Source organism: Devosia sp. J20-27 (assembly GCF_055808595.1).
In genome coordinates, this window is sequence record NZ_CM147875.1 from 1 (window position 1) to 57,164 (window position 57,164).

The window sequence follows — 57,164 nt, forward strand, 5'->3', positions numbered from 1 at the left end:
CTGAAGCAACCGTGCCGCAGCCCTTATTTCGGTCGCGTCAGCCGTTACGCGCCCACTGCGGCAGAGAGTCAGCCGCGCCCTCAGTCGTCCCCCTCCCCCTTGAGGGGAGGGGTCGGGGGTGGGGGTCCATCGGCGGCGCACTGCACCACCCCCACCCTTGGTCCCTCCCCTCAAGGGGGAGGGAGACGACTGAAAACTCCACTCAAGGCTCTCAGCCTCTCGCACCGGCCCACACGCGCCCGACCTCGTCCTTCGACAGGCTCAGGATGAGGTCTCTGAGGCAACCGTGCCGCAGCCCCTATTTCGGTCGTGTCAGCCCCTTGCGCGCCAGTTCCACCTCGCTGCGGCAGAAGCAGCCGGCGACGTGGTCGTTGACCAGGCCCATGGCCTGCATGAAGGCATAGACCGTGGTCGGGCCGACAAAGCTCCAGCCGCGCTTGCGCAGATCCTTGCTCAGCGCCTTGGAGGTGTCGGTATGGGCCGGGATATCGCCGTGTCCGGCGGGGGTCTCGACCGGTTCGGGTTCGAAGCCCCAGAAATAGGCAGCGAGCGAGCCGAACTCGCGCTGCAGCTCCTGGGCGCGGCGGGCATTGTTGATGGTCGAGGTGATCTTGCCGCGATGCCGGACAATGCCGGCGTCGCCAAGCAGGCGCTCGATATCGGCCTCGCCCATGGCCGCCACCGCGTCGATATCGAAGCCGGCGAAGGCGGCGCGAAAATTCTCGCGCTTGCGCAGGATGGTCAGCCAGGAGAGCCCCGACTGGAACCCCTCGAGGCAGATCTTTTCGAAGAGCCGCGTATCCGAGGTCACCGGACGACCCCACTCGCTGTCGTGGTAGACGACGTAGAGCGGGTCGGAACCGGCCCAGCTGCAGCGCTGCTTGGTGTCGGGGTCGGCGATTGTTGACATCGGGGGGCTCCGCTGACTATCCAGACACCTCGACATCAGGAGACTTTGCAGATGCTGGTGCCTGATCGGGTGAAGGCGTTGATCGTTGATGACAATGCCTATGCGCGCAGTGCCACGGCTGCAACCCTGCGCAAGCTCGGCCTCACCCAGATCGTCGAAACCAGCACCGCGCCGGAGGCGCTGCTGGCCATGCTGGCAACGCCGTTCGACCTGCTGTTCATGGACTGGTACATGCCCGAGATGAACGGCGCGGCGCTGCTGCAGATCATCCGCGATCCGCGTTTTGGTGCGAACGGGCGACTGGGCACGGTGATGATGACGGCCTATCCCAGTCGCGAGGTCATCACCCGGGCCAAGGAACTGGGCATTTCCGATGTGCTGGCCAAGCCCTTCACCACCGCCCAGGTGTCGAGCGTGCTGCAGCGCATCCTTGGCGGCTGGGAGCTTCCCGACGACGAGCCGGCCGGTCCGGGTGCGATCCTGCTCTGAGCGCCGGATTAACCTGGTCTCAACCACGCGGCTTGGCGTGACCTTAACCATGCCGGTTCACGGCAATTTGGTCATTTCGCGCAACACTTCCCTCACCATCCGGGACACCGGACATTTTTGTCAGTTGGTGAGTAAAGCAAATGTCGCTCTGGAATCGCGCCGCTACGGTCGGCCTTGGTCTTGTTCTGTCCTTTTCATCCCTGGCGCCGGCACTGGCAGCCAATAATCTCTCGTTCATCCGGCAGCCGTCCGGCATCACGCTGACGACGGGCAAGCCGTCCAACGCCCTGCAACTGCGCACCGGCACCGTGCGGCTCGATCCGCAATACATGCGCCAGGTCGTCGGCTATGCCGGCAACGAGCGCGTCGGCACGGTCATCGTCAATACCGGCAAGAAATTCCTCTATCTGGTGCTCGGCAACGGCAAGGCCATGCGCTACGGCATCGGCACCGCCCGCTCCGGCTTCGAGTGGAGCGGCACGCACAAGGTCACCAACAAGCGCGAGTGGCCGAGCTGGACGCCGCCGGCCGAAATGCGCAAGCGCCAGCCGGGCCTGCCGGCCTTCATGGAAGGCGGGGTGCGCAACCCGCTGGGCGCCCGGGCGCTCTATATCGGCTCGACGCTCTATCGCATCCACGGCACCAATGAGCCCTGGAGCATCGGCACCAACGTCTCGTCGGGCTGCATCCGCATGATCAACGATGATGTGATCGACCTTTACACGCGCGTGAAAATTGGCGCGAAGGTCATCGTTCTTTAGTAACTGATTTGCGGCACTATCCGGGCCAATAGAGGCTCGGGTAGTCCGCTGTGTTCACTCAGTTCAAATCTCTGCTGACGCGCTTTCATCGCGATGAGCGCGGCGTCTTCATGGTCATTTTCGGCATTCTGGCCCTGGTGCTGATTGCCACCTCGGGCGCCGTGGTCGATTACACCAGCATCGAGCAGACCCGGACGCGAGCCCAGAGCGCGCTCGATGCTGCCGCCCTCGGCCTGCAGCCGCATGTGTTCGATACCACCGGCACCTGGAACGAAGCCAAGTTCATGTCTGCCGCCAGTTCGCTGCTCAAGGAGCGGCTGGGCGACGCATCGGTCGCCTCGGGCGTCACCGGCGCGACGATCAATTCACGCAATGGCCAGCTGATCCTCAATGGCTTTATCGACGTGCCGACCTCGTTCGTGGCGCTGGTCGGCGTGCCCAAGGTGCGGGCCAGGGTCGTGTCCGAGGCGACGCGCAAGCGGCTCAACCTCGAAGTCGCCATGGTGCTCGACAATTCCGGCTCGATGTCGAGCTACAGCCGCATGACCGAGCTCAAGAAGGCGGCCAAGAACGCCACCGACATCCTGTTCGACAACCAGGACACGCAGCCCAACGTCTTCGTGTCGATCGTTCCCTTCACCCAGTTCGTGAATGTCGGCACGGCCAACCGGACTGCCAGCTGGATGAGCCAGAGCGGCGCATCCAGCATCTCGCATCTCAATTTCGATGACGACGACCGGGATTCGAACAGCTTCACCACCACCGTCAACCGCTGGAAGCTCTATGACGAGTTCGGTAGCGGCTCGTGGAGCGGATGCGTGGAGGCCCGCGTGGCGCCCTACGACACCGATGACACGGTGCCCAACAACGCCCTGCCCGACACCATGTTCCAGCCGGTGTTCGCGCCGGACAGTTCGGCCGACAACTACCTCTCCGATACGGGCGGCTCCTGCACCCGCGTGCCGCCCACCTGGACCAAGACCGAGACCAAGACCAAGTGCGCCTCGAAGGTCAGCGGCAACAATTCCAGCAACTACGACAGCTGCAGCAGCACGGCCGTCTCATCCTATGCCGGAACCGACGTGAACGGCGCTACGGTCGCCTCGCCGCCATCCACGCAGCCGGCCGATAACTCGGTCTACTCGTATTATAATCAAGGCGCGTGCGTGGTCAGCTATACGGGTTCGGGCTCGTCAAAGAACAACTACACCAACACCCGGAAAACCGTCTGCACCTACGATTTTTCGACCCAGGAATACCAGGAGCGGCTCTGCAAATACACCGGCAAGTCCGGCAACAGCGCCAACTCGGACTGCCCGGCGACCGCCATCCTGCCGCTGGTCAACGTGCGGCAGACGGTCAAGAACCGGATCGACGCCATGGTCGCCTCGGGATCGACCAATATCGAACAGGGCTCGATCTGGGGCTTCCGCACCCTGTCGCCCACCGAGCCCTTCACCGAAGGCCGGGAGTATGACGAAGCGACGTCCAAGATCATGATCGTCATGACCGATGGCGAGAACAACCCGAACTATTCGACCTACAGCAGCAGTGTGTACGGAAACTCGAGCTGGACCGCCTGGGGGTACCGCATCAACAAGCGGCTGCTGACGGAGTCGACCACACCCAAGGATTCTACGGCAAGCTCCTCGCAGGTGATCGCTGAAGTGAACCGTCGCACGGTCCTGGCCTGCGGGAGCGCCAAGGCGAAAGGCGTCATCGTCTATACGATCGGACTGTCCTCACCCAACAATACCACAACGCAGATGCTCAAGGACTGCGCCACGCCGAGCAAGACCGAGAACGGGGTGACCACCAATTACTGGTACTTCCCGAACAACTCGAGCGAGCTGACCACGGTGTTCCAGGACATCGCCGAGCAGCTTTCCGAACTGCGGCTGGCGCAGTAGTCAGTGGCGCGGGGTGGCCAGCCGGAACCGGCGGCCGCCCGGGAAGGCTTCGAGCGCCGCCCGCTGCTCGGCTTCGGTCAGGCCCTCGAACTCGATCTCGAGAACGCTCTCAGGCTCGTCGAGCGGCGATATCATCTCCTCGGTGCGCGTCAGCCGGCGGCCATGCGCAGCGGCGAGCCAAAGGGGGCGGGGCTTGAGGTCGATAGCGGGCTTCTGCCGGTTCATCGTCTGACTCCACTTCTCGTGTTGCGAGAATTAACGCGGGCCCCCGGCCATCAGTTTCCGCACAACGGCGTGAACTTGCCGCGGCGGCCGTGAACACGGTCGCAATGGCGCGTTCATCTGCGGTTCATCGATGTGGCCCAAACGTGGCGGAGCGCGCGTTGCAGTGCCCGGCGAACGGGAGTAGCGTTGCCGCAACAGGGCGATGCCCTCCGCTCGTCACTGAAGGGTAACTCTTTGAATATGCGGGATAATCTAGCCGACGCGATCTTCCGCCACCCCCGCCGTCTGGGGTTCATCGCCTTCAACCTGATCGCCTTCGGCCTGCTCGTCAGCTGGATCGTCGTGACCCAGGACGACGCCGAAACCCTCGGCGTCCTCGGCCTGCCCTACTACGCCCTCGGCTATGTCGGCATCGGCTTCCTGATGGTTGCCTGGATCGGTGCGTGGATCGCCTGGATCGTCACGGCGCGGCGCCGGCGGCGGGAGCGCCAGAGCGACTAGTGCCGGGCTTCGGCTACAGCCCGCCCGAGGCTGGAGCGCTCGGTCGACTGGTAGATCAGCTTGTTGTGGTAGCCAGGCCCGGTGACCCGGACTTCGCTGCGGCCACCCTGGCGCGATGTTGCCGCGGCGTTGGCCACGGCCTCGGCCATCGCCGACTCGAGCGATGCAAACGGGCCCTGTGACTCGCCATTCAGATCGATCCACCAGTTGTCGCGGGCATAGATCACGATAAATATCGACGTCGCCATACTCATAACTCCACTCGCCGCGCCTCAATAACGCGCAGAACGGCAAGGGTTCAGCGATTTCAAATGTTAGGCTTAAGGCTGCAGGCCGATGCGGCAGCCTCGATGCACTTCCAACAGGGGCGAATTCGAGCGCCCATCGCTGCGCCAAGACGACTGGCGGCGGCAGATCTGCTCGTCCGGCCGCGGCGCGCTGGCGGGCCGAAGGCGAGATCGACAGCAACAGCCCGTGCCACGCCGGAACCGCGCTTCAAACCACTGATTTAATGAGAGAGTTTGGTACCGCCTCCCCGGTTTGAACGGGGGACCCCTAGATCCACAATCTAGTGCTCTAACCAACTGAGCTAAGGCGGCACGAAACGCGGCGGACCATAGTTAGACTTGGCGGCCCTGACAAGCGCAGAATTTGCCTCTTTCGAAAGGGGGATTTTACCCCTTGGTACTTAACCATGCCAGCGAATGGTGGCGCGACGGGGGCCAGCCGATATGGACCGCCGGAAACACGCCATATATTAGAGAAGTGTTAAGTTTTGTGTCCCGGATGTGCCAGTTTGGCACGGAAGACGGTGTAAGTGCGTGACTTCTGAGTGGATCAAATCTCCCAAGGCCCGCCGTGTGCTGCAGCACTGGGCCAATTCCAGACCGGCGTGGCTATGGTCAGGAAACGGCGAGACTCTGCTCTGGCGCAACAGCAGTGCGCGATTTTTCCACGGCCGGATCAAGAAGCATGGCGTGAAGCTGGCGCCGGAGGCCGCGCCGATCAAGGGCCAGATCGCCAGACTCATCCGTCTGGGCTCGCTCGATCGCTCCAGCCTGTCCCGCATCCAGTTCATGGCCGGCGACCGGCCGATCTCGACCACCTGCACCGTGACCCCGCTCGAGCTCGAAGGCGGCGATATCGGCCTGTTGATCGTCGGCGTCGATCCGATCGAACCGGAACTGCTCGAAACGCCGCGCCTCAACGGCGTGGCCGAGCGTTTCCTGCCACCGGGCAGCGACTACCTGCTGATCGACGAGGACGGCCAGATCTCGGGCGGCTCGGACAAGGCGATCGAACTCTACGCCCGCGAGATCGAAAGCGAAGGCCTTCCCGACCTGCACGAGGAGGGCAGCGGCATGGCCGAGATTGCCGGGACCAACCTGCTGGTCACGCGCTTCAAGGCCAGCCCGGGCGATGCGGTGCTGCTGCTGTTTGAAAGCGGCGAGCACCGGATCGATGATGTCCGGGCAGCCGAGGGCCTCGCCGAAGCCGACATCACGCCACCCGCCGACGAACCGCTGCTGCCCATCGGCCTGCCGCCCGCCGAGGCCGAAGTGCCGGCGGAAGAGGCAAAGGTCCTGGAAGACCACTGGGTCGAGCCGTTCGAACCGCGACCGGATGTGCCGGGTCTGGCCAATCTCTTCGACCGGCTGGCCGATGACGAGGGGCTCTATGCGCCGCTGACCGAAAGCGACGAGGCCTATGCCGGCCCGCTGCACGAAAATGTCGGCTACGTCCCGGCATCCAGCGACGAGCCGGAAGACGCCGAAACCGCTGTGGGTGAGGCCGAGACCCCGGACGAACCGGACGCCCCCGCAACAGCCGAAACGCCGGAAGAAACGCCGGCCGAACCCGATGTCATCGCTGCTGTCATCGCCTTTGCCGATGACGAGGACGACCTCCCCGCGACCGCCGAGACGCCGATGGTCTGGAAGGTCACCGGCCGCGGCTTCACGCCGCTGCCGGTCGAGGACGCGGCCGAGGCCCCGGACGAGCCGGCAACGCCCGTTGGGCCCGGAGTGTCCGACGACACCGAGGACGCCGGAGAAGCCGCCCCGCCGGAACTGCCCGAGGAACCGCCCGCCGTTCAGGACGTCCCGGATTCGGCAACCGTCGAGCTGGTGTCGCGCTACAATTTCGACGAACTGAGCCGCATCCTCACCGACCGCGTCGGCGTCGACGCGGTCGAGACGGCGCTGACCGATCTGTTGCCGGAGCGCCGCCGCCAGCCCGAGGGTGCCCTGATCAACCTCGCCGCCGAAACCTTCATCCTCAACCGGCTGCCCATCGGCATCATGGTGTTCCGCGACCAGCAGGTGCTGTTTGCCAACCGGGCACTGACCGAGCTCACCGGCTACGACACCATCGATATGCTGCGCCAGGCGGGACTGGCTGCCATCTTCCCCGGCGACGACGCCGCGGCCGCCGGGCCGGTGACGCATCTGGTCCGCCGCGACGGCAACCCCATCGGCGTGCGCGCCCGGCTGCAGTCGATTCCATGGCAGGGCCGGCCGGCGCTGATGCTGTCGGCGATGGCCGGCGACGAGAGCCGCGGCCACGAGGGTGCCGTGCGCGCCTTCGCCGAAATCGCAGCCGAAGCGCGCGAAGAAGGGTTTGTGCGCGCCGACCGCTCCGGCGTGGTGACCGAAGTGTCGCTGCATGCCCGCGTCGTCTTCGGCAAGACCGAGGCCGATCTGGTCGGGCTGCCGCTCTCGGCGCTGCTCGAGGGAAGCGAAGGTCCGGCACTGCAGGCCTTCCTCGAACGGCCCGCCCGCTTTGCCGAAACGGCCCGCCCTAGTCTGGTGGTGCGCAGCAACACGGGCGATGCTGATGTGGCGCTCTTTGCCGAAGGCCAGGCCGGCCTGGTCACCGGCTATTTCGGCTTTGTCCGGCTGCGTCCCGCGCCGACCGTCGTGTCGGCCGGCGAAGCGCACCAGGCAAAGGTCGACGAGCATACGGACGAGCTCGAGCCGTCGATGCTCGGCCGGCTGAGCCGCGGCATCCGGCGGCCGCTCAATACCATCATCGGATTCTCCGAACTGATCCGCTCGTCGGCCTTCGGCACCATCGAGAATGCGCGCTACCTCGATTATGCGCGCGACATCAAGACGGCCGGCAACGAGATCGCGACGCTGGTCGACGAGCTCGACGACTACACCCGCCTCAAGGAAGGCCGCTATGCGGCGCGCCCGGCCGAGCTCGACCTCGGCGCGCTGCTGGAAAGCTGCGTCGTGCGGGTCCGCGGCCAGGCCGGTGCGGCGCGCGTGCTGGTGCGCAGCGCCATCTCCGAGCGGCTGCCGAAAATCCGCGCCGACCGGGCCTCGCTGGGCCAGGCCGTGCTGAACCTGCTCGCCAGCGCCATCGACCAGACCCCGGCCGGGGCCTCCGTCATCCTCTCGGCACAGGTCGAGGACGATGGCAGCATTTCCGTCAATGTCCGCGACAGCGGCGAACGCAATGTCGACCTCGGCGAGCGCTTCGTGGTGTTCCGCGATGGCGTCGGCAAGGACGGCGAGGCGCTGGCCCCGGTGCGCTCCAGCGTCGGCCTGGCGCTGACGCGGTCATTGCTGGCGGTCAATACCTGCTCGCTGTCGGTGGATCCCAGCGGCCGCATCGGCACCCGCTTCTCGCTGGTCATTCCCGCCGATCTGGTGGCAACGACTGCCTGATCCGGCAACCAGAATGTCGCAGGCGGGCATCCCGCTATCATCCCATAGTGACCTGAACCGACAGCGTTATTTTCTGACACTTTGAACGGTTCCAATCTGCTGGTGCAGCGGCGCCGTCCCCGCCGGCCCGCAATTGTTGACATTGCTACTCAGAATTCGGAAAAGGCGCCGACATGAGCGCGAACGCGCCCCGATGGAGAGAGTTCTGATGACGCACCCGATACGCACGATCACCGCCGTTGCCGCCCTGCTGGCCGGCATGTCCGGCACCGCCTGGGCGCAGAGCACCGAGGTCAACGTCTACTCCTATCGCGAGCCGGGCCTGATCCAGCCGCTGCTCGACCGGTTCGCCGAAGAAACCGGTATCAAGGCCAATGTGCTGTTTGCCGGCGACGGTCTGATCGAGCGCGTCGAGGCCGAAGGCGAACTGTCGCCGGCCGACGTGATCATCACCGTCGATATCGGCAACCTCGTCAATGCCAAGGAAAAGGGCGTCAGCCAGCCGATCGGCACGCCGGCCCTCGAGCGCGTTCCCGCCGCCTTCCAGGATCCCGACGGCGCCTGGGTGGCGCTCAGCCTGCGGGCCCGCGTGTTCTATGCCTCCAAGGACCGGGTGACTGAAACTGCCCTGACCTATGCCGACATTGCCGGTCCCGAGTGGAAGGGCCGCCTCTGCACCCGTCCGGGCGACCATGTCTACAATATCGGCCTGATTGCCAACCGCATCGCCGTCTGGGGGCTCGATGCCACCCGCGACTGGCTGTCGAAGGTGCGCGACAACCTCGCTTTCCCGCCCAACGGCAATGACCGGGCGCAGGTCAAGTCGATCCTCGACGGCACCTGCGACCTTGCCATCGGCAATACCTACTATATGGGCCTGATGCTCAACAACGAGGCCGAGCCCGAGCAGAAGACCTGGGCCGCCGCTGCCCGGATCATCTACCCCGACGCCGAGGGCAGCGGAACGCAGGCCAATGTCTCGGGTGCCATCCTCGCCAAGCACGCGCCGAACGCCGAGAATGGCGAGAAGCTGATCGAATTCCTGCTTTCGGACGAAGCCCAGCAGCTATATGCCAACGGGAACTACGAATACCCCGTGGTGGCCGAAGTGCAGCCGAGCGAACTGGTGCTCAGCTGGGGCAAGCTGAATGCCGACAAGACCCCGCTGGTCGAGGTTGCGGCACATCGGGCCGAAGCGGCCGCCCTCGTCGATGAACTCAAGTTCAACGAAGGGCCGCAGAACTAGGAGAGACGCGATCGTCCATACCGCGATCGAGACGAAACGCTTGACCGGCAGGGGACGCCCCCTGCCGGTCGCTGCGTTTGTCCTGGTCCTGATCATGGGCCTGCCGATCCTCTGGCTGACCTGGGCCGCCGTGGCCGCGGCGCTGAGCGGTGGCAACGGCCTGTCGGCCTCCATGCTGCCCACCGCCCTGCGCGAAACCACCGTGCTGATGCTCTGGGTGGGCGCCATTACCGGCGTGCTGGGACTGATGTCGGCCTGGCTGGTGACGCATTTCGAGTTCCCCGGTCGCCGCCTGCTCGAATGGGCGCTCATCCTGCCGCTGGCGGTGCCGACCTATCTGGCGGCCTACTGCTATGTCGAGTTTCTCGATTTCACCGGGCCGATCCAGCAGGCGGTGCGCTGGATGACCGGCGCGGAGACGCTGCGGGATTACTGGTTTCCGACCATCAAGAGCCCGACGGGGGCCGCCTTCGTGCTCTCAATGGTGCTCTATCCCTATGTCTATGCCGCCTGCCGCACCTTCTTCCTGATGCAGTCGGCTTCGATCGACAGCGCGGCCCGCACCCTGGGCGCCAATGGCTGGCGCACCTTTTTCACCGTCACGCTGCCGCTCAGCCGTCCGGCTATTGTCGTCGGCGTGACGCTCGCCATGATGGAGGTCGTCAACGATCTGGGCGCGGTGCAGTATTTCGGCGTCAACAGCCTGACGGCGGTGATCTACACCACCTGGCTCAACCGCTCCAATTTCGGCGGCGCGGCGCAGCTGGCGGTGACCATCGTGCTGGTCATTGCGCTGCTGATCCTCGCCGAGCAGCGGGCCCGGCAGAACCGGGTCTATGCCGCGCACCGCGACAGCAAGGTGCCGGCGGCACATCTGCAGCTCTCCGGCCTGCCGGCCTGGCTGGCAACGGCGTTCTGCACGGCGCTGGTGCTGCTCGGCTTCGGGCTGCCGGTGGGCGAATTGACCTGGCTGGCTTCGCGCACCATCTCGCCGGCGACGCTGGCCATGACCGCCTCGGCGGCGCTGACCACTCTGGAACTGGCGGTCGCGGGCGCCGCCATCGCGGTAGGCATCGGGCTGCTCGCTGCCAAGCTCAGCGCCCCGCGCTCGCGCCGGTCGGCCAAGAGCTTCATTCGCCTGGCGACGCTGGGCTATGCCATTCCCGGCACGGTGCTGGCGCTGGGGTTGCTGCAGCCGCTCGGACAGGCCGACCTCTGGTTCAACCGCCTGACCATGACCCTCGCCGACTGGCGTCCGGGGCTCGTTCTGTCGGGCTCGGTGTTCGCGCTGCTTTATGTCTATTCGATCCGCTTTCTGGCCCTCAGCCATTCAACGCTGGATGCCGCCATGCGCAAGCGCGGCGATACCATGCTCGATGCCGGCCGGGTGCTGGGGGTAAAGGGCCTTGCCCTGCTCTGGCGCATCGATCTGCCGACGCTGTCGCCGGCGCTACTGGCTGCCGGCACGCTGGTCTTTGTCGAGATCGTCAAGGAATTGCCGGCCACGCTGCTGCTGCGTCCGCTGGGCGTCGAGACCCTCGCCACGCTGGTTTATGCCCGCGCCAATGTCAGCCTCTTCTCGGAAGCCTCACTGCCGGCGCTGGGCATTGTCGCCGTCGGCCTGATCCCGGTGATCCTGAGCACCCATTTCAGCCGGCGCCGTACGTAAGTCTCTGTGCAACCGGTGCGTTTTTTCCGAGAGCCGGTGTCGGGTTCGGCTATAAAGGTTCCAGGTTTTGGGGAACCACAGAGAGCCAATGCACGAGGACGGCGCAAAGCAACCGCCCGCCACCGAAGCGTCGGGGGACGAATCGGCGCCCGTGGCCGCGCCTGCCGCCCCGGCCGCTATTCCGGCTGAGCAGCGGAAGGCCGAGACCGCCCCGAGTGCCGTTATCGTTGCTCCGCCCGCCGAGCCCCCGAAAACGGACGTGCCGCCCGCAATGGCGTCCACTGTTCCGCCCGCCGAAGCTTCAACCTCTGGTCTCCCCACGGACGCGGTGGCGGCAAGTGCCGTCGAGGGCGCAAGCCCCCCTGCCCCTGCCCCTGCCCCTGCCCCTGCCCCTGCGGCCGAGACTTCGGCGGCTGCTCCCGATCCGGAGCCTGCCTCTGACGCGGAGAGGGAAGCAGTGGTGGCTCCTGATGCCGTGCCTGAGGCAGAGCCGCAAATAGACCCGGTTGCCGCTGCAGCCGCCCCGGAAGCAGATGTCGAGACAAGCTCCTCTGCCCGGGACGAACCGGAATTCCCAGCGCAGGTCGCAACGGCAGACGGGCCGGTCGAAAAGCCGGAGCCACCTGACCAGGCCGTCGCAGACCCTGCCGAAATCGTGCTCCCCGCCCTGCCCGCTGCAGTCATTGCCGAGGTCGTTGCCCCGCCGGCTGCCGCACCTGCTGCAGAGCCCGCTTCCGCGCCGTCGCAACCGACGGCGCCCAGCGTCCGGCCGCGACCCGTCGCAACGCGCCGCCAGCCGTCCGGCCTGCTCGAATTTACCGCGTGGCGCCTCCTCGAACTTGTGGTCACGGTGGGCGTCGCGGCGCTGCTCCTGAGGCTGCTCCTGCCGAGCGAGGGCAGCATCGACATGGTCGTCCTGCTGGAGCGCCTGGCGGTCACCGGGCCGCTGATCGGCATGTCGCTCGTCGTTGCCGGGCTCGTCGGCCTGCCGCTGGGGTATCTCACGGGTCGCGGCCCGGCCTGGCTCGACATGCCGTTCCGTGCCCTCGCCATGGCGGGCGAGAGCCTGTCGCCGATCTGGCTGGCCATGCTGCTGATCATGCTGCTGGCCGGCGTGCTCGGCTGGATGCCGCCCGCCGGCTTCGTGCCCTGGGCGCAGAGCCCGCTGGGGTCGCTGCAGTCGCTGGTCCTGCCGGCACTGGCGCTCGGCCTGCCGCTGGCTGCGCAACTGGCGCTCATCCTGCGGGCGGCACTACAGCGGGCCGTCGCCGATCCGCGTATCGCTGCCGCCGAGGTGCGCGGCGCCACGCATCGTGAGGCGATCCGCACGCATGCCTTGGCTCCAGCGTGGATCGCCACCGTCGCTGACCTGGCGCTGCCCCTCGCCCTGCTGGCGCCGGCCAGTCTCGTCATCGAAAACGTCTTCTACCTCCCCGGACTGGGGCGGATGCTGTTCGGCGCCCTGGCCGAGCGCGATTTCGCCGGCCTGCAACTGGCCTTGCTGGCTCTGGTCGGGCTGGTTGCCCTTTGCCGCTTTCTCGTCGAAATGCTGCGGGCGGCTGCCGATCCGCGACTGGCGGCACGCGCATGAGCCAGATGCCCCCCGTCGCGGCGCCGGGCCTTGCGGCCAGCGCACTCCCCGGCCTGCGGCTGCGCATCGGCACCATTCTGGCGCTGCTGCTGCTGTTGATCGGCTTTGTCTCTATTGTCTGGACACCTCTTCCCGTCGAGCAGACCGACCTGACGGCGCAGCTGCAACCTGCCAGCGCGGCCCATCTGCTGGGTACCGATGCGCAGGGACGCGACCTGCTGTCCCTGGCCATGAAGGGGATCCTCACCAGTTTCGTCGTCGGTTTCGTCGCCGTGGCCATCGGGCTCTTTGTCGGCGTGCCGCTCGGCGTCGCGGCAGCGAGCTGGGGGGTCGTCGCTGATCGCCTGCTGGTCGGTGGCGACGGCTTCCTGATCAGCGTCTCGGCGCTCGCCCTAGCGGTGATCCTGACGGCGCTGGCCGGTGGCTCGACCCTCAACGCCATGCTGGCCATCGGTCTTTTCAACGCGGCAGTCCTCGCTCGGGCGACACGCGATGCGTTCGCGCCGTTCCGCGGCCAGGATTATATCGCGGCATCGCGGCTGGCCGGCCTCGGCGGCTGGGACCTGGCGCGCAAGCACGTGCTGCCCGATCTGCTGCCGGCGCTTGCCGCCCTGGCGGTCACCCAGCTTGCCCTCAGCGTCGGGCTGGAAGCGGCGCTGAGCTTTGTCGGCCTCGCCTCGCAACCGCCGGGCTCGAGCCTGGGGCTGATGCTGCGCGACGCGCAGGGCGGCCTGCTGTTCGGGCCGCTGCCGGTGCTGGTCCCCGGCGTCGCGCTGCTGCTCATCACCCTGTCGCTTAACCTGATCGCCGGTGGCCTGCGCCAGCTTCTGCGGGAGCCACCCGATGCTGCTTGAGGTCAGGAAACTCCGCATCGGCAGCGGCAATATCATCGAGGAGCTCAGCTTTGCCATTGATCGCGGCGAGCGGCTGGGGCTGGTCGGCGACAGCGGCAGCGGCAAGAGCGCGGTGGCGCTGGCCATCGCCGGCCTGCTGCCCGCGGGCATGGCCATCGAGGGCGAACTGGTGTTCGACGGCGCGCCGCTTCCCGCCGCGCCCGCCGCCCGGGCCAAACTGCGCCGCCAGCGCATCGCGCTGGTGCGTCAGGGCGATGCGGCAGCCTTGCTGCCGACCGCCCGGGTCGGCCAGGTGGTTGCCGACGTCAAGCTGCTGGGCGGCATCGGGCTCGATCCGGCGCGGTTCGTCTCGCAGCTCTCGGCCGCCGAACGGCAGGTGCTGCTGATCTCCGAGGCCCTGTCGCGGCGGCCCGATCTGCTGATCCTCGATGAACCCTTCACGCTGCTCGACGCACCGACGCAGAAGCGGCTGGTGGACCTGCTGACGGGCCAGAGCATGGCAATGCTGGTCATCGGCCATGACCTCGCCGCCATCGGCGCCCTTACCGGCAATATGGTCATCCTCGACCAGGGCAGGTTCGTCGAAGGTGGCCCCACCGCGCAGATCCTCTCCCGGCCGCTCGAGGACATGTCGAAGCATCTGATCGCCGGCAGCCGCATCCGGGCGCGCACCCTGATGCGCTCGCCCATCGGGACCGAACTGCTCGAGGTGCACGGGCTGAGCGTGGTCTACAGGGACCGCCAGCGTCTCCTGCGGCGCCACAAACCCGTGCAGGCACTCGACGATGTCAGCTTCTCGCTGCGGCGAGGAGAGGCCCTCGCCGTGGTCGGATCGGATGGCGCCGGCAAGAGCACACTGGCCCGCATCGTCGCCGGGCTGGGTCGCGCCAGCAAGGGCGTGCTCGAGTTCGACCGCCAGCCCTATCATGGACGCGACCTGCCGCGGATCGTCAGGGCGGATATCAGTCTCGTGTTTTCCGATCCGCGCCGCGCCTTCAGCCCGCGGCTGACGCTGGGCGAGTCCGTCACCGAGCCGCTGCTGCTCGACCAGCATCACACCATCGAGGAACAGTCGGACCGGCTGATGGATGTGCTGGGCGGCGTCGGCCTCGGGGCGCATGTGCTCGATCTGCGGCCGGGCGACCTCGGCATCTATGAGCTGCAGTTGCTGGCTCTGGCGCGGGCGCTGATCTCGCGGCCCAGGCTGGTCGTGCTCGACGAGCCGGTGCGGCTGCTCAACGCGCGACAGCGCGGCGACATGCTGACGCTGATCAACCGGGTGCGCGCCGATTTCGGCTTCACCGCGCTGATCACCTCGTCCAATCTCGATCTGATGCGGCACATAGCCGATCGGGCACTGATCCTCGACGCCGGCAGGATTGTCGAGGCCGGGCGGCCGGGCGAACTGCTGGAAACGCCCGGGCATGCGGCAACCCGGGCCATGGCCGAGGCCCGGCTGCCGGAAGTCGGAATCGGCGTGGTGGCGCCCGTCGGGCGCTGACCACGCCTAGTGCGTCATGGGCTTGCCGGCCTCGTCGAAGCGCAGGAAGGCATCGCCGCGCGGCGCGAGGCTGAGGCTGTCGCCGGCATGGTAGGTGGCCTTGCCGGGCTGGCGCACGATGATCGGATCCTCGGCGCCGATGTCGACATAGACGTAGCTGTCCGAGCCGAGGTTCTCCGAATAGACCACCTTGCCGGTCCAGGCGCCATCCGCAGTGATGTCGAGATGCTCGGGGCGGACACCGACTGTGGTGGCCTTGTACTTGGCGGCGTCGGCGCCGGTGAAGAAGTTCATCTTGGGCGAACCGATGAACTGCGCCACGAACAGCGACTGCGGGCTCTCGTAGAGCTCCATGGGCGTGCCCACCTGCTGCACGATGCCGTCCTTGAGCACGACGATGCGGTCCGCCATGGTCATGGCCTCGACCTGGTCGTGGGTGACGTAGACCATGGTGGTGTTGGACAGCTGCTCCTTGAGCTGGCCGATCTCCATGCGCATCTGCACGCGCAGCGCCGCATCCAGGTTGGACAGCGGCTCGTCGAACAGGAACACCTTGGGATCGCGCACGATGGCACGGCCGATGGCGACGCGCTGGCGCTGGCCGCCGGACAGGGCCTTGGGCAGGCGCTCGAGATAGCTGGTCAGCTGCAGCTTGTCGGCCGCGGCGCGAACCTTCTGGTCGAGCTCGGCCTTGGGCGTGTTCATCAGCCTGAGCGCGTAGGCCATGTTGTCGTAGACGGTCATGTGCGGGTAGAGCGCGTAGCTCTGGAACACCATGGCGATGCCGCGCTTGGAGGGCGCCACGTCGTTGACCACCCGGCCGTCGATCTCCAGGGTCCCCGACGAGATGTTCTCGAGCCCGGAGATGCAGCGCAGCAGCGTGGACTTGCCGCAACCGGACGGACCGACGAAGACAATGAACTCGCCCGACTTGATGTCGAGATTGACGTCCTTCAAAATCTCCACGCTGCCATAGCGCTTGTAGAGGTTGCTAATCTTGAGATCCGACATGGCTTCTCCTCCTCGGCGGACTTATTGCCCGTCCACAATTCCAATGTAGGCCGCGAACGCGGCCAGGCTCAATGACCCTCCGACCGGCGTCGCCGTCACGCCCGGTGCCTGGCTGGCCTTGACCACCATGCCCTCGGGCAGATCATAGACCAGCGGCGCGTCGGTCATGTTGAACACGCAGAGCATTTCCTCGTCGTCCGCGGTGCGGAGGAATGCCAACACCCCCTCGGGCGCGTCGATGGTCCGGACACCGCCCTTGAGCAGGGCATTGTGGCGCTTGCGGAATTCAAGCGTCGCCCGGTAGTGGTGCAGCACCGAGTCATTGTCGCGCAGCTGCAGGTCGGCCGCGCGGTTCATGTGATCGAAGGGCACAGGCAGCCAGGATTTCTGCGCCGTCGAGAAACCGGCCAGATGCGCCGAACTCTGCCACACCATGGGTGTGCGGCAGCCGTCCCGGCCCTTGAACTGCGGCCAGAACTCGATGCCGTAGGGATCGACCAGATCCTCGAAAGCCAGTTCGGCCTCGGTCAGTCCGAGTTCCTCGCCCTGGTAGAGGCAGACCGAACCCTTCATCGAGAGCAGCAGCGTCGCTGCCAGGCGAACGAAGGCGTCCTGCTGGCCGTGCATCGACCAGCGGCTGGCATGGCGGACCACGTCGTGGTTGGAAAAGGCGAGACAAACCCAGCCGCTGGTGGCCATGCCTTCGGTCGCATCAATGGCGCGGCGGAAGTGGCCGGCGTCGAACGCACCCCCCAGGTAGTCGAAGGTGTAGGCCATGTGCAGCCGCTCCGAGCCGGAGGTATAGGCCGACATGATCTCGAGCTGGTGCTGGCTGTCGCCGATCTCGCCCACCGTGGTCTTGCCCGGATAGAGGTCCATCAGGGCGCGCAGCCGCTTGAGGAAGTCGAGGTTTTCCGGGCGGCTCTTGTCGTAGAGATGCTCCTGGAAATTGTAGGGGTTCACCGCCGGTGCAGTCGAGGCGTTGAACTCCTCCGGCTTGACCACCGGGTTGGATTCCAGCCCCAGGCTGTGGAAATAGAAGTTCACCGTATCGAGGCGGAAACCGTCCACGCCGCGCTCCAGCCAGAAGCGGAGCGTATCGAGCATGGCATCCTGCACGGCGGGATTGTGGAAGTTGAGGTCCGGCTGCGAGGTCAGGAAGTTGTGCATGTAATATTGCATGCGGCGGCTGTCCCAGGTCCAGGCGGAACCGCCGAAGATGGAGAGCCAGTTGTTGGGCGGCGTGCCGTCCGGCTTGGGATCGGCCCAGACAAACCAGTCGGCGCGATCATTGGTGCGGCTGAGACGGCTCTCCTGGAACCAGGGATGCTTGTCCGAGCAATGCGAGATCACCTGGTCGATGATCACCTTGAGGCCAAGCGAATGGGCCTTCTCGACCAGCCGGTCGAAATCGCCGAGCGAACCGAAGATCGGGTCGACGTCGCGATAGTTGGAGACGTCGTAGCCGAAATCCTTCATCGGCGAGGTGAAGAACGGCGAGAGCCAGATGGCATCGACGCCGAGGTCGGCGACATAATCGAGGCGCTCGGTGATGCCCACGAGATCGCCGACGCCGTCGCCGTTATGGTCCTGAAACGACCTCGGATAGATCTGGTAGATGACCGCGCCGCGCCACCAGTCCTTGTCGACTTCGAAAGGCTGGTCGTGCCGCTGCTCCGTCATGGGTGGAACAGGCGACATATGGGGCGGAACACTCACGGAATACCCATCCTAACGGCGCATTTGCCAAAACGTTTTAGTAGGCTATCCTTACCCAAGGAGGGGGCAGGCCGTCAACTCCGGGGGGAACCGCGGCGCCAACTTGGCGCTGCTATAAAATGACTGAATTTCAATAGCTTATGGCGAGCAATGACAAGAGGCGCGGGGCCGCACATTCCCGCTCCGGGCGCAGTGTGACGATTAAGGATATGGGCGCCGAACTGGGGCTCTCCATTACGACGATCTCGCGGGCCCTCAACGGCTATTCCGATGTCGGAGAGAAGACCCGCAAGCGCGTCGTCGAGGCCGCCCGCAAAATGGGCTACCGGCCCAATCGCAATGCCCAGCGGCTGGTCACCAGCCGGACCCACAATGTGGCCTGGGTGCAATCGGACAATGACCGCAAATTCGTCGACCCGCACTTCGTCGAGGTGATGGCGGGCGTGCTGCGAGGGGCGCGGACAGGCGGCTACGATGTGCTGCTGACCAGCGACACGCCCGATGACAGGCTCGCCGCCTATGACCGGTACGTCAACGACAATTCGGTCGACGGCTTCATCGTCGACCTGCCCAGCGAGGACGATCCGCGCATCACCTATCTGCTCGAAGCGGGCCGCCCGTTTGTGGTGCATGGCCGCGAGGCGCGGTCGGCCGGCTATGGCTGGGTCGACGTCGACAATTACGGCAATTTCTACAACCTGACCCGGCTGATGCTGGCCAACGGCCACCGCCGCATCGCCTTCGTCAATGGCGACGAGCACTACACCTATGCGCTCTATCGCCGGCGCGGCGTTGTCGACGCGCTGACCGATGGCGGCTTCAGCCCTTCAGACGCGTTGATCCTGAACTCGCTGCATCCGATGGGCGACGCCGGTTTCAAGCTGACGGAAACGGCACTCGCCGACCCGAAGGTGACGGCCATCCTCTATTCCTCGACGCTGATGGCCGTAGAGGGCCACGCCGCCATCGTGAGGTCGGGTCGCAATATCGATGTCGCCTCGATGGATGACGAACTGCACTATATCGATCTGTCGTCCTTTGCCGACCACTTCAGCACCGTGCGTTCGTCGCTGCGCGATGCCGGGGTCAGCCTCATCACCGAACTGATCGCGCAATGCGACCAGCATCGCGGCCCCGCCGGCCACCTGATCGCCTCCACCTTCGCCCTCGCCGAAGGCATTGACGGCCGTGTCCTCAACGAACCGCTGCCGGCGGGGCGGTAGGTCGCGTCACACCGGTTCGATCAGCAGGGTCATTCGCTTGCCCAGCGCTTTCAGGGCGCCCTCAAGGGCAGGCAGCTTGGTGGCATGATATGGATCGAGCATGCGCCGCACCTCTGCCTCGTCCTTTCCCAAAAGCTGCGCCAGTGACACTTTGGACAGGCCCGAGCCGCGAAATGCTTCATACAATGCCAGCTTGGCCGCAGTCTGCACTGGCAGCGCCGCAACAGCGTCGCCCCGCTGTGGCTTCGAGGCGGCGGGAATATCCTTGCCGTCCTTCATATAGCCAAGCAGCGCCGTCTCCAGTGCATCTGCGGCATTTGCCGACAATTCGTCTGCTGATTTGCCCTCTGACAGGGCCTCTGGGACATCCGGAAAATTGACTATCCAGCCACCGGATCCGTTCGGCACGGTCCGGTACAGATACGACATGATCACTCATTCCCCTTTCTCCCAGGCAACCCCCTGGGCTTTACTTCAAACCGATCTGCTTGCGTACAAGCTCCATGTAGAGCTCGCTCAGGTCTCCAGACTTCAACGTCGATCGCTTGCCGTTCACTTCCAGCCGGTAATGCGATCCCTTTCCAAGGCGGGTGTCGACAGCGAGCGTCCAGCCCCTGGCTTTGCATTCCTTGCGCAGAACCCTGATGAACTGCTCTCGTTTCATGCTGCAATATCGGACAAAAATGTCCGACCTGCAAGCCTCGTGCGTTATGGATACAAAAAGGCCGGCTTGCGCCGGCCCTGCAGTTGCTCTGGAGGATAGGGTTCAGGGCACTATTTGACGCTGCCGGCGAGCAGGCCGCGGACGAAATAGCGCTGCAGCGAAAAGAAGACGATCAGCGGCACCACGATGGTGATGAAGGCGCCGGCCGTCAGGATCTCCCAGTTGTTGCCGCGCGAGCCGAGCAGCGACACCAGCTTGCCGGTCAGCACCAGCTTGCTGTCCTGGGCACCGAGGAACACCATGGCGACGAGCAGATCGTTCCACACCCAGAGAAACTGGAAGATCGAGAACGAGGCGAGCGCCGGGAAGCTCAGCGGCAGCACCATGCCGGTAAAGATCTTGAAATGGCTGGCGCCGTCGATGCGGGCGGATTCCATGATCTCCTTGGGCAGGCCGGCCATGTAGTTGCGCAGCAGGTAGATGGCGAGCGGCAGGCCGAAGGCCGTATGCGCCAGCCAGACGCCGAGATAGGTCTTGCCGTCCGCCGCACCAAAGGTCTGGGCAATGCCGTTGTAGAGCGACAGCAGCGGAATCAGCGACATCTGCAGCGGCACGACCAGCAGGCCGACGACCACGGCAACGATCAGTCCTCGGAACGGAAACCGCATCCAGGCCAGCGCATAAGCCGCAAAGGCCGCCATCAGGATGGGGATGATGGTCGCCGGCACGGTGACGGTGAAGGAGTTGATGAAACTCCGGCCGACGCCATTGGCGGTCAGCACCTCGATATAGTTGTCGATGGTGAAGCGCGGCGAGATGCCGGCGACGTAAAAGACGCGCGGTCCGCGGGTATGCTCGAACTGCGTGGCATTGGTCCATTCGAACGCCCCGTCGGCGGCGACGGAAATCGTGCCGCCTTCCTTCATTTCCATGCTGCCGCCGGCCGGCGTGGCGCCGGGTTCCGCATTGGACAGCCCGAAGCTTTCGAGATGCTTGTTGGTATCGGTGCCGAAGAGATTGCCGCGGATGACGAACGCGCCGTTCTCCTCGACCTGGTCGGCGGCGGTGCCGATACGGCTGACGCCCAGCGAGGTGGAGGTCGAGAGCGCCGTCCACCAGCCCGAGACGGCGAGCTGATCCTTGTCGCGCAGCGACGAGATCAGCAGGCCGGCGGTCGGGAAGGTCCAGAGAATGACCAGGAACAGCAGCGCCAGATGCGTGAACAGCTTGCCCACATCGATCCTGGCGCCGGTGCGCGGCGTCGTGGTGGTGGGGCGAGGAACCTCGGTGGCGCGATCAACGGCGGCGGTCATCAGCGGGTCCCCTCTTCGGCATTGGCGCGGCGGATGTTCCAGATCATGATCGGCAGCACGGCCAGCATGATGATGACGGCGACGGACGAGCCGCGCCCGTAGTCGAAGTTCACGAACATCCACTTGAACATGAAGTTCGCCAGCACCTCTGTGTCCCACTGGCCGTTGGTCATGGCAAAGATGATGTCGAAGACCTTCAGCACCACGATGGTGATGGTGGTCCAGACGACGACGATGGTGCCCCAGATCTGCGGGATCATGATGTCGAAGAAGATGCGGAAGCCGTTGGCGCCGTCGATGCGCGCCGCTTCCAGCGTTTCCTCGGGCACGCCGCGCAGGGCGGCCGAGAGGATGACCATGGCAAAGCCGGTCTGGATCCAGACAAGGATGATCATCAGCAGGATCGAGTTCCAGAACGGAATGGTGATCCAGGCCTGCTGCGGCAGTCCGATGAAGGTGATCAGGGCGTTGAGCACGCCGATCTGCTGGTCGGCATCGCCGCGATAGTCATAGACGAACTTCCAGATCACCGAGGCGCCGACAAAGCTGATCGCCATGGGCATGAAGACCAGCGACTTGGCGATATTGCCCCACCACAGCCGGTCGGCGAGCACGGCGATCACCAGCCCGAAGGCGGTGGCCAGCGACGGCACGATGATCAGCCACAGGATGTTGTTGAACACGGCCTGATGGAAACTCCCGTCGCCCATCAGCCAGAGGTAATTGGAAAAACCGATGAAGGTGCGACCGCTGCTGTCGAAGAACGACAGGCGGAACGTCTCGATCACCGGGTAGACCAGATAGACCGACAGGAACAGCAGCGCTGGCGCCAGAAAGAGCCAGGGCCGGATCTGGCTGCGCAGGTTGTCGCTGCGCGTCATGGCATCGCCGCCAGCGCTTTCAGGACTGGTGAGCAGCTTGTCGAGCAGCCAGTTGGTGCCCCAGAAATAGGCCACCGTCCCGCCAAGCGCGATGGCAATGGCGATCAGCGCGCCAACAACTTGCTGGATGATATCGGACACGAGGCCGCCCCTCCCCTGGATAACCGGTCGATCACCGGCAGCTTAGTCTCGTTGATGGACCCGGCGCCAGAGGCGCCGGGTCGCGAGCTGAACTTGCGTCAGCTTATTTGATGGCATCCCAGCTGGCCTGGATGGCGTCGGCAACTTCCTGGGCGGACTTGCCGCCGACGAAGTCGACCATGCCGGTCCAGAACGAGCCTGCACCCACGGCACCCGGCATCAGGTCGGAACCGTCGAAGCGGAAGGTCGTGGCGTTCAGCAGGATCTGGCCTTCGCCCTTGAGCGTGTCATTGCCGTAAGTATCGACATTGGCCGCCTTCATGGCCGAGAGGAAGCCGGACTGGGCCATCCAGATCTCGTTGGAGATCGGGTTCATCAGGAAGTCGATGAACGCGCGAGCGGCCGGCGAGTCCTTGGTGATGGTGGCTTCCACGCCAGCGCCGAGCACCGGCTTGCCGAGATCCTTGCCGGCATAGGCCGGGAAGTAGAAGAAGTCGGCGTCAACGCCCAGTTCCGTGCCTTCGGGGAAGAACGACGGAATGAACGAGGCCTGGTGGTGCATGTAGCAGGCGGGCGGCACCGCGAAGAGGCCGAGCGGGCTCTCGCGGAAGTCGGTGGTGCCCACAGCGGCAGCGCCGCCGGCGACCTTCTTGTCGTCCTTGGCGATCGAGCCGAACAGCTCGAGCACTTCGATGACCTTGGGGTCGTTGAACTTGAGGTCATTGCTGACCCAGGCATCATAGTCTTCCGGCGTCTGGGTACGGAGCATCAGATCTTCGATCCAGTCGGTCGCCGGCCAGCCGGTCGCACCGCCCGAACCCAGGCCGATACACCACGGCGTCTTGCCGTCAGCGACCATCTGGTCGGTGAGCGCCATCAGGTCTTCAAACGTCTCCGGAACTTCATAGCCGGCGTCGGCGAAATTGTCCGGCGAGTACCAGACCAGTGACTTGAGGTCGGACTTGTAGGGCACGGCGTAGAAGGTCGGCGTACCCGAAGCATCCTTGTAGGTGCCCAGCGACACGAACGAGGAACCGGCGGCGAATTCGGTCTCGACGCGGGCCTTCATGTCGTCGCCAAGCGGAACCAGGTAACCCTTGGAGGCCATGTCGGCGAGCAGACCCGGCTGCGGCAGCAGGGTGATATTGGCCGACGAGCCGGCTGCGGCGTCGATCTGCGCCTGCTGCTCGTAGTTTTCGGACGAACCGTATTCCACGGTGACGCCGGTGGCATCCTCGAAATAGGCCAGTACGGTCAGGAACTGTTCCTGATCGCCGCCTTCGCGCCACGGACCCCAGATGGTCAGCTTCTCGCCGGCCAGGTCGGTGTGGGCATCGGCAAAGCTCTGCAGCGCATCCCAGCTGAAGGCGCCTTCGCCCTTGGGAAACTTGAACTCCTGGGCCTGCACGGCCGAGAAGGTCAGAGCCACGGCGGAAACGCCCGCCAAGAGGTATTTGTGCATGTAGTCCTCCCATCGCACAGATGTGTTGTCCGCACCGGTCAATTGGCCGGAGCGGCCGTCTTTTTGGCGCCGATGCCATACCGGTCGCGGGTCCCGCGGAACCCGCCACAGTCTACCCGGCATCAACGGCGCCCACCTTCTGCCCGATTCCCAAAACGTTTTGGTCCCAAAACGTTTTGGCAGCCCGAAAAACAAGGGTGTCTGGGCAGTTGGCGGTGCGGCAATGTGGCATGAAACGAGGCCGACGAGCAAGGGGAGGCCGTTTGTCCGGCGTGATGCGGCGCGAGGTACGTACCCGACGGCGAGGGACCGCGACCCGGCATCTGTAAATGCGTTCGGAATGACGCGGCGCGCCTGCAGCAAAACGACAAGGCCCCGTTCCGTGCGGAACGAGGCCATCATCAGTAATCCAGGTGCCCTGGCGTCAGTGCCAGGTCTGGCGGGCGTACCAGTCGTCGACTTCCTTGCGGACGTCGTCCTTGGTCTTGCCGTAGCGCTCCTGCAGCTTGCCTTCGAGCTGTTCGCGCTTGCCGGCGATTTCGGCCAGATCGTCGTCAGTGAGCTTGCCCCACTGTTCCTTGACGCTACCGGTCACCTGTTTCCAGCTACCTTCAACACGGTTCCAGTCCATTTCGACTCTCCTTGTTCGATGGTGTGGATGAACAACGGCAGTCGAACGCGACGGTTCCCTGCGCGAGCGAATTGACCTGATCTGCCGCGTTTCGCGGTTCTCGGGCCGGCCGTATCTTCGGCTTAACCGTTTATTCATCCTAAAGAGCGGTCGAGGACAGTATCGCGCCGAATTAAGTTCGGCTTCATACGCTTCGGCCCATCCTGCCGGGCTGAAGCAGGAGCACTTCCAATGCCATACACCCCAATAACTGGTGATCGCGCGTCTTGGGGACCGCGCGATCTCGACAAGATTGTCATCGCTATTCTGGTTGCCATCGCCGTCTTCGCCTCGGCGTGGTTCGGCATCGAACTGACCCGCGGTACTGGACGGATCGCGGCTATCTGGATCGCCAACGGGGTGCTGCTTGCAGCCGTGCTCAAGCATGAGCGCCGCGACTGGCCGCTGTTCATCGTGCTGGCCTACGCTGCCAATATCCTTGCCAATCTCCAGACCGGGGACGAACTGGCGATCGCGGCGATGCTGTCGGCCTGCAACTCGCTCGAAGTGCTGGTCTGCGCCTTCTTCGTCACCACGCTGACCAGTCAGCGTGACTTCCGCCGGCCCAAGCCGATGTTCGTGCTGGTGCTGTCAGCGCTGGGCCCGGCATCCGTGGCCGCGGCCGGGGCCGCCTCTTACATGTTATCCCGACTTGCCGGCACCGACTTCGTCGAGATCTTCATCAACTGGTACGCCGCCGACGCCCTTGGCCTCGTCACGATCACGCCGGTGCTGCTGGTGATCGGGCGCCGTGACCTCCTCGACCTGCTGCATCCGGTGATCCTGCCGCGGCTGGCTTTCGTTCTGGGCATCGTGGCCGTCGCGCTTGCCGCGATCTTTCTGCAAAGCTCGATGCCGCTGCTGTTTCTGGCCATTCCGGCCGTCGTCGCGGCGACGTTTTCGCTGGGCTTTGTGGGCGCCTCGCTGGCCGTGCTGCTGACCGCAGTGGTGGCGCTGGTTGCCACGCTGCATAATGTCGGCCCGATCAGCCTGATGGACGCAGACCTGCGCATGCAGATCCACGCCCTGCAACTGTTCACCGCCACTGCCGCGTTGACCGCCATCGCCGTCGCCTGCCTGCTGGGCGAGCGCAACCTGCTCAGCGCTGCCCTCGCCCAGGCGCCGGACTTCTATTACATCAAGAACCTCAAGAGCGAGTTCGTCTCGGTCAACCAGCGGGTTGCCGAGGTGGCCGGCTTCGAGCACCCCTCGCAGCTCATCGGCAAGACCGACCGCGATCTGGTCCCGCCGGAGCGCGCCGAGATGCTGATGCGCGAGGAATACGAGGTGATGGTGGGCGGCTCGCCCATGCAGGCCCGCGAGGAGCGCCTCGTCGACGCCGACGAGACCGAACGCTGGTTCGAGACCTCGAAAGTCGCTCTGAAGAGCCTGACCGGCCGCACCATCGGCCTGGCCGGCATGACCCGCGACATCACGGCGCGCAAGAAGCTCGAAGCCGAGCTGATTGAAAGCCGCAACCAGATGGCGCTGATCATGCGCGAGATGTCGGACGGGCTGATGGTTGTCAGTCCCGACGGCTATATCGTCTACTGCAACGAGCGCTACCAGCAGCTGTTTCCGCTCACCGGCGACCTGCGGGTCCCCGGCGCCTACCTGCCCACCGTGCTGGCGGCCGCACAAGAGAGCGGCGAGCAGACCCAGGTCGGTCCTGCCGACATCATGCGCAGCCTGAAAACGAGCAGCGAGCATGAGGTGCGACTGTTCAACGGCACCTGGCTGCACATGCGGACGTCGGTCAATGCGCTTGGTGGTGCCACGGTGCTTGTCTCGAACATCACCAGCGCCAAGCGCACCGAAACCGAATTGCGCGCCGCCGGCGCCCAGCTCGCGGTGCTCGCCGCCACCGATGGCCTCACCAGCCTCCCCAACCGCCGGGCTCTCGACGACCGGCTGGACAAGGAAATCGCCAGGTGCCGCCGCAACCGTCTGCCGATCAGCCTGATCATGATCGACATCGATCACTTCAAGACCTTCAACGACCGCTATGGTCATCTGGCCGGCGACAAGTGCCTGCAGCGCGTTGCCGCCACGCTCGAGAACTGCGCCAAGCGCCCCGGCGACATCGTTGCCCGTTTTGGCGGCGAGGAGTTCTGCGTCGTGCTGCCGGAGACCGATGAAGCCGGCGCGTTTGTCCTCGCCGAGCAGCTGCGCCTCGCCGTGCGCGAACTCCAGCTCGAGCATGACCGCAGCGACAAATCCGTGGTCACCATCAGCCTGGGCGTCGCCTCGCTGGTGCATGACGGCAAGGCCAGCACAGCCGAGGAACTGATCTCGCGCGCCGACGAAGCGCTTTACGTCGCCAAGGGCGCCGGCCGCGACCGCGTCATGGGCTGGAGCGCCCGCGTCGAAAACCGCTTCTCCTCCACCGGCTGAGGCGTTGATCGCCCCTTCCCCCGCCGTCTCGGCCACCCTCCCTTGCGGGGAGGGTCGGGGAGGGGGGCGAGAGCCCCGATTGTACTGCTCCCCACCCTTGATCCGCCCCCGAAACGGGGGCTATCGCAGGCCGCCACGCCATCACCAGGCCGCGCGGCTCGACCACATTTTAACTTCTTAACAGAGAGAATTAGCTAATGTCCGATGATCGCTGTTCTCTCCGAACTGGTCCTGCATGCGCAAAAAACTAGCTCTCCTCGTCGCCGCGCCAACCACAATTCTGCTGCTCGTGCTGGGGGCCAGTTTCGCGCTCGGCTACATGATCGACCGATCCATTCTCGACGTGGTGGACCGCAAGGCCCAGGCCTGGGTCACGGCGCGCGCGCCGCAACTGGCCGAGCAAATCAGCTTGGGCCGCCAGGCAGACCCCCGGTTTGTTCCGCTTGATGCCGGCGAGACCTCGCTCGCCAGGGTCAGGCTGTTCGATCTGAAGGGCCGGGAACTGGCCGGTGTCGACACAGCCGGCGCCGCAGGGCGCACCGTCAACGGCATTGCCGCCGATGTTGCAGCCACCGTCCGGAGCTCGGTGTCCCTCCAGGCGGTGACCAGTCTCTCCGGTGACACGCGCACCTTCGCAACGGCCTATGCTCCGATCAAGGATATCGACGGCAGCGTCGTCGGCGTGGTCGAGACGAGCTTTGACCGAACCGACGTCCTGGGCGCCCTTCATGCCGCAGCATTCATCCTGTCGGTGACGCTGTCTGTCGTATTTGCCACCGCCTTGTCGCTCCTCTACATGGCCTTCGTCCGTGCCCGCCGCAAAGAAAGTCGTTCGCGCCGGCAGGTGGATTATCTGGCCAAGTATGACCAGCTGTCAGGTGTGCTGAACCGGAGCGGTTTCACCCAACGGGCGACAGCCGTGTTGAACAGCAAGCCGGCCGACGGAGCGCATTATGCGGTCCTCTATATCGATATCGATCACTTCAAGCAGATCAACGACACGCTGGGTCACAAGGCAGGGGATGCCTTTCTGCGCCATGTCGGCACGGTCCTCAACAGTTGCTGCGAACCCGGCGATGTGGCCGGACGGCTTGGCGGCGACGAGTTCGCTGTCGTCCTCAAGTGCAGCCAGGCAGCCGAGGTGGAGCGCCGCGCAATGCAACTGCAGTCCCTCGTCTCGCAACCCCTGCGGGCAGATGGACTGCTGATCAACGCAACCCTGAGCATCGGGATCGACCTCTGCCGCAGGACACAGTCGTCCATCACCGACCGCCTGCATCGCGCCGACCTCGCCCTCTATCAGGCCAAGCTGGACGGCCGGAACACGCATCGACTGTTCACGCCGGAACTCCAGCGTCAGATTGCGCGGCGGCGCGACATCGAGAGTTGCGTCCTCACCGGCATCGAAACGGGCCTGTTTGCGGTGCACTTTCAGCCGCTGCTCGATGAAAAGACCAAGGCGTGCCTCGGCTTCGAGGCGCTGCTTCGCCTGACCACGGCGGCCGGGGAAAACGTCTCGCCTGCCGAATTCATCCCGATTGCGGAAACCATCGGTGCAATCAACAAGCTCGGCGCCTGGGTACTGGCAAGGGCCGCCGAGACTGCGGCGACCTGGCCGGCGCCGCTGTTTGTTGCCGTCAACCTTTCGGTGAGGCAGTTCGACAATGGCGATCTCACCGGCGTTGTCGAAGGCGTCCTCGCCGAGACCGGGCTCGAGGCCTCCCGGCTGGAACTGGAAGTCACCGAGAGCCTGCTGATGCAGAACACCGAGATCATCGGTGCGCAGCTTCAGGCACTTCGCGCTCTGGGCGTCTCTGTGGCCATGGATGACTTCGGGACGGGCTACTCCAGCCTGGGGACGCTGTGGAAGTTCGGATTCGACAAGCTCAAGATCGACCGTTCCTTTGTCTCGGGCCTTGAAAGCGGCGATGCGCGCGCGATGGAGATCCTCGATACGATCATCGCGCTCGGCCACCGCCTGAACATGGTGGTCACCGCCGAAGGCGTGGAAACACCCGAACAGGCCGAGCTACTTGCCGGCCTCGCCTGCGACCAGTTGCAGGGCTACCTCTACGGCAAGCCAATGCCCGCCGCCGACCTCCCCGCCGCCCTGCTGCGCCTGGCGCTCTCCAGCCAGAAGCCGAACGCACCAGCCCTGTCGGCGCCAATGAAAGAGTCAAAGCCCGCCGCCGCGACCCAACGCTGACCTCCGCCATCTTCGCGCACTTCGAGAGGCCGGAAGAGGCTCTCCCTGCCCTGCGCTGACATTGCCGTTCTCCCCTTCCCTCCTTCCCTCCTTCCCTTCCCTTCTCCCCTTGCGGGAGAAGGTGGATCGGCGCATCAGCGCCGAGACGGATGAGGGGTCCCTGGCCACGCCTCCGCTCTCGCGTCGCCCGGAACAGTGACACCACCACATGTCGCCTACCCCTCATCCGGCGCTGCGCGCCACCTTCTGCCGCAAGGGGAGAAGGAAACCGGGAGATCGATGCCTCCTGCCCCCAGCTATCTCAGTCGGTCCACCCTCCCCCTTGCGGGGAGGGTCGGGGAGGGGGACGACTGCAGACGCCATTCAACAATTCCTCACGCTGCACCGGCCTGCTGCTTGCCCGACCTCGTCCTTCGACAAGCTCAGGATGAGTTCTTCGAAACGCTGATGCTGCGGCTCTCGCCCCGATACCTTCATGGTGAGCTTGTCGAACCACGAGGGGTGAGCCACCAAACTTCTCCAAATCGCTGCCATCTGCCGTTCAGGCTGCGGCCGTTCCGTTCAGACAGCATGCAGACTTCCTATTCATGCTCCTTCCGTTCGTCCTCTCCCTTCTGTGTCGGCAAATACATATGAGGATCGAGACCCCTCCCTCACTTCTCCCCTTGCGGGAGAAGGTGCCCGAAGGGCGGATGAGGGGTCTTGGCCATTGTCGCTCGTCACTCCGCTGCAAGCGCGGAAAGTTGTGGGTGCAACACCCCTCATCCGGCGCTGCGCGCCACCTTCTCCCGCAAGGGGAGAAGGAAACCGGGAGAGATCTGCGGCGGCCAAACCTCCCCAAATCCCTGCCATCTTCCGTTCACCCTACAGCCAATCCGTTCAGACAGCGTGCAGGCTGCCACTCCATGCTCCTCCCGCTCGTCCTCTGCCCGCCGCGGGTGAAGTTGCATCTATCGACCGGGAGCCCCCATCCCTTCTCCCCTTGCGGGAGAAGGTGCCCGAAGGGCGGATGAGGGGTCATGGCAGGGCAACAGCTCATCACTCCGCTGCAAGCCGGACGTTGTGGAGGCAACACCCCTCATCCGGCGCTGCGCGCCACCTTCTCCCGCAAGGGGAGAAGGAAACCGGGAGGCATCCAGGGCGCCCAGTGGTACCCAAATCCCTGCCATCCGCCGTTCACCCTGCAGCAAACCCGTTCAGACGGCTGACAGACTTATCCCCGCGCTCTCCCACCGCGTTACACTTCCCTCATCGCCGCCCCGAAACGCGAGATCATGACGAGTGATTGGGGCAGCGAGGCCGGGTGGGGGTAGCGTCGGTTGCCCTCAGGCCAAGCCGGGGAGGGTGTGCAGGCCCAGGTGACCTGCCGCCTTAATTTGCTGCCGTGGATGGGCGTCTGTCGTGCTCATTCCCAGGGGGGCGGACTGGAGAAACGCGAAGAGCGTGGTCCGGTCGAGACGGCGACCCTGCGGCGGAGGGGCGATCCGCAAATGCCCTGATCCTTTCCGGTGAACGCCCAAAATCCCGGTGGCAACGGCGGAGCCGAGCTGCAGCCGGGCGCAACCTACCCGCGTCCGGCATTCGAACCATCGACGGGCTCTGCTCCGCCGTTGTTCGCGACTGCATCACAACCGGAGGCAGTGGCGCCGGCCGGGGCGTTCTGCTGTCGGTCGAATATTGCTCAGTGTTTCGACAGCCCATGCAAGTTACATTGAGCAGCAAATTGGCGTGGCGGACGGCTTGTGATCGTCGGCAAGGGTATGGATATCGAGCGCATGAGTGCAGCACCTCACCTTCTCGTCGTCGATGACGATTATGAAATCCGCAAGCTTCTGGCGCGCTATCTGGGCGAGCAGGGCTTCCGGGTGTCCGTCGCCGGTAGCAAGCGCGAGTTCAACGAGCGCATCGCCACCGAGAAGCTCGATCTGGTCATTCTCGACGTGCTGCTGCCGGACGGCTCCGGACTGGACCTCTGCCGTCACCTGCGCCAGCGTCAGCCGCATCTGCCGGTGATCCTCGCTACCGCCCTCAAGGAAGACGTCGATCGCATCATCGGGCTGGAGATCGGCGCCGATGACTATATCGGCAAGCCGTTCAATCCGCGCGAGTTGCTGGCCCGGGTACGGGCCGTACTGCGGCGGGCAGGCGCGCCGACGACGACCCCTGCCGAGTTGCGGGCCGTCTTCCGCTTTGCCGGGCTGAGTGCCGATATCACCACCCGCAGCGTGACCGACGGTGGCGGCCAGGGCATCGAACTGACCGGCGCCGAGTTCGACCTGCTGCGCGTCTTTCTCGACCGGCCGGGGCGTGTGCTGTCGCGCGACCAGCTGCTGGATCTGACGCAGGGCCGCGAGGCCGGCCCCTTCGATCGCTCCATCGACGTGCTGATGAGCCGGCTGCGCAAGAAGCTGGGCCAGGCCACCGAGGAGCCGCTGTTCAAGACGGTTCGCAATGGCGGCTACCAGCTGGCGGTGCGCGTCGAGCGGGATGACGCCGCCTGATGCGCAGCCTGCAGCTCAAGATCGCCCTCATCCTCATCGCCTCGATCGTGGCTGTGGTGCTGGTGGCGACGGCCGTGACCGCCGTCGTGCTCAGCGCCGACGAGGCCAGTCGCATGGTCAGCCCGATGGCCCGGCACATTGCCGTCTCGCAGGAATTCTATGCAGCCACCCAGGGCGGCACGCGGCCGCCGCCGCGGCGCAAGCCGCGCAATGAAGTGGTTGTCGCCCCGCCCGCCAACGGGCTGCGCAACGACCTGACGACCGCATTGGCCAGCACGCTCGCCGCTGCGGATGTACCGGGCAAGGTGCAGGTGACGCAGGCCGACGGCGCCGAGCCCGTCGCCGCCCTGCAGCTCGAGGACGGACGCTGGATGCTGTTCGACTTTCCCGAGCCGCCGCCGCCACCGCCCACGCTGCTGGCAGCGCTCGGCGCCTGGCTGACGCTGGTGGTGATCGGCGTGGTCGCCGTCGCCCTGATCATGGCGCGGCGAGTCACCCGGCCGTTTGTCATTCTCGAGAATGCCATCGCCTCGGTCGGTCCTGACGGGGTGCTGCCGCACACCCCCGAGGTCGGTTCGGGCGAGGCGCGGCAGACCGCCGCCTCGCTCAATCGACTGTCCGACCGGGTCAAGGCCGCCATGGAAAGCCGCATGCGCCTTGTGGCAGCGGCCGGCCACGACCTGCGCACACCGATGACCCGGATGCGGCTGCGGGCCGAGTTTCTCGACGACGAGGAACGCAGCAGCTGGCTCAGTGATCTCGACGAACTGGAAGCCATTGCCGACAGCGCCATCCGCCTCGTGCGCGAGGAGGGAGCGGGCGAGGACCGTGTCGCTGTGGCTCTGGACGAGCTGGTGCGGGAATGCGTTGCTGAACTGCGCGACGCTGGCCTCAGTATCGAGGCCGCCGACCTGCCCGCGGCCAGGGTAATCGCCGGACCATTGGCGCTCAAGCGCGCGCTGCGCAATCTGCTCACCAATGCCGCCACCCATGGCGGCGGCGGCCGGGTGCATCTCACCGTCGGTCCGGAGACGGCGCGCCTCGCTATCGAGGACAACGGCCCGGGTATTCCGGTGGAGCTGCTCGACCAGGTGTTCGAGCCATTCTTCCGGGCCAATCCGGGCCGCACCCAGACCGTCAAGGGGGCCGGGCTGGGGCTGGCCATCGCCCGCGAGATCGTCGAGCGGTTCGGCGGCACGATCAGCATCCGCAATCGCCCCGAAGGCGGCCTCGAACAGCTGATGACGCTCCGGCTGGCGACGTGAAGATGGTGATGCGGGGCGTCGCGGCCCCGCATCCGGATCAGGCCGCTTCGTCGAAGATGCTCGTCAGCACCGAGAGCAGATCGCTGCTCTTCTGGGTCGACGCGTAGGCGGTCGTTGCCGCCGTGAGCAGATCGATGGCGGTGCTATCCTCGTCATCGCTCTCGGCACTATCATTGCCCGGCGGCGGACCGCCGGGCGGGGGACCACCGGCGCCACGCGGGCCACCCGGGGGCGGCCCACCCTGCGGCCCACCGGCCGCCTCCCTCAGAACTCTCCAGAAACGCCGACGATTCCCTCTCGCTGATCGTACCGTCGCCGTCACCGTCGATGGTCGAAAAGAGCTCGGACAACTGCTCGCTGCTGAGTTCTTCGGCCGCATCGCTGGCGGAGAATTCCTCGAGGCTGATCGAGCCGGACGCGTCTGCATCGGTCGCCGCAAAGATGTCTTCATTGCTGAGCGGCCGCATGCCGCCCGACATCTGCTGGGCCATGAAGCTCATGGCCTGCTGACGCTGCTGGACCTTGGCGTCGAAAGCGTCCTTTTCGTCGCTGGAGACGGAGCCGGACCCGTCTGCATCCATTGCGTTGAAGAGCTTTTCGGCGCGCGCCGCACTCTTGCTGTCGGATGCGCCACCTGGCGCACCCGATTTCAACTCGTCGAGGGTGATGTCACCGCTCGAGTTACTATCGAGAGACTTGAATGTGGGCGGCTGAAAGCTGCGCACCATCGTTGCGCTGCTGCCCACTCCACTGATCGACATGTCAAAGACCTCCTTGCCTGCGGAGCCGTTCATCGGCATCCGAGCAAGGCGGCCCGCGCAGTTAACCGGGCCTTAATATTCCGGGACCGCGCCAGGCAACTGGTAACCGAGCATTGCGGCCAGCGGCCTGGCAATGCTGGGACACAATCGACCGGTTTCAGCGGCTGTTGTGGAGCATGCCCTGGAAGGCCCGATAGCTGCCCTTGGGTGTCCGCTTCTGGGTCTCGTAGTCGACATGCACGATGCCGAAACGGGAGGAGTAACCCTCCGCCCATTCGTAGTTGTCGAGCAGCGACCAGGCAAAGTAGCCGCGCACGTCAGCGCCCTGCTGCTGGGCGGCCTTCACCGCCTGAAGGTGCTGATCGTAGAAGTCGACGCGCCGCTCGTCATTATCCTCGGACATGCCGTTCTCGGTTACGTAGATCGGCAGCTTTGTGTATTCGCGCGCCACGCGGACCAGGAGATCGGTGAGCCCTTGCGGATAGATTTCCCAGCCGAGGTCGTTCTTGGGCAGGTCGCCCTTCACCTGCCCCACCGGGAAGACCGGCCGGGTGGCGTCATATTTGTAGAGGCCGCGGGTGTAGTAGTTGATGCCCACCCAGTCGAGCGGCCGGCTCACCACTTCCATGTCCCGCTGCCAGTCGGCGGGCATCACGCTCTCGAGCGCCTTGGTCAGGATGTCCGGATACTGGCCCTTGAAGACCCCGCCCAGGTACCAGCGGTTGAAGAGCGCATCGCCGTAGTCGAAGGCCATCTGATCCTGCTCGGAGTCGCTGGCGGGCTCGGATTTTTCGAGGTTGAGGACGATGCCGAGGTTCTTGGCACCCTCCGAGCGCAACGCGTCGATGGCCGTGCCGTGGGCGAAGAGCACATGGTGCATCGCGCGGGCGGCGGCGCGCATGTCGCGATAGCCGGGGGCGTGGATGCCGAGGAAATGGCTGAGAAAGGCGACGCACCACGGCTCGTTGATGGTCGCGGTGGCGTGCAGGCGGTCGCCGAAGTTCCGCGCCACAAGGGCAGCGTAGTCGCCGAACCAGCCGGCAATGTCGCGGTTCATCCAGCCGCCCTTGTCCTGCAGCGCGCTGGGCAGATCCCAGTGGTAGAGGGTGGCGTAGGGCTTGAGGCCGCGTTCGAGCATGCCGTCGATCAGCCGGTCGTAGAAGTCGAGCCCGGCCTGGTTCACCCCCCCTGCCCCCTCCGGCATCAGGCGTGGCCAGGCCAGCGAGAAGCGGTAGGCGTCAAAGCCGGCATCACGGATCAGGTCGAGGTCTTCGGGCCAGCGGTTGTAGTGGTCGCAGGCCATGCTGCCATCGTCGGCGTTCTTGACGTTGCCGGGGGTCGCCGCAAACGTGTCCCAGATGGACGAACCGCGGCCATCGGTCTGGCCACCCTCGATCTGGTAGGCAGCGGTCGCGGCGCCAAACACGAAATTGGGTCCGAAATCCTTGCGATCGACAGAAAACATCTTCCCTCCCCGGCGGCCCGGACTTGCGCCGGCCGCTCAATCCTGACGGTAAGCCCGCCTATGCAATCGATTACATAGCAGCCGGATTCCGACTTGTCACCGGGCCGGGAGGAGGTGTCTCGAGCGTATCTTCGGGCTTAGCGCCGGAGCAGAAACACCAGTTCGGGATCGCCTTCGTCGAGACCCTCGATGCTGCCGCTCTGGACGAACCCTGCCTTGCCCAGCAGCGCCCGCATCGGGCTGTTGGAGGCATTGGTGGAGCTCCAGAGCTTGAGTTCCCTAGACGTCAGTTCGATGCAATGCCGGACCAGCGCCAGACCCACTCCGGAGCGGCGGCTGCCCTCGGCTACAATCAGCATCTCGATGAAGGGCTGATGAAAAAACCCGTTGGTCAGCGCCGCATAGCCGACCGGCTTGTCGTCCCGGATGGCGACGAAGCACTGCCCCGCGGCGGCCCAGCGGGCAATCGACTGCCGGCGGTCGATGTCGGTCAGCGACAGGGGGTCGATGGTGACCAGTGCTGGTATGTCGCCGCGTCCGGCGGACCGGATTGTAATCATGCCCGCAATTCTGGATGGGCCGAAAGGATACGGGTGGCAAGGGCACGGAAGGCTTGGGCCTCGGCGCTGTCCGGAACGGTCGCGACGACCGGCCGGCCGGCATCGGAGGTCTCGCGGATCGCCATATGCAGCGGCACCTCGCCGAGGAACGGCAGGCCAAGCGGCGCGGCCGCAGCCCGGGCGCCGCCATGACCGAAGATGTCGTAGCGGGTGCCGGTATCGGGCGCCACAAAGTAGCTCATGTTCTCGACCAGCCCGAGCAGCGGGATGCTGGTGCGCCTGAGCATGTCGATGGCCTTCTTGGCGTCGATCAATGCCAGGTCCTGGGGCGTCGAGACGATGACGGCGCCGGCGAGCGGCACCTGCTGGATCAGCGAGATCTGGATGTCACCGGTGCCCGGCGGCAGGTCGACAACCAGCACGTCCAGGTCGCCCCAGTCGCTTTCGCGCAGCAATTGCCGCAGCGCCGAGGTCGCCATCGGCCCGCGCCAGACCACCGCCTGGTCAGCCGTCAGCATGGAGCCGATCGACATGGCCTTGAGACCATAGGCCTCGTGCGGCGCGAAGATGCCGTCCTCGCGCACAGCCGGCTTGCCCTCGAGCCCAAGCAGCTTCGGGATGGACGGACCGTAGAGGTCGGCGTCGAGAATACCGACGCGGAGGCCCTCCGCAGCGAGGCCGAGCGCCAGATTGACGGCGACTGTCGACTTGCCCACGCCGCCCTTGCCCGAGCCGACGGCAATGATATGGCGGATGCCGGGGACCGGCTCCTTGGCCGGGGGACCGGGGCGCCCCTGCGCCTTGGCCTGCCCGGTCGCCGCCTGATTGCGGTCCGATGTCACCGACACCATGACCTTGCGGCCCTCGGCCACCTGCTCGGCCGCCGCCTGCGCAGCAACACGGGCCGGGCCGAAGGCGGCCTCCATGCCGGGCGCGACCGAGATGGCGAACGCAACCGCGCCCGACGTCACGATGATCTCGGAGAGACCGCCATAGCCGGCGAGTGGCCCGCCACCGGGGATCTCGACATTGGCCAAGGCCGCCTTGACGGCCTCGGCGATACGCGGATCAGCCATGGATCACAGGATCGACTGGCCCGTTGCCTTCCAGTCCTTGACGAACTGCTCGAGGCCCGACTTGGTCAGCGGATGATCGGCAAGCTTGTAGATGACCGCCGGCGGGATGGTGGCAACATCGGCACCGGCAATCGCTGCCTGCGTCACGTGGTTCGGCGAGCGGATCGAGGCAGCAAGGATTTCGGTCTTGAAACCGTAATTGTCGTAGATGGTCCGGATCTGCTCGATCAGTTCCATGCCCTCGAGATTGATGTCATCCAGGCGGCCGATGAACGGCGAGATGTAGCTGGCACCTACCTTGGCGGCGAGCAGCGCCTGGTTGGGCGAGAAGCACAGCGTCACGTTGGTCTTGATGCCTTCATCGGTGAAGGTCTTGGTGGCGCGCAGACCATCGACGGTCAGCGGCACCTTGACCACGACGTTCTTGGCGATCTTGGCGAGCTTGCGGCCTTCGGCCAGCATGCCCTCGTATTCGGTGGATGCCACTTCGGCCGACACCGGCCCCGGCACAGCGGCGCAGATCTCGGCGATCACCTCGAGAAAGTTGCGACCGGACTTGGCAACCAGCGACGGATTGGTGGTCACGCCGTCGAGCAGCCCGGTTTCGTAAAGCTTCTTGATGTCAGCGATTTCGGCCGTATCGACGAAAAACTTCATTTTCGTTCCCCTCCAGGAAACATGATGGTCATGCACTCAGGTATGCAGATTGTGGCCCACCGCAAGGGCAGGCCGCAAGAGTTAGCCAATGGCGGCCAGCAACATGTCGGCCAGTTCGTCGACGCGATCCTCGGGGATTCCGGCGACATTGATGCGACTGTCGTTGATCATATAAACCGCGTCCTCGGTCTTGAGGCGCTGGACCACGTCCCCGGGGAGGCCGAGCAGGGAGAACATGCCCGAGTGCTCGGCGATGAAGTCGAAGTCCTTGGAGTTGGACTTCTGCCGGATCGCCGCGGAGAGCTTGGCACGCAGGCGGTTCATGCGCTCGCGCATCTCGGTGAGTTCAGCTTCCCACTCGGCCCGCAGGTCCTTGTCCTCAAGGATGACCCGGACGATCTCGGCGCCGTGGTCAGGCGTCTGCGAGATGGTGCCGCGAATGATATTCTGCATCTGGCTGGAGACCACGTCGGCGGCCTCGGCGTCGGCCGCAATGGCAATCGCCACGCCGGCCCGCTCGCGATAGAGGCCGAAATTCTTCGAAGCGGAGAAAGCGATCATCGACTCGGGCACGGAGGACACGATCTTGCGCACGCCATAGGCATCTTCCTCGAGCCCGTCGCCGAAGCCGAGATAGGCCAGGTCGAGCAGCGGGAAGGCGCCGGTGCGCTGCAGGCTCTGGGCCACCGCGTCCCACTGGTCGCGCGTCAGGTTGGCGCCGGTCGGGTTATGGCAGCAACCGTGCAGCAGCACGATATCGTCGCCGGTCAGGCCGTCGATGACGTCCATCATGGCCGGGAAATCGACGCTGCGCGTCGCCGGGTCGAAATACGGATAGTAGTGCACGTCGAGGTCGGCGTTCTCGGCCAGCGGGATGTGGTTCGGCCAGGTCGGGTCGGAAATGAAGATCCGTCCCTGCGGACGGGCGCGACCGAGGACGTGCATCAGGATCATCAGCGCGCCCGTCCCGCCGGCACCGTTGACGGTGCGCACGCGCGACTTGTCGACGACGTCGCCCAGCGTCAGATCGACGATGGCCGAAGAGAATTCCTTATTGCCGACAACACCCTTGTAGGTCTTGGTCGTTGCCGTATCGAGGATGCGCTGCTCGGCCTTTTTGACGGCGCGCATCACCGGCGTGATATTCTTGTCATCCTTGTAGACGCCCACGCCGAGGTCGATCTTGCCGGGACGCGGGTCGGCGGCATATTCGGCCATCAGCACGAAAATCTTGTCGAGGGTAGCCTTCTTGAGGGTTTCGAACATCGGAAAACTCTAGGGGAAACGGGGTCGGCCGCATTTAGAGGAGGCGCCGGGGGAAATGCAACCCGATCAGCGTTTGAGGCCGCGTTTCTCCAGCTCCGCCGTCAGGGCCGGGACGATCTCGAACAGGTCGCCGATCAGGGCCACGTCGGCGATCTTGACGATCGGCGCTTCCGGATCGGTGTTGATGGCGATGATCTTCTTGGCGCCCTGGATGCCCGCGAGATGCTGCAGGGCACCCGAAATGCCGACGGCAATGTAGATGTCGGGGGCGATGATCTTGCCCGTCTGGCCGACCTGCCAGTCGTTGGGGGCATAGCCGGCATCGACAGCGGCGCGCGTCGCGCCCACTGCAGCACCAAGGGTTTCCGCAAGCCCCTCGACGAGCTGGAACTTCTCGGCCGAGCCGAACGACACCCCGCCACCGACCACGATCTGGGCGGTGGACAGTTCCGGCAGCGCGCTGGTGGTCCGGGCGTCGGCTACAAAGACCTGCCGCGTACCGCCATCGACATTGAGAACCTCGATCGGCGCGGCATTTCCGCCCGCCGCGGGACGGAAGGCAGAAGCGCGCACGGTCAGGAGATTTTTCGACTGCGCCGACGAGACCGTCTCCACGGCATTGCCGGCATAGATCGGCCGGTCAAAGCGGTTGGGGCCATGAATGGCGACGACGTCGGTCACCGGCATCAGGTCCAGCCTGGCGGCGAGACGCGGGATGACGTCGCGACCAGCGGCGGCGGAGGCTGCAACGATATGGGTGTAGCCCTCGGCGAGGCCGGCCAGGAGATCAGCCAGCGTGTCGGAGGGCACGTGCTCGATACCGGAGGCGGCAAGGACCTTCTGGACACCGGATATCGCCGCGGCCTCGGCCGCGATACCACCCGCATCGCCGGCAGCCACCAGCACGTCAACCGGACCAAGAGTACTGGCGGCGGCAATGACACGCGCCGTCGAAGCCGCGAGCCGGCCGAGATCATGCTCGGCGAGAACGAGGACAGCCATCAGAGGGCCTCCAGTTCGGACACTTCGTCGGCAATCACCTGTGCCAGTTCGCTGACCGAGCCAACCGTGCGTCCGGCAGCCCGTTCGGCGGGCGGAGAAACCTTCTCCACCGTCAGCCGCGGGGTTGTGTCAACGTCGTATTCGCCGGCGGGGCGCACGGCCAAGGGTTTCTGCCGCGCTTTCATGACCATCGGCAGGCCGGCGTTGCGTGGCTCGTTTAGCCGCAGATCGGCCGTGACGATGGCCGGCAGCGACATCGATACCGTCGTGCGGCCGAAATCCACCTCACGGGTGACTTCCAGAGCCGTGCCTTCCAGCTTGATCTCGGAGGCGAAGGTCGCCTGCGCCCAGTCGAGCAGGCCGGCCAGCATCTGGCCCACCTGGTTGGAATCATCATCGACGGCCTGCTTGCCGAGCAGCACCAGATCGGGCTGCTCCTCGGCAACAACGGCCCGGAGCAGCTTGGCCACGGCCAGGGTCTCGACCCGCTGGTCGGTTTCGATCAGCAGACCACGCTGCGCGCCCATGGCGAGTGCGGTCAGAATGACATCGGTGGACTGCTTGGGCCCGATGGAGACAACAACGATCTCGTCCGCTGCGCCGGCTTCGACCAGCCGCACGGCCGCTTCGACGGCGTGCTTGTCGAACGGGTTCATCGACATGCGCACGTTCTCGGTCTCCACGCCCGTGCCATCGGCGCGGACGCGAATACGGACATTGTGGTCGACGACGCGCTTGACCGCGACAAGGATCTTCATGCCGGCTCCTCAAAGAGTTCGCTGTTCCCATCGCAAATCCACCGCTCCGGGGCAAGTTGGCGGGCGGGAAAACGGGACCAAGCCTAGGCCAAGAAAGAGAAAAACATCCCTGTGGTACCAATGGCTGAAGACCGTTCGGGTTGACGCCCCCAGCGGGGGGTGGGCAATGTGCACGGTACGTGATTTTCAGGACAGATAATGCCGGTCATCAACCGAGTAGCCGAGTTCTCCGACGAAATTGCCGCCTGGCGGCGGGACTTTCACGCCCATCCCGAACTCCAGTATGACGTCCACCGGACAGCGGCCAGGGTTGCCGAACTGCTGAAATCGTTCGGGGTCGACGAAGTGGTGACGGGGATCGGGCGCACCGGCGTGGTCGGCGTGATCAAGGGGCGCGGCCCGGGCAGGACGATCGGCCTGCGGGCCGACATGGACGCTCTGCCGATCACCGAGCGCAACCAGACCGACTATGTCAGTACCAATACCGGCAAGATGCATGCCTGTGGCCATGACGGCCATACGGCAATGCTGCTCGGGGCGGCCAAGTACCTGGCCGAGACGCGCAATTTCGATGGCGATGCCGTCGTCATCTTCCAGCCCGCCGAAGAGGGTGGCGCCGGTGGCAAGGCGATGCTTGAGGACGGACTGATGGATCGCTTCGGCATCGAGGAAGTCTATGGCCTGCACAACATGCCGGGGATGGCCACTGGAACGTTCGGTATCCGTGTCGGCGGCATCATGGCGGCGACCGACGAGTTCAACGTCACCATTGATGGTGTTGGAGGCCACGCCGCCAAGCCGCATGTCGCCACGGATCCCGTACTAACCACGGCCAATATCATCGTGGCGCTGCAGTCGATCGTGTCGCGCAATATCGACCCGATGCGCTCGGCCGTGCTGTCGGTGACGATGCTGGAGGCGGGCGACGCGTTCAACGTCATTCCGCGCCAGGTCAAGTTCACCGGCACCATCCGGACCCACAACGAGGAAATCCGCGACTTCATGGAAGAGCGGTTCCGGGACGTGGTGAACCACATCTCCACCGCCTTCGGCTGCACCGCTTCGATCCACTACCGGCGCGGTTATCCGGTGACGGTCAATGCCGCGGACCAGACCGACTTCGCCGCCGGCATTGCCACCGAGATTGCCGGTCCGGATCGTGTCGATGCCAATACCGACGCCAGCATGGGCGGCGAGGACTTTTCCTACATGCTGCAGGCGCGGCCCGGCGCCTACATTTTCCTCGGAAATGGAGACACCAGCGATCTCCATACCGACACCTATGATTTCAACGACGAGATTATTCCGGTCGGGGTGAGCTACTGGGTCCGGCTGGTGGAAGGCGCGTCGCGCAGCAATTGACCGCCCCCGCCCTGCCCGTCCGGACCATGGTGCTCCGGACCCTGACAACCATCGCCATCTCGGCTGCCGGCGGCTTCGCCGCGCAGCTCTTCGACATTCCGGGCGCCTGGCTGATGGGCGGCGCCCTGGCCGTGGCGGTCGCTGCCGTGATGGGCGTGCGGGTGATGATGCCGGCATGGCTGCGCGATATCGGCTTTCTGCTCACCGGTCTGACCATGGGCGCCACCGTGGCCCGCGACAGCCTCAACCTGATCGCGCAGTGGCCGGTGACGATGGTCGCCCTGGTCCTTGAGCTGATCCTGATCATTTCGGCAACCGGCTACATGCTGCGCGTGGTGTTCAAGGTGGATCGCGGCACGGCCTATCTGTCGTCATTCCCCGGGCATCTCTCCTTTGTCATGGGGATTGCAGCGGCGGGCGTCGGCGATCCACGCCAGATCGTCATCATTCAGGTCATCCGGGTGCTGATGCTGACCATCTGCGTACCGATCGGCGCGTTGTTCCTGCCCGCCGGCGATTTCGCGTCGGTGTCCGTCGACGACACGACACCACTGATGCTGCTAGGCATGATCGTGCTCTGCGGCGTGGTCGGGTTCATCTTCACCAAACTCAAGGTCCCCGCCGCCTATTCGCTGGGCGCCATGGCCGCTGCGACCACGGCAAAACTCCTCGGCGTATTCGAGGGCGCCATCCCGGCGCCGCTGGTGATCGTGACCTTCGTCCTCGTCGGCGCGCTCATCGGCGCCCGCTTCGAAGGCATCTCGCGTGGCGAGATCATCCGGGCCGCCGTAGGCGGGCTGATTGCTACCGGCATGACGGTGGGGATCGTCACCGTGATCGCCTTCGGCGCCAGCATGCTGGTCGACATGCCCTATGCGCAGATCTGGCTGGGCCTCTCCCCAGGCGGCCTCGAGGCCATGGGGGCACTGGGCGTGGCGCTGGGTCTCGATACCGCCTTCATCGCCGCCCACCACGTATCGCGCCTGCTGCTGCTGACGCTGCTCATTCCGCTGGTCACCATGCTGGTCCGCGAGAAGACGGTGCCCTGATGCCGCCCGAATGATGAGCCTTGATGCGGACATGAAACAGCTGTTCCTCATCGTCTTTGGCATTCTCGTCGCCACATCTCCTACGCTGGCGCGCGAACGCTGCGACGTGCCCAAGCCTGGGCTGACCATCACCTACGGGTTCAGCATCGGCGGCAAGTACGACGCGCAGGAGCAGGAAATCTTCGACAAGATGGAACTGCGCAAGCGCGGCATCAACGCCCGTACTGCGACGCGAACCGAGGACGGCTGTATCGAAGCCTGGGTGCCCGATGGCAGCGGCGGCTTCGATACGCAGTATTTCGACGAGGATACGTTCGAGCTGAAACTCGACTAACCCTTCACCCCGCCCTCGGACAGGCCGCTCACCAGGTAGCGCTGGGCGAGCAGGAAGACGACGGTGATCGGCAGGCCGGAGAGAATGGCCGCCGCGGCGAAATCGCCCCAAAGATACTTGAACTCGTTGAGGTAGAGACGCGAGCCCACTGCCAGGGTGAGGTTGTCCTCGGACCGCAACAGCACCGAGGCAATCGGGTAGTCGTTGATGATGCCGATAAAGGCGAGAACAAAGACGACCGCGACCATCGGAACGGCGAGCGGCAGGAAGATGAACCGAAAGGTTTGCCACGGCGTGGCGCCATCGATCTGGGCGGCCTTGTCGAGGGCGGGATCGACCGAGTCGAAATAGCCCTTGATGGTCCAGATGTGCAGCGTCACGCCATACATGTAGACGAGGATCAGGGCCCAGTGGCTGTCGATGCCAAGGATCGGCGACACCGCGCCGAGGCCGTCGAAGATGGCGAACAGGGCCACCAGCGCCAGAGTGGTCGGAAACATCTGGATGATGAACATCACGTCGAGCAGCCAGCCGCGGCCGGCAAATTTCACGCGGGAGAAAGCGTAGGCGGAGATGGTCGAGATGACGACGACGCCGATCGCGGCTATGGCGCCGATCTTGATCGAATTGAACATCCACAGCAGCACGTTGTAGGGCGGCTGTACGACCGTGCCGTCGGCGCGGGTAAACGGCATGCCCAGTGCCAGCGACCAATGCTCGAGCGTGGGATTGTCGGGCAGCAGCGAGCCGGTGGTGAAATTGCCCTCGCGGAAGGAGATCGACACCACCACGAGGAACGGGAACATGATCAGGCCGATGAAGAGGATCAGGAAGCCGTGGGCCAGGATCTTCTTGATCAGCAGGTCGCGTGGACGCTCGACAATCATCATGCGGCTCCCTTGCTGGTGGCCCGTCGCATGGCGACGAAATTGGCGTAGGCGATGACGGTCACCACGAGGAAAATGATCAGCGTGATGGCGCCGGCGAGTCCGAACTGCTGGCCGGAATCCATGAAGCTGATGCGATAGGTGAACGACCCGAGGATATCGGTCTGCCCCGCCGGGATCACCGTGCCGGGCATGTCAGGCAGGCCGCGGGTCAGCAGCAGGATCAGGACGATATTGTTGAAGTTGAACGCAAAGGACGCGATCAGCAGCGGAAGGAAGGGCGGCAGGATCTGCGGCAGGGTGATGGTGAAGAACACCCGCAGCGGACCGGCGCCTTCGAGGGCAGCCGCCTTCTTGTGGTCCTCGGGCACCGACTGCAGGAACCCCATCGAGAGCAGCATCATGTACGGATAGCCAAGCCAGACATTGACTATGAGAATCATGACTTTGGCGAGCAGGGGATCGGTGTTCCAGGTGGGGGCGATACCGAAGACGAAGTCGAGGATGAGGTTGATCTCGCCGAAATTCTGGTTGAACAGCCCCTTGAAGACCAGGATCGAAATGAAGCCCGGCACCGAATAGGGCAGGATCAGTAGCAGCCGGTAGAGCGGCTTGAAGCGCAGATGCGGCCATTGCAGCACTGTCGCCAGCAGCAGCCCGAGGGCGAAGCCGAAGACCACCGACAGGGTGGCAAACACCATCGTCCAGACAAAGATCGAGAGCATCGGCGCACGGATGCCTTCGGAGGTGAAGATGCGCTCGAAATTCTGCCAGCCGATTTCGACGCGCCAACCTGGCGGCACGGTCTGCCCGGCCTCGTTGACGTAGAAGCCGCGGCTGCCGTCAGGCGTCAGCACCGAACCGTCGACAGTCGAGACCAGGCGGCCGTCGGACTGCAGTTCGTATTCAGGCTGCGTCTTGGCAAAGGTGCGCAGGCCGGACTGCTTGAGCACCGTGCCGTCCGGCAACGTGACCTCGATCTGGCTGAGCGCATCGCGCAGCGGCACAACCTCGCGCATGGCAAGGAGGGGTTCGGGGGTCGCTGCGACTGGTGCCACATCGACGATCGAAGACGTCCCGTCCAGTGCCACCGGAGCGCTGAGCAGACCGCCCTCCCCTTCGGGCAGGAAGACGCGATAGCCCGCTTCGTCGGGGACGAGGGCAAACGGGCGTTCGGTATCGGCATCGACAATGCGCGCGGCGAGATGCACGGCCTGGGCCCGCTCAAGCGACAGCAGGTTGAATGACGAGTAGTTCGTGAACCCGAGATAGATCGTATAGACGACCGGGAACGCGACAAAGAGCAGGATCGCGACGATGCCGGGAAAGATGAACCGCGTCGCATAGAAGTGCTTGAGGGAAAAAACCAGCGCGAACCCGACCGCAGAGGCAAAGACCAGGGCGGCGAGCAGCGGCTGACCGGTTATGTAGAGGATCCACACGGCGTAGAGCGCCAGAACGGTCAGCGCGGCGACGACAGCGCTGCCGATCCAGGCGAGACTGCTGCGCGGCATTTTCGACGGTGCGTCGGCAACCATGTCGACCATGGTCATTCCCCCTCTGCTCTGCGACGATGACGGTCGGGGCGTCTTTGCCCCGACCGTCATCAGCTTGCGAGATTACTCGCCGAGGATACGCTTGGCAGCATCGTCGAGTGCCGACTTCACATCCTGCGCACCGGTAGTGATATTGCCCAGCGCCGGGCCCATGGCCGACCAGAAGGCGCCCATTTCGGGGTTGGACGGCATCGGGATGCCGATCGCGGCATTGGCAAGCGTGGTCGCCACGTTGGGATCGGAAGACTGGGCCTCACCCACCGAGAGATCGGCCAGGGCGCCGAGGTTGCCGCCGGCGTTCCACTCGTTCAGGCCTTCGTCGGTCAGGATGTAGTTCTCGATCAGTTCGATCGCGAGATCCTTGTTGGGCGAGGCGGCATTGATGGCGAACGACGTCACGCCGACGAAGGGCTTGGAGGCCGCACCGGCGACGCTGGGAAGCGGGGCAACGCCAAAATTGATGCCCGAGCTCTTGAAGTTGGCCCAGGCCCACGGCCCGTTGATGACCATGGCGACCTCGCCCTTGTTCATGGCGCCATCCATGACGCCGTAGTCGACGCCGGCCGGCATCACGCCGCCATCGATCATGGACTTGAGCACTTCGCCGCCCTGGATCGAGCCGGCATTGTTCACGCCGGTGTCCTTGCCGTCGAAAGTGCCGTCCTTCTTCTGGAAGGCGTAGCCGCCATTGGCCATCATCATGGGGAAGGTGAAGTAGGTGTTGTTGTAGTCCCACATGATCTTGGCGACGCCGTCCTTCTTGACGGGCATGTCGGCGATTTCCTCGAAGGTCGCCGGCGGGGCATCCACCAGGTCCTTGTTGTAGATCAGGGCGATCGCCTCCACACCGACCGGGTAGCCCCAGGTCTTGCCGCCAAAGCTCACCGCATCCCAGGCGGTGTCGAGCACACCGGCCTTGAAATCAGCCCCTGGCTCGACCGGGGTGATCAGACCACCGGCGGCCCACTCGCCGAAGCGGTCATGAGCCCAGAGGACGATATCAGGACCATCGCCGGTGGCAGCTGCCTGCTGGAACTTGTCGGTCAGCGGGTCGACCACCTCAACGGTGACGGGGATACCCAGCTCGTCGGCGAACTTCTGCGTCACCTTCTTGAGCGAGTCTTCCTCGCGATTGGGGCCAACCCAGATGGTCAGCTGGTCCTTGTCGATGGCCCAGCTGAGCGAGGTGGAACCGAGCAGAACAGCCATGCCCAGCGCCAGGATCTTGATCGTTGTCTTCATCACTTGTCCTCCCAGACAATCTTGATGTAACCGCGCCGGATATCGGCGGGCAGGGTTTCAGACCACCTTCTCGTTTGCCGGGTGGTGACTGAACTTGACGTCGAGAGCACCGCTCCCCGCGGTCTCCTCGAAAAACGCGAAGCCGTTGGCCGCGAGACGAACGCTGTCTGCGCTGCGTTCGGCGCCTTCGGAGATCGGCAGCAACGCCGCCTCCCCTCTGAGGGCGATCTGTAGCGGATCGGCAGACAGGTTGAAGAGGCACACGTAGGTCGTGCCCGTTCCGGTCCGCCGGAAGGCCAGCAGCGGTTCATCGACCTTGAAGAACTCAATGCCGCCGGCCACAAACGCCGGGTGCTGCTTCCGAAAGGCGATCATCTTCCGGTAGAAGTGCAGCGTCGAGTTCGCATCGGCCTCCTGCGACGCAACGTTCAACGCCGAATGCGTTGCCTTCACCGGCAGCCATGGCTTGCCTGTGGAGAATCCGTTCGGCCCATCGCCCCGCTCCCAGGGCATGGGCGTGCGGCAGCCATCGCGCCCCTTGTACTCGGGCCAGAAGCGGATGCCGGGCGGATCGGTCAGTTCCTCGAAGTTGATCTCCGCCTCCGGCAGGCCAAGTTCCTCGCCCTGGTAAAGGCAGACCGACCCCCGGAACGACAGCAGCATCGCTGCCGCCTGACGCGCCAGCGCTGGAGCCGACTTGGAATGCGGCGTCCATCTGGTCATGTGCCGGATGACGTCATGATTGGAGAAGGCCCAGCACGGCCAGCCGTTCGGCGCACCCTCGAAGAAATCTGAGATCTTCGATCGGAAGTGCTCGGCCGAGAAATGCTTCTCCAGCATGTCGAACGTGTAGGCCATGTGCAGCTTGTCCGAGCCGGAGGTATATTCCTCCATCAGTTGCAGCCCGATATCGCTGTCGCCGATCTCGCCAACGGTGGTGGCGCCGGGGAACTCGTCCAGCAGTGACCGGATGCGTTTGAGAAAGGCGATGTTCTCCGGCTGGCTCTTGCCGAATTTGTGCACCTGCATGTCATAGGGATTGACCCAGAACGGCCGGTCCTTGGGCGTCCTGGACGGCGGGTTGTCGCGCAGTCTGGCGTCGTGGAAATAGTAGTTCACCGTGTCGAGGCGGAAGCCGTCGACACCACGTTCGAGCCAGAAGCGCATGACATCGAGCACGGCATCCTGCACCGCCGGGTTGTGGAAATTCAGGTCTGGCTGTTCGGCGAGGAAATTGTGGAAGTAGTACTGCCCGCGCGTCGGGTTCCATTCCCAGGCCCGGCCGCCGAAGATGGCAGGCCAGTTGTTGGGCGGCGAACCATCCGCCTTGGGATCGGCCCAGACATACCAGTCGGCCCGGGCATTGGTGCGCGAGATGCGGCTTTCCTGGAACCATGGATGCTTGTCTGACGTGTGCGAGAGCACCTGATCGATGATGACCTTCAGTCCAAGCGCATGGGCCCGGGCGATGAGATCGTCGAAATCCTCCAGGCTGCCGAACAGCCTGTCGACTTCCTTGTAGTCGGAAACGTCATAGCCCATGTCGGCCTGCGGCGACTGGAAGATCGGCGAAAGCCAGATGGCATCCACCCCAAGCGAGGCAACGTGATCGAGCCGGCGCAGGATACCGGGCAGATCGCCAATCCCGTCGCCATTGCTGTCCTGAAAGGAGCGCGGATAGACCTGATAGATCACACCGCCACGCCACCATTCCCGCATGCATTTCCTCCCAAAAAGCGCGCCGGTGCCCGATCACCATAGCGCCGAGACGGAAGTTGTCAAACCGGTTTAAGTCCACCAAGCCCCTATCCCGCAGCTTGCCAGTGCATGGTTGGCGTGTCATCTTCAAACCGGTTTAAATCGATCCTGCGGGGAGGCGTGGATTGACGACCCTTCGCGAACTCGCGCGCCATCTCGGCCTGTCGCCGGCCACCGTCAGCCGGGCCCTGAACGGTTATCCAGAGGTCGGTGACTCGACGCGCGCCCGCGTCATTGCCGCGTCCAAGCAGTTCAACTATGCGCCAAACCAGACGGCCAAACGTCTGGCGACTGGCAAGAGCGGCATGGTCGGCATTGTCTTCCGGTCTGCTCCGGGACACGGCATGGACCCGCATTTCGTCGATTTTCTTGCCTCGCTGTCGGAAGCGCTGGCCGATAGCAGTATCGATCTGGTGGTGCATATTTCCTCGCCAGTCGACCAGCTCAGCCACTATCGCCGTTTCATCAATGATGGACTAGTCGACGGCATGATCATCAGCGCCCCCGAGCCTGACGATGCGCGCATCGCCCTCATGCAGAGCCACGACGTCGCCTTTGTGGTGCACGGGCGCGGCGTCGACGATGCCACCTACGCCTACTACGACATCGACAATGACGGCGCCTTCGCTGCCGCGACCAGGCTGCTGGTGGAGCTCGGGCATCGCCGGGTCGCCCTGATCAACGGCCCGGAAAAGCTCGGCTTTTCCATGCAGCGAAGCGTGGCCTTCGAACGCGTCCTGGCCGAACGCGGGCTGGTCACGCCCGGCCGGTTCCGCAGCCATGATGAAATGAGCGAAGAAACGGCCTATGCCCGGGCCTCGGTGATGCTCGGCGAAGACGAGGCATCGCGGCCATCGGCCTTCGTCTGCTCGTCGACCCTGCAGGCGCTCGGAGTGATGCGGGCAGCAGCGGAATCGGGGCTCGTTATCGGCTCCGACATTTCCATCATCTCGCATGACGACGTGCTGCCGCATCTGCGCAGCGAGAATTTTGCGCCGGGCCTGACGGTGACGCGCGCGCCGATCCGCAACGCCGGCCCGGTGCTCGCCAGGATGATCATGGCGCGCATGAACAAGGTCCCGGCAGAACGCTTGCAGCGGATCGACAAGGTCGATCTGATCGTCCGGGCGTCGACCGGGTCGGTGCCGAAATGGGGAGGGGAAGCATGGCCGCAGTGAACCACATGGCGGATCCGGCGCAGCCGGTGCTGGAAATCCGCAATCTCGAGAAGCGCTTCGGCCTGGTCGAAGTGCTCAAGAGCATCAGCATCGACATGGCCGATGGCGACTTCCTGGTGCTTGTCGGGCCATCGGGTTGCGGCAAGTCCACGCTGCTCAACTGCATTGCCGGGCTTGAGGAAACCTCGGGCGGGCAAATCGTGATCAATGGCCGCGACGTGACGCAGGTGCCGCCACGTGATCGCGATATCGCCATGGTCTTTCAGAGCTACGCGCTCTACCCGACGATGACGGTCGCGGAAAACATCGGCTTCGGCATGAAGGTGCGGCGCGTCCCCAAGGCAGACCAGGACAAGAAGATCGGCGAAGTCGCCACGCTGCTGCAGATCGAGCACCTGCTCGATCGCAAGCCGGGCGCCCTGTCCGGTGGCCAGCGGCAGCGCGTCGCCATGGGACGGGCGCTGGTCCGCGAACCGGTGCTGTTCCTCTTTGACGAACCCCTCTCCAATCTCGACGCCAAACTGCGCGTGGAACTGCGCGGCGAAATCAAGCGCCTGCATGAGCGGCTGTCGGCGTCGATCGTCTATGTGACGCACGATCAGATCGAGGCGATGACGCTGGGCACGCGCATTGTCGTGCTGAACCAGGGAGTCATCCAGCAGATCGGCACGCCGGCGGAAATCTACGAGCAGCCGGCCAACGTCTTTGTCGCCGACTTCATGGGGTCACCGCCGATGAACCTGGTCCCGGCCATCGTGCAGGACGGCATGTTGATCTTCACCGGCGGCAGTCGGCTGGCGGCCCGCCCCGGCCTGCCCGACGGCGATGTCATCGTCGGCATCCGGCCCGAGCACTTCATGCCCGGCGGCACGGACGGCGATCTGTCGCTGACACCGGTGACCGTGGAGCATTCCGGATCGGACACCTTTGCGACCGTGGAACTGGGCGGGAAGCAGATTACCACGCGGCTGCCTGGCAAGATGAAAGTCGCCGCCGGTCAGACTATCGGCCTCTCCGTCGCCCCGGAGGACATCAGTTACTTCGATCCGGCGACAAGCCTGCGGATCGGCTGACCGTCAACGGCGGGACGCAGGACAGCACCCCGTCCCGCACCGCTGGCATGTGTGTCGTCAACCTGCGGATCAGCCCTGCTTGGCGTCGCGATGCGCTAGCCACGGCATCTGCGTCGCCAGCTTGCCCCCCGACACGTCGATCAGCGTACCGGTGATGTAACTGGCCTGGTCCGACGCGAGGAAGCACAGAAGATTGGCCACATCGCTGGTCTTGCCCCAACGGCGCAGGGTCAGGGTGTCGAGCAGCCTTTCCTGATCTTCCGGCGAGCGATTGGCAAAACCATTCATGTCGGTGGGAATCATGCCCGGCGCGTAGGCGTTGGCAGTGATCTCCCAAGGACCGAGTTCGCCCGCAATCACGCGCGTGAAGCTCTCGACGCCCGCCTTGGAGGCCGCATAGGCGGCCCCGCCGATGCTGGGAACGATGGCCGCAAAAGACGCGGCGTTGAGGATACGGCCAGAGCGCTGGCGCTTCATGACGGGGATCACCGCCTGGCACATCAGCATGGTGCCCTTCAGATTGACGTCGAAGTTCATGTCCCAGGTGTCCTCGGGCATGTCTTCGACGCGGGTACCGCTGGCAACGCCGGCATTGTTCACCAAGATATCGATGCGACCGAAAGTCTTGTCGACGACGTCGACGATGGCCTTGTTGTCAGCAGCGCTGCGCACGTCGCACTTGAGCTGCAGGCCCTGCCAGCCATTGGCCTGCCATTCGGCGCCGACGCTGTCGAGCAGCTCCTGGCGAATGTCGGTGATGACCACTGAAACGCCCTCGCGTGCCAGCGTGCGGGCGATTTCAAGTCCGATACCGCGACCGGCACCGGTGACGATGGCCACACGGCCGGAAAGATCGATAAGCATCAGGCAGACCTCAAAATGGGGCTGGAAAAAAATAGGGGTCGCTGGCTTAGGCAGCGAACCCGATGAACGGGTGGCGTCAGACGACGGCGCTCAGCAGCGGTTCACCGGCAAAATGCGCTTCCAGATTCTGCACCACGAGAGCGCCCATCTTGTTGCGGGTCTGGTGAGTGGCGCTGCCCTGATGGGGCGAGAGCACGACGTTGTCGAGGGCGAAGAAACCCTCTGGAACCTGCGGTTCCTTGTCGAAAACGTCGAGTGCCGCGCCGGCAAGCTTGCCGGTTTGCAGCATCTCCAGCATGGCAGGTTCATCCACGAGACTGCCGCGCGCCATATTGACGAGGTACCCATCCGGACCGAGAGCATCGAGCACCTGACGCGAGACGATGCCTTCGGTGGATTTGCCGCCGGGCGCAATGATCACCAGCCAGTCGCTGTCGCGCGCCATGTCGGTGAGGTCACTGTAATAGACATAGGGTTCGTCGCTCTGCCGGCTGCGGCCGTGATAGACGACACGCATCTTCATGGCCTGGCAGCGGATCGCGATTTCCTTGCCGATGCGGCCGAGCCCGAGAATGCCGACGGTCTTGCCGTTGAGCTCGCCCAGAAGCGGGAAACTGCCGGCGAGCCATTTGCCCTGGCGGACGAACTGATCCGTCTGCGGGATGCGCCGCGCCAGCGCCACCATCAGGCCGATGGTGATCTCGGCCATCGCGTCATTGAGCACATTGGGGGTGTTGGTCACCCGGATATTGCGGCTCCTGGCGGCCTTGGTGTCGATCGTGTCGTAGCCGACGCCAAAGTTGGCGATGATCTCAAGCTTGGGCAGCTTGTCCATCAGTTCGGCGCTGACCTGACCGCCGGCAATGGCGCGCACATTGGGCGCGACCCTGGCGATCAGTGCCTCCCGGTCGGCAGCCTCGTGCAGCTTGTGCACGGTGTAGCGCTCGGCCAGGGCCTTCTCGCAGGTGTCGAGGAGCGTGTGGGTCTGAATGATATCGATGGGCATGATGGCTCCTCCCTGGGCCGGACGTGATCTAGGACAGGGGTGGCATCAGATGCAACCCAGACATTCCGCCTACTTATGGCGCTGGACGGACCGCCGCAAATGTGTAGCATTGGCAATGGAGTGCGTCCGTAGCAAGCCTAGCAGGGGTGTGAGATCTCAGGGTCACCATTTGACGAAATGCACAACGCGGACGGCTCTGTCCGCGAGCCCTATCAGGTTCTCGATCAGTGGTTGCAGGAACAGCCCGCACAAGCACTGACGCTGATGGCCGCTGATGCCGAAGCCATCTTCCGCCGCCTGGGCATCACATTCGCGGTCTACGGCAGCAACGAGGGCAGCGAGAAGCTGATCCCGTTCGACGTCATCCCCCGGATCATCTCGGCAATTGAGTGGCGCAGGCTGTCCAAAGGGATCGAGCAGCGGGTCCGCGCGCTCAACGCCTTCCTCCACGACATCTATCACCGCCAGGAAATCCTGAAGGCGGGACGGGTGCCGGAGAAGCTGATCCTGCAGAATTCCGCCTTCGCACCGGAAATGATGGGGCTCGATCCGGCCCGCGGCATCTACTCGCACATTATCGGCGTGGATATCGTGCGCACCGGACCAAATGATTTCTACGTGCTGGAAGACAATCTGCGGACGCCGTCGGGCGTCTCGTACATGCTGGAAGATCGCGAGGCGATGCTGCAGCTGGCGCCGGAACTGTTCCAGCGCCTCAACATCGCGCCGGTCGAGAACTACCCCGAGAACCTGCGTCGGACGATGGAAAGCGTGGCACCGACCGGTGCCGGATCGTCGCCCAACCTCGTGGTGCTGACGCCGGGCATCTACAACTCCGCCTATTTCGAGCACTCCTTCCTCGCCGACCAGATGGGCGCAGAGCTCTGCGAAGGCCACGATCTGTTCGTCGAGGGCGGCAAGGTGTTCATGCGGACCACAACCGGCCCGCAGCGGGTGGACGTCATCTATCGCCGCATCGATGACGACTATCTCGACCCTCTGACCTTCCTGCCGGACTCCATGCTGGGTGTTCCCGGGCTGTTCGACGCCTACCGGGCCGGCAACGTCACCCTGATGAACGCCCCCGGTACGGGCATTGCCGACGACAAGGCCGTCTACACCTACGTTCCGGAGATCATCGAGTTCTATCTGGGCGAGAAGGCGCTGCTCAACAACGTTCCCACCTACAACTGCACCAATGATGACGAGCGCGCCTATGTGCTCGACCACATCGAGGAACTGGTGGTCAAGGAAGTGCACGGATCGGGCGGCTACGGCATGCTTGTCGGTCCCACCTCCACCAAGGCCATGCGGGAAGAATTCAAGAAGCGCATCATTGCCCGGCCGGACAATTACATCGTGCAGCCGACGCTGGCGCTCTCGACATGCCCGACCTTCGTCAAGAAGGGCATCGCGCCGCGGCATGTCGATCTGCGCCCCTATGTCCTGGTCGGCGATGAAATCCGCATCACCCCCGGCGGGTTGACGCGGGTCGCGCTCAAGAAGGGATCGCTGGTGGTGAACTCCTCGCAAGGCGGCGGGACCAAGGACACCTGGGTGCTGGAAGACTGAGATGCTTGGACGTACCGCACAAAACCTGTTCTGGCTGTCGCGCTATGTAGAGCGCGCGGACAACATCGCCCGGCTTTTCGAGGTCGGCTACCGCATGAGCCTGACATCGCGCCGTGAAGGCGGGGCGAGTGAACACCTCGTGTCGATGATGCAGGCAGCCGAGGTCGACGAACAGTTCGAGACGATCCACGAGGTCGCCGATGTCGCCTCCGTCAGCCACTTCATGCTGTTCGACGAAGCCAATCCGTCGTCGGTTCGCTCCTGCCTGCTGGCGGCCCGTACCAACGCGCGCTCGGTGCGGACAGCTCTGACCAGCGAAGTCTGGGAGACCATCAATTCGGCCTGGCTCGAGTTCTCGCAGATCCGCCCCCGCGATATTCATGGCAGTCGCCTGCAGGAACTGGTGGTTTGGGTCAAGAACGTCAGCCAGCAGTTCCGCGGCGCCATGCTCTCGACCATCCTGCGGGACGCGGGTTACGCGTTCTCGACCATTGGCGGCTACGTCGAACGCGCCGACAACACGGCCCGTATCCTCGACATGAAATACTATGTGCTGCTGCCCCGGGCGACGCAGGTCGGTGGCGATATCGACATCCAGCAGTGGACGCTCATCCTGCGCGCAGCGTCAGCCTATCGCAGCTACCGGCACATCTACCATGATCGCTTCCGCGCCAAGAACATTTCCGACTACCTGATCCTGCGCCCGGAAATGCCGAGATCGCTGGCGTTCTGCTTCTCGCACATCACCCGCACTCTCGAGATGCTGGAGAACATTTACGGCAAGCGTCTGGCCTGTCATGAAGCTGCGGCGGAGGTCGAGGCCATGCTGAAGGGCAACGACATGGACCGGATTTTCTCACATGGCCTGCACGAGTATCTAACCGAGTTCATCGCGCGAAATAGCCGCGTCACCGAAACGCTGAGCGAAAGCTATAATTTCTACTGATGAAGATAGCGATTTCACACCAGATCCGCATTGAGCTTGGGGAAGGCGCCGCGCGGGCGATCCAGCACCTGCTGCTGACGCCGCAGACGAGCAGTGTGCAGACGGTGCGCGAGTGGCAGGTCGAGGTCGAAGGGCTCGATGACCCCTCCGGTTTTGTTGACGCCTTCGGTAACCGGGCGCATCTGGCAAGCCAGACCAATCCGGACGCGGAGCTGTTCATCTCGGTGCAAGGCATCGTCGAAACCCATGATCGCAGTGGCGTGGTCGGCCGGATCGCGGGCGAACCCGTCCCTGCCCTGTTTCGTCGCATGACTCCGGCGGCGAGGGCGATCGGCGCCGTGACCTCGAGATTTCGGACGGCCTCGATTGCCGGCAAGGATCGCATTCCGCTCCTGCACGACCTGATGGCCCGCGTCGGCGAGGTTCTGGCTCCCGAGGCGCCGTCAGAAATCCAGGGTCAAAGCCAGAGCCAGGGCGGCCAAAGCCAGAGCCAGAGCCAGGCGCAGGCGCAGGACGCTCCCGAACCACCGACGGCCGCGGACTTTACCCACGCCTTCGTTGGTGCGGTGCGTTCGCTCGGCATTCCGGCACGCTACGTCAGTGGCTATCTGGCATCTGACGATGGTGACAGTGAGGGTTTTCACGCCTGGGCCGAGGCCTGGGACGACGGTCTGGGCTGGATCGGTTTCGACGCGATGCTCAACATCTGCCCGGAGGAACGACACGTCCGGGTTGCTGCCGCGCTCGACGCGGTCTCGGCCATTCCGGTGCGTTCCGTGCCGGTGCTGGGCGAACCCAAGGTGGTCGGCCTGAGCATCGACATCAACCAGTAGGGTCAGATACCCAGCACGAAGAGCCAGAACGAGACGGTGAGGATACTGAGCACTGTCGAGATCAGCACCGTGTTGGTCGCCACGTTGACGCCGCGATTGTAGTAGGTGGCGAAGACGTAGGCATTGATGCCGGAGGGCATCGCGGCCAGCAGCACGCCGTAGCGTGCAATCTCATGGTCCACATGCAGGATCGGCACCATCAGCGTCCAGGCGATCAGGGGCTGCAGCACCAGCTTGAGCAGGGACATGCTGAGGGATTGCCCCCAGTTGTCCGAGAGCTTGTATTCGTTGAGGGCCCCGCCGAGGCCAAACAACGCCACCGGCGTCACCGCTGCTGCCATCATCGAGACGAAGGCCTGGGCCGGCTCAAACAACTGTATGCCGGCCAGGTTTGCGCCGACGCCGAGGACGATGCCCCAGAGTAAGGGGTTGGAGATGATGCGGATGAAGGCCACGCCAAGTGCCTTGTGCAGCGGCGCACCATCGCGGCGCACAAGTTCCATCACCAGCATGGCCACGGTGATCAGCACCGAGGCGTGAAAGGCAATGATGGTGAAAGCGGTGGCCAGCGCCGTGGGCCCATAGGCGCGCTGCAGGATCGGGATGCCGATCAGCACGGTATTGGTGAACATCGCCGAAAAGCCGGAGGACACCCCCTCGCCCGGACGGTTCTTGAAGAAGCGGATGGCGATGAAGATGCCCAGCACGAAGGAGGCGAAGGCTCCCGCGTAGAACGGCAGGATGACGCCCCAGTTGAAGGTGGTGGCAAAGTCGGCTGTCGCCATGGCGTTGAACAGCAGGCACGGGGTGGCGAAGTTGTTGACGAACTGCACCAGCCCGCGAACCCCCTCGGACGGAAACAGCCGGAAACGCACCGCGAGATTGCCCAGCGTGATGAGGGCAAAGACCGGCAGGACGACGTAAAGGATGGAAAGCATGGGGAGCCGCGGCGGGAGGAGGTTTCCTAGTGCACCCTGCAGCCGCGCTGGTCAATGCTACCTTCCTCATCAGATAAAATGAACTTAAACGAACCTCAATCGCACTTATTTCGCTTGAAGTGATGCCGGCTGACGCCCTAAGAAGCGATGGAGAGGGACATCGATGAACGCCCTGACTGCGCGGCAAGCTGAAATCATGACATTGGCGCGCCAGCATGGTCGCGTTGAGGTCGACACGCT

At 64.5% G+C, this 57,164-nt stretch carries 50 protein-coding genes and 1 tRNA gene (1 of these 51 running past the window's edge); 24 read left to right on the top strand and 27 right to left on the bottom strand.

The genetic code is table 11. The annotated features are described in order from the left end of the window. Positions 1-298 precede the first annotated feature (298 nt). Positions 299-910 (bottom strand): DNA-3-methyladenine glycosylase I, encoded by a 612-nt coding sequence (locus tag AC0L4C_RS00005; RefSeq protein WP_473401448.1) that lies wholly within the window; start codon positions 908-910, stop codon positions 299-301. A gap of 51 nt (positions 911-961) precedes the next feature. Between AC0L4C_RS00005 and AC0L4C_RS00010 the strand changes: the two genes are divergently transcribed. From AC0L4C_RS00010 to AC0L4C_RS00020, 3 genes are all read left to right on the top strand, one after another. After that, on the top strand, positions 962-1,399 hold the full coding sequence (locus AC0L4C_RS00010; RefSeq protein WP_473401449.1) for a response regulator: 438 nt from the start codon (positions 962-964) through the stop codon (positions 1,397-1,399). 140 nt (positions 1,400-1,539) lie between these two features. Then, positions 1,540-2,160 (top strand): L,D-transpeptidase, encoded by a 621-nt coding sequence (locus AC0L4C_RS00015; protein ID WP_473401451.1) that lies wholly within the window; start codon positions 1,540-1,542, stop codon positions 2,158-2,160. 50 nt (positions 2,161-2,210) lie between these two features. Next, positions 2,211-4,070: a TadE/TadG family type IV pilus assembly protein gene (locus AC0L4C_RS00020; RefSeq protein WP_473401452.1), complete on the top strand. Its 1,860-nt coding sequence runs from the start codon at positions 2,211-2,213 to the stop codon at positions 4,068-4,070. On the opposite strand, the gene AC0L4C_RS00025 is transcribed toward AC0L4C_RS00020, so the two are convergent. Next, the gene (locus AC0L4C_RS00025; RefSeq protein WP_473401453.1) at positions 4,071-4,295 is read right to left on the bottom strand and encodes a hypothetical protein; all 225 of its coding nucleotides are present in this window, start codon (positions 4,293-4,295) and stop codon (positions 4,071-4,073) included. Positions 4,296-4,535: 240 nt separating this feature from the next. On the opposite strand from AC0L4C_RS00025, the gene AC0L4C_RS00030 reads away from it, so the two are divergent. Beyond that, positions 4,536-4,796, top strand: a complete 261-nt coding sequence (locus AC0L4C_RS00030; RefSeq protein ID WP_473401454.1) for a hypothetical protein — start codon at positions 4,536-4,538, stop codon at positions 4,794-4,796. On the opposite strand, the gene AC0L4C_RS00035 is transcribed toward AC0L4C_RS00030, so the two are convergent. Together AC0L4C_RS00035 and AC0L4C_RS00040 are read right to left on the bottom strand one after the other, a co-directional pair. Then, entirely contained in the window at positions 4,793-5,044 is a 252-nt protein-coding gene (locus AC0L4C_RS00035; protein WP_473401456.1) for a hypothetical protein, read from the bottom strand. The genes AC0L4C_RS00030 and AC0L4C_RS00035 overlap by 4 nt on opposite strands. A 274-nt stretch (positions 5,045-5,318) precedes the next feature. Continuing rightward, positions 5,319-5,395, bottom strand: a tRNA-His gene (locus AC0L4C_RS00040). 222 nt (positions 5,396-5,617) lie between these two features. On the opposite strand from AC0L4C_RS00040, the gene AC0L4C_RS00045 reads away from it, so the two are divergent. The 6 genes from AC0L4C_RS00045 to AC0L4C_RS00070 all read left to right on the top strand — a co-directional run bounded on the left by AC0L4C_RS00045 (position 5,618) and on the right by AC0L4C_RS00070 (position 15,331). Continuing rightward, positions 5,618-8,470: a sensor histidine kinase gene (locus tag AC0L4C_RS00045; protein WP_473401457.1), complete on the top strand. Its 2,853-nt coding sequence runs from the start codon at positions 5,618-5,620 to the stop codon at positions 8,468-8,470. A gap of 208 nt (positions 8,471-8,678) precedes the next feature. Further along, entirely contained in the window at positions 8,679-9,716 is a 1,038-nt protein-coding gene (locus AC0L4C_RS00050; RefSeq protein WP_473401458.1) for an extracellular solute-binding protein, read from the top strand. 40 nt (positions 9,717-9,756) lie between these two features. After that, entirely contained in the window at positions 9,757-11,385 is a 1,629-nt protein-coding gene (locus tag AC0L4C_RS00055) for an ABC transporter permease (RefSeq protein WP_473401459.1), read from the top strand. A 457-nt stretch (positions 11,386-11,842) separates the two neighbouring features. Then, a complete protein-coding gene (locus AC0L4C_RS00060) occupies positions 11,843-12,976 on the top strand; it encodes an ABC transporter permease subunit (RefSeq protein WP_473401460.1) in 1,134 nt (377 codons plus the stop codon). Beyond that, positions 12,973-13,830 (top strand): ABC transporter permease, encoded by an 858-nt coding sequence (locus AC0L4C_RS00065; protein WP_473401461.1) that lies wholly within the window; start codon positions 12,973-12,975, stop codon positions 13,828-13,830. Before AC0L4C_RS00060 ends, AC0L4C_RS00065 begins: the two co-directional genes overlap by 4 nt. After that, a complete protein-coding gene (locus AC0L4C_RS00070) occupies positions 13,820-15,331 on the top strand; it encodes an ABC transporter ATP-binding protein (RefSeq protein WP_473401462.1) in 1,512 nt (503 codons plus the stop codon). Before AC0L4C_RS00065 ends, AC0L4C_RS00070 begins: the two co-directional genes overlap by 11 nt. Positions 15,332-15,337: 6 nt before the next feature. Here the strand turns inward: AC0L4C_RS00070 and AC0L4C_RS00075 are convergent, their stop codons facing one another. Next, positions 15,338-16,342, bottom strand: a complete 1,005-nt coding sequence (locus AC0L4C_RS00075) for an ABC transporter ATP-binding protein (protein WP_473401464.1) — start codon at positions 16,340-16,342, stop codon at positions 15,338-15,340. A 21-nt stretch (positions 16,343-16,363) separates the two neighbouring features. Further along, entirely contained in the window at positions 16,364-18,025 is a 1,662-nt protein-coding gene (gene bglA, locus AC0L4C_RS00080) for a beta-galactosidase BglA (RefSeq protein WP_473403565.1), read from the bottom strand. Positions 18,026-18,255: 230 nt separating this feature from the next. Between bglA and AC0L4C_RS00085 the strand changes: the two genes are divergently transcribed. Then, positions 18,256-19,284, top strand: a complete 1,029-nt coding sequence (locus AC0L4C_RS00085) for a LacI family DNA-binding transcriptional regulator (RefSeq protein WP_473401465.1) — start codon at positions 18,256-18,258, stop codon at positions 19,282-19,284. A gap of 6 nt (positions 19,285-19,290) precedes the next feature. Here AC0L4C_RS00085 and AC0L4C_RS00090 read toward each other — a convergent pair whose 3' ends face one another. From AC0L4C_RS00090 to AC0L4C_RS00115, 6 genes are all read right to left on the bottom strand, one after another. Then, the gene (locus AC0L4C_RS00090) at positions 19,291-19,713 is read right to left on the bottom strand and encodes a type II toxin-antitoxin system HicB family antitoxin (protein WP_473401466.1); all 423 of its coding nucleotides are present in this window, start codon (positions 19,711-19,713) and stop codon (positions 19,291-19,293) included. Between the two features lie 40 nt (positions 19,714-19,753). Next, complete coding sequence (locus tag AC0L4C_RS00095) at positions 19,754-19,948, bottom strand: hypothetical protein (RefSeq protein ID WP_473401468.1); 195 nt, start codon at positions 19,946-19,948, stop codon at positions 19,754-19,756. A 110-nt stretch (positions 19,949-20,058) separates the two neighbouring features. Then, on the bottom strand, positions 20,059-21,261 hold the full coding sequence (locus AC0L4C_RS00100; RefSeq protein ID WP_473401470.1) for a carbohydrate ABC transporter permease: 1,203 nt from the start codon (positions 21,259-21,261) through the stop codon (positions 20,059-20,061). Next, positions 21,261-22,274, bottom strand: a complete 1,014-nt coding sequence (locus AC0L4C_RS00105) for a carbohydrate ABC transporter permease (RefSeq protein WP_473403566.1) — start codon at positions 22,272-22,274, stop codon at positions 21,261-21,263. The genes AC0L4C_RS00100 and AC0L4C_RS00105 overlap by 1 nt, the downstream gene beginning before the upstream one ends. A gap of 112 nt (positions 22,275-22,386) precedes the next feature. Then, positions 22,387-23,745: an ABC transporter substrate-binding protein gene (locus AC0L4C_RS00110; RefSeq protein WP_473401471.1), complete on the bottom strand. Its 1,359-nt coding sequence runs from the start codon at positions 23,743-23,745 to the stop codon at positions 22,387-22,389. A 424-nt stretch (positions 23,746-24,169) separates the two neighbouring features. After that, positions 24,170-24,376: a CsbD family protein gene (locus AC0L4C_RS00115; protein WP_473401472.1), complete on the bottom strand. Its 207-nt coding sequence runs from the start codon at positions 24,374-24,376 to the stop codon at positions 24,170-24,172. A 231-nt stretch (positions 24,377-24,607) separates the two neighbouring features. Between AC0L4C_RS00115 and AC0L4C_RS00120 the strand changes: the two genes are divergently transcribed. The 4 genes from AC0L4C_RS00120 to AC0L4C_RS00135 all read left to right on the top strand — a co-directional run bounded on the left by AC0L4C_RS00120 (position 24,608) and on the right by AC0L4C_RS00135 (position 32,781). Then, entirely contained in the window at positions 24,608-26,809 is a 2,202-nt protein-coding gene (locus AC0L4C_RS00120; protein WP_473401474.1) for a diguanylate cyclase, read from the top strand. A 235-nt stretch (positions 26,810-27,044) separates the two neighbouring features. Next, positions 27,045-29,015 (top strand): putative bifunctional diguanylate cyclase/phosphodiesterase, encoded by a 1,971-nt coding sequence (locus AC0L4C_RS00125; protein ID WP_473401475.1) that lies wholly within the window; start codon positions 27,045-27,047, stop codon positions 29,013-29,015. 1,775 nt (positions 29,016-30,790) lie between these two features. Further along, entirely contained in the window at positions 30,791-31,516 is a 726-nt protein-coding gene (locus AC0L4C_RS00130) for a response regulator (protein WP_473401476.1), read from the top strand. Beyond that, a complete protein-coding gene (locus AC0L4C_RS00135) occupies positions 31,516-32,781 on the top strand; it encodes an ATP-binding protein (protein WP_473401477.1) in 1,266 nt (421 codons plus the stop codon). The genes AC0L4C_RS00130 and AC0L4C_RS00135 overlap by 1 nt, the downstream gene beginning before the upstream one ends. Before the next feature lie 170 nt (positions 32,782-32,951). Here the strand turns inward: AC0L4C_RS00135 and AC0L4C_RS00140 are convergent, their stop codons facing one another. From AC0L4C_RS00140 to AC0L4C_RS00175, 8 genes are all read right to left on the bottom strand, one after another. Further along, positions 32,952-33,581 carry an EF-hand domain-containing protein gene (locus tag AC0L4C_RS00140; RefSeq protein ID WP_473401478.1) on the bottom strand — a complete coding sequence of 210 codons (630 nt, stop codon included), beginning with the start codon at positions 33,579-33,581 and terminating at the stop codon, positions 32,952-32,954. Between the two features lie 118 nt (positions 33,582-33,699). Further along, positions 33,700-35,007 (bottom strand): GH1 family beta-glucosidase, encoded by a 1,308-nt coding sequence (locus tag AC0L4C_RS00145; protein WP_473401479.1) that lies wholly within the window; start codon positions 35,005-35,007, stop codon positions 33,700-33,702. Between the two features lie 137 nt (positions 35,008-35,144). Continuing rightward, positions 35,145-35,567: a GNAT family N-acetyltransferase gene (locus tag AC0L4C_RS00150; protein ID WP_473401480.1), complete on the bottom strand. Its 423-nt coding sequence runs from the start codon at positions 35,565-35,567 to the stop codon at positions 35,145-35,147. Further along, positions 35,564-36,643 (bottom strand): Mrp/NBP35 family ATP-binding protein, encoded by a 1,080-nt coding sequence (locus AC0L4C_RS00155; RefSeq protein ID WP_473401481.1) that lies wholly within the window; start codon positions 36,641-36,643, stop codon positions 35,564-35,566. Before AC0L4C_RS00155 ends, AC0L4C_RS00150 begins: the two co-directional genes overlap by 4 nt. 3 nt (positions 36,644-36,646) lie before the next feature. Further along, positions 36,647-37,300: a fructose-6-phosphate aldolase gene (fsa, locus tag AC0L4C_RS00160; protein ID WP_473401482.1), complete on the bottom strand. Its 654-nt coding sequence runs from the start codon at positions 37,298-37,300 to the stop codon at positions 36,647-36,649. An 81-nt stretch (positions 37,301-37,381) separates the two neighbouring features. Beyond that, positions 37,382-38,566, bottom strand: coding sequence for an amino acid aminotransferase (locus AC0L4C_RS00165; protein ID WP_473401483.1), 1,185 nt, complete (start codon positions 38,564-38,566; stop codon positions 37,382-37,384). A gap of 66 nt (positions 38,567-38,632) precedes the next feature. After that, the gene (locus tag AC0L4C_RS00170) at positions 38,633-39,568 is read right to left on the bottom strand and encodes an electron transfer flavoprotein subunit alpha/FixB family protein (RefSeq protein WP_473401484.1); all 936 of its coding nucleotides are present in this window, start codon (positions 39,566-39,568) and stop codon (positions 38,633-38,635) included. Then, the gene (locus AC0L4C_RS00175) at positions 39,568-40,326 is read right to left on the bottom strand and encodes an electron transfer flavoprotein subunit beta/FixA family protein (protein ID WP_473401485.1); all 759 of its coding nucleotides are present in this window, start codon (positions 40,324-40,326) and stop codon (positions 39,568-39,570) included. The genes AC0L4C_RS00170 and AC0L4C_RS00175 overlap by 1 nt, the downstream gene beginning before the upstream one ends. Before the next feature lie 198 nt (positions 40,327-40,524). Between AC0L4C_RS00175 and AC0L4C_RS00180 the strand changes: the two genes are divergently transcribed. Genes AC0L4C_RS00180 through AC0L4C_RS00190 form a run of 3 tightly spaced genes read left to right on the top strand, consistent with a single transcriptional unit; the run spans position 40,525 to position 43,071 of the window. Then, positions 40,525-41,688 (top strand): M20 aminoacylase family protein, encoded by a 1,164-nt coding sequence (locus tag AC0L4C_RS00180; protein WP_473401486.1) that lies wholly within the window; start codon positions 40,525-40,527, stop codon positions 41,686-41,688. Beyond that, entirely contained in the window at positions 41,685-42,737 is a 1,053-nt protein-coding gene (locus tag AC0L4C_RS00185) for an AbrB family transcriptional regulator (protein ID WP_473401487.1), read from the top strand. Before AC0L4C_RS00180 ends, AC0L4C_RS00185 begins: the two co-directional genes overlap by 4 nt. Before the next feature lie 31 nt (positions 42,738-42,768). Next, complete coding sequence (locus AC0L4C_RS00190) at positions 42,769-43,071, top strand: hypothetical protein (protein ID WP_473401488.1); 303 nt, start codon at positions 42,769-42,771, stop codon at positions 43,069-43,071. Here the strand turns inward: AC0L4C_RS00190 and malG are convergent. The 4 genes from malG to AC0L4C_RS00210 all read right to left on the bottom strand — a co-directional run bounded on the left by malG (position 43,068) and on the right by AC0L4C_RS00210 (position 48,475). Beyond that, positions 43,068-43,961: a maltose ABC transporter permease MalG gene (gene malG / locus AC0L4C_RS00195; RefSeq protein ID WP_473401489.1), complete on the bottom strand. Its 894-nt coding sequence runs from the start codon at positions 43,959-43,961 to the stop codon at positions 43,068-43,070. The genes AC0L4C_RS00190 and malG overlap by 4 nt on opposite strands. After that, positions 43,958-45,511, bottom strand: coding sequence for a maltose ABC transporter permease MalF (gene malF / locus AC0L4C_RS00200; protein ID WP_473401490.1), 1,554 nt, complete (start codon positions 45,509-45,511; stop codon positions 43,958-43,960). Before malF ends, malG begins: the two co-directional genes overlap by 4 nt. Before the next feature lie 66 nt (positions 45,512-45,577). Next, positions 45,578-46,756 (bottom strand): maltose/maltodextrin ABC transporter substrate-binding protein MalE, encoded by a 1,179-nt coding sequence (malE, locus tag AC0L4C_RS00205; RefSeq protein WP_473401491.1) that lies wholly within the window; start codon positions 46,754-46,756, stop codon positions 45,578-45,580. A 57-nt stretch (positions 46,757-46,813) separates the two neighbouring features. After that, entirely contained in the window at positions 46,814-48,475 is a 1,662-nt protein-coding gene (locus tag AC0L4C_RS00210; RefSeq protein ID WP_473401492.1) for an alpha-amylase family glycosyl hydrolase, read from the bottom strand. 164 nt (positions 48,476-48,639) lie between these two features. Here AC0L4C_RS00210 and AC0L4C_RS00215 point away from each other — a divergent pair, with 164 nt between their 5' ends. Continuing rightward, positions 48,640-49,692 (top strand): substrate-binding domain-containing protein, encoded by a 1,053-nt coding sequence (locus tag AC0L4C_RS00215; protein ID WP_473401493.1) that lies wholly within the window; start codon positions 48,640-48,642, stop codon positions 49,690-49,692. Beyond that, complete coding sequence (locus AC0L4C_RS00220; protein ID WP_473401494.1) at positions 49,680-50,765, top strand: ABC transporter ATP-binding protein; 1,086 nt, start codon at positions 49,680-49,682, stop codon at positions 50,763-50,765. Before AC0L4C_RS00215 ends, AC0L4C_RS00220 begins: the two co-directional genes overlap by 13 nt. A 69-nt stretch (positions 50,766-50,834) precedes the next feature. On the opposite strand, the gene AC0L4C_RS00225 is transcribed toward AC0L4C_RS00220, so the two are convergent. Further along, a complete protein-coding gene (locus AC0L4C_RS00225) occupies positions 50,835-51,629 on the bottom strand; it encodes an SDR family NAD(P)-dependent oxidoreductase (RefSeq protein WP_473401496.1) in 795 nt (264 codons plus the stop codon). A 76-nt stretch (positions 51,630-51,705) separates the two neighbouring features. After that, complete coding sequence (locus AC0L4C_RS00230; protein ID WP_473401497.1) at positions 51,706-52,635, bottom strand: 2-hydroxyacid dehydrogenase; 930 nt, start codon at positions 52,633-52,635, stop codon at positions 51,706-51,708. Positions 52,636-52,812: 177 nt separating this feature from the next. Here AC0L4C_RS00230 and AC0L4C_RS00235 point away from each other — a divergent pair, with 177 nt between their 5' ends. The 3 genes from AC0L4C_RS00235 to AC0L4C_RS00245 are packed head-to-tail and all read left to right on the top strand — an operon-like array spanning position 52,813 to position 55,986. Further along, a complete protein-coding gene (locus tag AC0L4C_RS00235) occupies positions 52,813-54,207 on the top strand; it encodes a circularly permuted type 2 ATP-grasp protein (RefSeq protein WP_473401498.1) in 1,395 nt (464 codons plus the stop codon). Between the two features lies 1 nt (position 54,208). Further along, positions 54,209-55,153: an alpha-E domain-containing protein gene (locus AC0L4C_RS00240; protein WP_473401499.1), complete on the top strand. Its 945-nt coding sequence runs from the start codon at positions 54,209-54,211 to the stop codon at positions 55,151-55,153. Continuing rightward, positions 55,153-55,986 carry a transglutaminase family protein gene (locus tag AC0L4C_RS00245; RefSeq protein ID WP_473401500.1) on the top strand — a complete coding sequence of 278 codons (834 nt, stop codon included), beginning with the start codon at positions 55,153-55,155 and terminating at the stop codon, positions 55,984-55,986. The genes AC0L4C_RS00240 and AC0L4C_RS00245 overlap by 1 nt, the downstream gene beginning before the upstream one ends. Before the next feature lie 2 nt (positions 55,987-55,988). Here the strand turns inward: AC0L4C_RS00245 and AC0L4C_RS00250 are convergent, their stop codons facing one another. Further along, a complete protein-coding gene (locus AC0L4C_RS00250; RefSeq protein WP_473401502.1) occupies positions 55,989-56,924 on the bottom strand; it encodes an AEC family transporter in 936 nt (311 codons plus the stop codon). A 163-nt stretch (positions 56,925-57,087) separates the two neighbouring features. Between AC0L4C_RS00250 and AC0L4C_RS00255 the strand changes: the two genes are divergently transcribed. Beyond that, positions 57,088-57,164, top strand: partial view of a DeoR/GlpR family DNA-binding transcription regulator gene (locus AC0L4C_RS00255; protein WP_473401503.1) — the beginning only. Its footprint extends 715 nt past the window's final position; 77 of the gene's 792 nt are visible here — the first part of the coding sequence; it begins with the start codon at positions 57,088-57,090; its stop codon lies off the right edge, out of view.

What these genes read in the sequence shown, in the direction of transcription:
- AC0L4C_RS00005 (WP_473401448.1), bottom strand. Translation starts at nt 910, where the DNA reads ATGTCAACAATCGCCGACCCCGACACCAAGCAGCGCTGCAGCTGGGCC.
- AC0L4C_RS00010 (WP_473401449.1), top strand. Translation starts at nt 962, where the DNA reads ATGCTGGTGCCTGATCGGGTGAAGGCGTTGATCGTTGATGACAATGCC.
- AC0L4C_RS00015 (WP_473401451.1), top strand. Translation starts at nt 1,540, where the DNA reads ATGTCGCTCTGGAATCGCGCCGCTACGGTCGGCCTTGGTCTTGTTCTG.
- AC0L4C_RS00025 (WP_473401453.1), bottom strand. Translation starts at nt 4,295, where the DNA reads ATGAACCGGCAGAAGCCCGCTATCGACCTCAAGCCCCGCCCCCTTTGG.
- AC0L4C_RS00030 (WP_473401454.1), top strand. Translation starts at nt 4,536, where the DNA reads ATGCGGGATAATCTAGCCGACGCGATCTTCCGCCACCCCCGCCGTCTG.
- AC0L4C_RS00035 (WP_473401456.1), bottom strand. Translation starts at nt 5,044, where the DNA reads ATGGCGACGTCGATATTTATCGTGATCTATGCCCGCGACAACTGGTGG.
- AC0L4C_RS00050 (WP_473401458.1), top strand. Translation starts at nt 8,679, where the DNA reads ATGACGCACCCGATACGCACGATCACCGCCGTTGCCGCCCTGCTGGCC.
- AC0L4C_RS00065 (WP_473401461.1), top strand. Translation starts at nt 12,973, where the DNA reads ATGAGCCAGATGCCCCCCGTCGCGGCGCCGGGCCTTGCGGCCAGCGCA.
- AC0L4C_RS00070 (WP_473401462.1), top strand. Translation starts at nt 13,820, where the DNA reads ATGCTGCTTGAGGTCAGGAAACTCCGCATCGGCAGCGGCAATATCATC.
- AC0L4C_RS00075 (WP_473401464.1), bottom strand. Translation starts at nt 16,342, where the DNA reads ATGTCGGATCTCAAGATTAGCAACCTCTACAAGCGCTATGGCAGCGTG.
- bglA (WP_473403565.1), bottom strand. Translation starts at nt 18,025, where the DNA reads ATGACGGAGCAGCGGCACGACCAGCCTTTCGAAGTCGACAAGGACTGG.
- AC0L4C_RS00090 (WP_473401466.1), bottom strand. Translation starts at nt 19,713, where the DNA reads ATGTCGTATCTGTACCGGACCGTGCCGAACGGATCCGGTGGCTGGATA.
- AC0L4C_RS00095 (WP_473401468.1), bottom strand. Translation starts at nt 19,948, where the DNA reads ATGAAACGAGAGCAGTTCATCAGGGTTCTGCGCAAGGAATGCAAAGCC.
- AC0L4C_RS00100 (WP_473401470.1), bottom strand. Translation starts at nt 21,261, where the DNA reads ATGACCGCCGCCGTTGATCGCGCCACCGAGGTTCCTCGCCCCACCACC.
- AC0L4C_RS00110 (WP_473401471.1), bottom strand. Translation starts at nt 23,745, where the DNA reads ATGCACAAATACCTCTTGGCGGGCGTTTCCGCCGTGGCTCTGACCTTC.
- AC0L4C_RS00115 (WP_473401472.1), bottom strand. Translation starts at nt 24,376, where the DNA reads ATGGACTGGAACCGTGTTGAAGGTAGCTGGAAACAGGTGACCGGTAGC.
- AC0L4C_RS00120 (WP_473401474.1), top strand. Translation starts at nt 24,608, where the DNA reads ATGCCATACACCCCAATAACTGGTGATCGCGCGTCTTGGGGACCGCGC.
- AC0L4C_RS00125 (WP_473401475.1), top strand. Translation starts at nt 27,045, where the DNA reads ATGCGCAAAAAACTAGCTCTCCTCGTCGCCGCGCCAACCACAATTCTG.
- AC0L4C_RS00130 (WP_473401476.1), top strand. Translation starts at nt 30,791, where the DNA reads ATGAGTGCAGCACCTCACCTTCTCGTCGTCGATGACGATTATGAAATC.
- AC0L4C_RS00135 (WP_473401477.1), top strand. Translation starts at nt 31,516, where the DNA reads ATGCGCAGCCTGCAGCTCAAGATCGCCCTCATCCTCATCGCCTCGATC.
- AC0L4C_RS00140 (WP_473401478.1), bottom strand. Translation starts at nt 33,581, where the DNA reads ATGCCGATGAACGGCTCCGCAGGCAAGGAGGTCTTTGACATGTCGATC.
- AC0L4C_RS00145 (WP_473401479.1), bottom strand. Translation starts at nt 35,007, where the DNA reads ATGTTTTCTGTCGATCGCAAGGATTTCGGACCCAATTTCGTGTTTGGC.
- AC0L4C_RS00150 (WP_473401480.1), bottom strand. Translation starts at nt 35,567, where the DNA reads ATGATTACAATCCGGTCCGCCGGACGCGGCGACATACCAGCACTGGTC.
- AC0L4C_RS00155 (WP_473401481.1), bottom strand. Translation starts at nt 36,643, where the DNA reads ATGGCTGATCCGCGTATCGCCGAGGCCGTCAAGGCGGCCTTGGCCAAT.
- fsa (WP_473401482.1), bottom strand. Translation starts at nt 37,300, where the DNA reads ATGAAGTTTTTCGTCGATACGGCCGAAATCGCTGACATCAAGAAGCTT.
- AC0L4C_RS00165 (WP_473401483.1), bottom strand. Translation starts at nt 38,566, where the DNA reads ATGTTCGAAACCCTCAAGAAGGCTACCCTCGACAAGATTTTCGTGCTG.
- AC0L4C_RS00170 (WP_473401484.1), bottom strand. Translation starts at nt 39,568, where the DNA reads ATGGCTGTCCTCGTTCTCGCCGAGCATGATCTCGGCCGGCTCGCGGCT.
- AC0L4C_RS00175 (WP_473401485.1), bottom strand. Translation starts at nt 40,326, where the DNA reads ATGAAGATCCTTGTCGCGGTCAAGCGCGTCGTCGACCACAATGTCCGT.
- AC0L4C_RS00180 (WP_473401486.1), top strand. Translation starts at nt 40,525, where the DNA reads ATGCCGGTCATCAACCGAGTAGCCGAGTTCTCCGACGAAATTGCCGCC.
- AC0L4C_RS00190 (WP_473401488.1), top strand. Translation starts at nt 42,769, where the DNA reads ATGAAACAGCTGTTCCTCATCGTCTTTGGCATTCTCGTCGCCACATCT.
- malG (WP_473401489.1), bottom strand. Translation starts at nt 43,961, where the DNA reads ATGATGATTGTCGAGCGTCCACGCGACCTGCTGATCAAGAAGATCCTG.
- malF (WP_473401490.1), bottom strand. Translation starts at nt 45,511, where the DNA reads ATGACCATGGTCGACATGGTTGCCGACGCACCGTCGAAAATGCCGCGC.
- malE (WP_473401491.1), bottom strand. Translation starts at nt 46,756, where the DNA reads ATGAAGACAACGATCAAGATCCTGGCGCTGGGCATGGCTGTTCTGCTC.
- AC0L4C_RS00210 (WP_473401492.1), bottom strand. Translation starts at nt 48,475, where the DNA reads ATGCGGGAATGGTGGCGTGGCGGTGTGATCTATCAGGTCTATCCGCGC.
- AC0L4C_RS00220 (WP_473401494.1), top strand. Translation starts at nt 49,680, where the DNA reads ATGGCCGCAGTGAACCACATGGCGGATCCGGCGCAGCCGGTGCTGGAA.
- AC0L4C_RS00225 (WP_473401496.1), bottom strand. Translation starts at nt 51,629, where the DNA reads ATGCTTATCGATCTTTCCGGCCGTGTGGCCATCGTCACCGGTGCCGGT.
- AC0L4C_RS00230 (WP_473401497.1), bottom strand. Translation starts at nt 52,635, where the DNA reads ATGCCCATCGATATCATTCAGACCCACACGCTCCTCGACACCTGCGAG.
- AC0L4C_RS00235 (WP_473401498.1), top strand. Translation starts at nt 52,813, where the DNA reads ATGCACAACGCGGACGGCTCTGTCCGCGAGCCCTATCAGGTTCTCGAT.
- AC0L4C_RS00240 (WP_473401499.1), top strand. Translation starts at nt 54,209, where the DNA reads ATGCTTGGACGTACCGCACAAAACCTGTTCTGGCTGTCGCGCTATGTA.
- AC0L4C_RS00245 (WP_473401500.1), top strand. Translation starts at nt 55,153, where the DNA reads ATGAAGATAGCGATTTCACACCAGATCCGCATTGAGCTTGGGGAAGGC.
- AC0L4C_RS00250 (WP_473401502.1), bottom strand. Translation starts at nt 56,924, where the DNA reads ATGCTTTCCATCCTTTACGTCGTCCTGCCGGTCTTTGCCCTCATCACG.